This window comes from Gammaproteobacteria bacterium (assembly GCA_037388465.1).
Lineage (GTDB): Bacteria > Pseudomonadota > Gammaproteobacteria > SpSt-1174 > SpSt-1174 > JARRKE01.
The window spans coordinates 1-44,650 of record JARRKE010000011.1; the positions used below are offsets into that span (position 1 = coordinate 1).

The 44,650-nt window shown below is 62.3% G+C and carries 37 protein-coding genes, 7 tRNA genes and 1 pseudogene; 35 read left to right on the forward strand and 10 right to left on the reverse strand.

The features are described from left to right. A partial coding sequence (gene cysS, locus P8Y64_03605) for a cysteine--tRNA ligase (protein MEJ2059565.1) occupies positions 1-944 on the forward strand: 944 nt, incomplete at its 5' end. Between the two features lie 12 nt (positions 945-956). On the opposite strand, the gene folD is transcribed toward cysS, so the two are convergent. Beyond that, complete coding sequence (gene folD / locus P8Y64_03610) at positions 957-1,811, reverse strand: bifunctional methylenetetrahydrofolate dehydrogenase/methenyltetrahydrofolate cyclohydrolase FolD (GenBank protein MEJ2059566.1); 855 nt, start codon at positions 1,809-1,811, stop codon at positions 957-959. A gap of 169 nt (positions 1,812-1,980) precedes the next feature. Here folD and P8Y64_03615 point away from each other — a divergent pair. The 14 genes from P8Y64_03615 to P8Y64_03680 all read left to right on the forward strand — a co-directional run bounded on the left by P8Y64_03615 (position 1,981) and on the right by P8Y64_03680 (position 12,711). After that, positions 1,981-2,057 (forward strand) — tRNA-Pro (locus tag P8Y64_03615). 37 nt (positions 2,058-2,094) lie between these two features. Then, positions 2,095-2,171 (forward strand) — tRNA-Arg (locus P8Y64_03620). A 43-nt stretch (positions 2,172-2,214) separates the two neighbouring features. Beyond that, a tRNA-His gene (locus P8Y64_03625) sits at positions 2,215-2,290 on the forward strand. 12 nt (positions 2,291-2,302) lie between these two features. Then, positions 2,303-2,378: transfer RNA gene (locus tag P8Y64_03630), tRNA-Lys, on the forward strand. Positions 2,379-2,482: 104 nt separating this feature from the next. After that, positions 2,483-2,567 (forward strand) — tRNA-Leu (locus P8Y64_03635). Between the two features lie 81 nt (positions 2,568-2,648). Beyond that, positions 2,649-3,965 (forward strand): trigger factor, encoded by a 1,317-nt coding sequence (tig, locus tag P8Y64_03640; GenBank protein ID MEJ2059567.1) that lies wholly within the window; start codon positions 2,649-2,651, stop codon positions 3,963-3,965. Continuing rightward, entirely contained in the window at positions 3,965-4,606 is a 642-nt protein-coding gene (clpP, locus tag P8Y64_03645) for an ATP-dependent Clp endopeptidase proteolytic subunit ClpP (protein ID MEJ2059568.1), read from the forward strand. The genes tig and clpP overlap by 1 nt, the downstream gene beginning before the upstream one ends. A 108-nt stretch (positions 4,607-4,714) precedes the next feature. After that, positions 4,715-5,989: an ATP-dependent Clp protease ATP-binding subunit ClpX gene (clpX, locus tag P8Y64_03650; protein ID MEJ2059569.1), complete on the forward strand. Its 1,275-nt coding sequence runs from the start codon at positions 4,715-4,717 to the stop codon at positions 5,987-5,989. Between the two features lie 131 nt (positions 5,990-6,120). After that, entirely contained in the window at positions 6,121-8,553 is a 2,433-nt protein-coding gene (gene lon, locus P8Y64_03655; protein MEJ2059570.1) for an endopeptidase La, read from the forward strand. A gap of 259 nt (positions 8,554-8,812) precedes the next feature. Beyond that, the gene (locus tag P8Y64_03660; protein ID MEJ2059571.1) at positions 8,813-9,085 is read left to right on the forward strand and encodes an HU family DNA-binding protein; all 273 of its coding nucleotides are present in this window, start codon (positions 8,813-8,815) and stop codon (positions 9,083-9,085) included. A gap of 16 nt (positions 9,086-9,101) precedes the next feature. Next, positions 9,102-9,177 (forward strand) — tRNA-Val (locus tag P8Y64_03665). A gap of 15 nt (positions 9,178-9,192) precedes the next feature. After that, positions 9,193-9,269: transfer RNA gene (locus P8Y64_03670), tRNA-Asp, on the forward strand. 123 nt (positions 9,270-9,392) lie between these two features. Beyond that, a complete protein-coding gene (locus P8Y64_03675; GenBank protein MEJ2059572.1) occupies positions 9,393-11,297 on the forward strand; it encodes a SurA N-terminal domain-containing protein in 1,905 nt (634 codons plus the stop codon). Between the two features lie 145 nt (positions 11,298-11,442). Continuing rightward, positions 11,443-12,711 carry a dicarboxylate/amino acid:cation symporter gene (locus tag P8Y64_03680; protein ID MEJ2059573.1) on the forward strand — a complete coding sequence of 423 codons (1,269 nt, stop codon included), beginning with the start codon at positions 11,443-11,445 and terminating at the stop codon, positions 12,709-12,711. Between the two features lie 40 nt (positions 12,712-12,751). On the opposite strand, the gene P8Y64_03685 is transcribed toward P8Y64_03680, so the two are convergent. After that, on the reverse strand, positions 12,752-13,534 hold the full coding sequence (locus P8Y64_03685) for an enoyl-ACP reductase (protein MEJ2059574.1): 783 nt from the start codon (positions 13,532-13,534) through the stop codon (positions 12,752-12,754). A gap of 156 nt (positions 13,535-13,690) precedes the next feature. On the opposite strand from P8Y64_03685, the gene P8Y64_03690 reads away from it, so the two are divergent. The 4 genes from P8Y64_03690 to P8Y64_03705 are packed head-to-tail and all read left to right on the forward strand — an operon-like array spanning position 13,691 to position 19,737. Further along, positions 13,691-15,547, forward strand: a complete 1,857-nt coding sequence (locus P8Y64_03690) for a peptide-binding protein (GenBank protein ID MEJ2059575.1) — start codon at positions 13,691-13,693, stop codon at positions 15,545-15,547. 9 nt (positions 15,548-15,556) lie between these two features. Continuing rightward, positions 15,557-16,936, forward strand: coding sequence for an ABC transporter permease (locus P8Y64_03695; GenBank protein MEJ2059576.1), 1,380 nt, complete (start codon positions 15,557-15,559; stop codon positions 16,934-16,936). Further along, positions 16,929-18,092, forward strand: coding sequence for an ABC transporter permease (locus P8Y64_03700; protein MEJ2059577.1), 1,164 nt, complete (start codon positions 16,929-16,931; stop codon positions 18,090-18,092). Before P8Y64_03695 ends, P8Y64_03700 begins: the two co-directional genes overlap by 8 nt. 7 nt (positions 18,093-18,099) lie before the next feature. After that, positions 18,100-19,737, forward strand: coding sequence for a dipeptide ABC transporter ATP-binding protein (locus P8Y64_03705; GenBank protein ID MEJ2059578.1), 1,638 nt, complete (start codon positions 18,100-18,102; stop codon positions 19,735-19,737). Between the two features lie 76 nt (positions 19,738-19,813). On the opposite strand, the gene P8Y64_03710 is transcribed toward P8Y64_03705, so the two are convergent. Beyond that, positions 19,814-20,572, reverse strand: a complete 759-nt coding sequence (locus tag P8Y64_03710) for an FHA domain-containing protein (GenBank protein MEJ2059579.1) — start codon at positions 20,570-20,572, stop codon at positions 19,814-19,816. Between the two features lie 17 nt (positions 20,573-20,589). Next, complete coding sequence (locus tag P8Y64_03715) at positions 20,590-21,417, reverse strand: Stp1/IreP family PP2C-type Ser/Thr phosphatase (protein MEJ2059580.1); 828 nt, start codon at positions 21,415-21,417, stop codon at positions 20,590-20,592. A 681-nt stretch (positions 21,418-22,098) separates the two neighbouring features. On the opposite strand from P8Y64_03715, the gene P8Y64_03720 reads away from it, so the two are divergent. After that, positions 22,099-23,712, forward strand: a complete 1,614-nt coding sequence (locus P8Y64_03720; protein ID MEJ2059581.1) for an HD domain-containing phosphohydrolase — start codon at positions 22,099-22,101, stop codon at positions 23,710-23,712. Between the two features lie 9 nt (positions 23,713-23,721). Here P8Y64_03720 and P8Y64_03725 read toward each other — a convergent pair whose 3' ends face one another. Beyond that, the gene (locus P8Y64_03725) at positions 23,722-24,789 is read right to left on the reverse strand and encodes a cyclic nucleotide-binding domain-containing protein (protein ID MEJ2059582.1); all 1,068 of its coding nucleotides are present in this window, start codon (positions 24,787-24,789) and stop codon (positions 23,722-23,724) included. A 91-nt stretch (positions 24,790-24,880) separates the two neighbouring features. Continuing rightward, complete coding sequence (locus tag P8Y64_03730; GenBank protein ID MEJ2059583.1) at positions 24,881-26,272, reverse strand: transglycosylase SLT domain-containing protein; 1,392 nt, start codon at positions 26,270-26,272, stop codon at positions 24,881-24,883. Between the two features lie 127 nt (positions 26,273-26,399). On the opposite strand from P8Y64_03730, the gene P8Y64_03735 reads away from it, so the two are divergent. The 3 genes from P8Y64_03735 to dnaQ are packed head-to-tail and all read left to right on the forward strand — an operon-like array spanning position 26,400 to position 28,295. Beyond that, positions 26,400-27,122: a class I SAM-dependent methyltransferase gene (locus tag P8Y64_03735; GenBank protein ID MEJ2059584.1), complete on the forward strand. Its 723-nt coding sequence runs from the start codon at positions 26,400-26,402 to the stop codon at positions 27,120-27,122. Beyond that, on the forward strand, positions 27,106-27,552 hold the full coding sequence (gene rnhA / locus P8Y64_03740) for a ribonuclease HI (protein ID MEJ2059585.1): 447 nt from the start codon (positions 27,106-27,108) through the stop codon (positions 27,550-27,552). The genes P8Y64_03735 and rnhA overlap by 17 nt, the downstream gene beginning before the upstream one ends. Further along, positions 27,552-28,295 (forward strand): DNA polymerase III subunit epsilon, encoded by a 744-nt coding sequence (gene dnaQ / locus P8Y64_03745; GenBank protein MEJ2059586.1) that lies wholly within the window; start codon positions 27,552-27,554, stop codon positions 28,293-28,295. Before rnhA ends, dnaQ begins: the two co-directional genes overlap by 1 nt. Before the next feature lie 9 nt (positions 28,296-28,304). On the opposite strand, the gene smpB is transcribed toward dnaQ, so the two are convergent. Beyond that, positions 28,305-28,778: an SsrA-binding protein SmpB gene (gene smpB, locus P8Y64_03750; protein MEJ2059587.1), complete on the reverse strand. Its 474-nt coding sequence runs from the start codon at positions 28,776-28,778 to the stop codon at positions 28,305-28,307. Between the two features lie 101 nt (positions 28,779-28,879). On the opposite strand from smpB, the gene P8Y64_03755 reads away from it, so the two are divergent. From P8Y64_03755 to P8Y64_03765, 3 genes are read left to right on the forward strand one after another with little or no spacing between them, the layout of a single operon-like run. Beyond that, positions 28,880-30,241: a sodium-dependent transporter gene (locus P8Y64_03755; protein MEJ2059588.1), complete on the forward strand. Its 1,362-nt coding sequence runs from the start codon at positions 28,880-28,882 to the stop codon at positions 30,239-30,241. A 3-nt stretch (positions 30,242-30,244) separates the two neighbouring features. Further along, a complete protein-coding gene (locus tag P8Y64_03760) occupies positions 30,245-30,679 on the forward strand; it encodes a type II toxin-antitoxin system RatA family toxin (GenBank protein ID MEJ2059589.1) in 435 nt (144 codons plus the stop codon). After that, entirely contained in the window at positions 30,672-31,007 is a 336-nt protein-coding gene (locus P8Y64_03765; protein ID MEJ2059590.1) for an RnfH family protein, read from the forward strand. Before P8Y64_03760 ends, P8Y64_03765 begins: the two co-directional genes overlap by 8 nt. A 15-nt stretch (positions 31,008-31,022) precedes the next feature. Here the strand turns inward: P8Y64_03765 and bamE are convergent, their stop codons facing one another. Further along, a complete protein-coding gene (gene bamE / locus P8Y64_03770) occupies positions 31,023-31,373 on the reverse strand; it encodes an outer membrane protein assembly factor BamE (protein MEJ2059591.1) in 351 nt (116 codons plus the stop codon). An 85-nt stretch (positions 31,374-31,458) separates the two neighbouring features. On the opposite strand from bamE, the gene fur reads away from it, so the two are divergent. After that, complete coding sequence (gene fur, locus P8Y64_03775; protein ID MEJ2059592.1) at positions 31,459-31,875, forward strand: ferric iron uptake transcriptional regulator; 417 nt, start codon at positions 31,459-31,461, stop codon at positions 31,873-31,875. 8 nt (positions 31,876-31,883) lie between these two features. Here fur and recN read toward each other — a convergent pair whose 3' ends face one another. Both recN and P8Y64_03785 read right to left on the reverse strand, forming a co-directional pair. Next, on the reverse strand, positions 31,884-33,560 hold the full coding sequence (gene recN, locus P8Y64_03780) for a DNA repair protein RecN (protein MEJ2059593.1): 1,677 nt from the start codon (positions 33,558-33,560) through the stop codon (positions 31,884-31,886). A gap of 8 nt (positions 33,561-33,568) precedes the next feature. Continuing rightward, a complete protein-coding gene (locus P8Y64_03785; GenBank protein ID MEJ2059594.1) occupies positions 33,569-34,444 on the reverse strand; it encodes an NAD(+) kinase in 876 nt (291 codons plus the stop codon). Positions 34,445-34,609: 165 nt separating this feature from the next. Here P8Y64_03785 and hrcA point away from each other — a divergent pair, with 165 nt between their 5' ends. The 8 genes and pseudogenes from hrcA (at position 34,610) to carB (ending at position 44,650) form a co-directional block, all read left to right on the forward strand. After that, positions 34,610-35,659: a heat-inducible transcriptional repressor HrcA gene (hrcA, locus tag P8Y64_03790; protein ID MEJ2059595.1), complete on the forward strand. Its 1,050-nt coding sequence runs from the start codon at positions 34,610-34,612 to the stop codon at positions 35,657-35,659. A 110-nt stretch (positions 35,660-35,769) separates the two neighbouring features. Further along, positions 35,770-36,342 carry a nucleotide exchange factor GrpE gene (grpE, locus tag P8Y64_03795; GenBank protein MEJ2059596.1) on the forward strand — a complete coding sequence of 191 codons (573 nt, stop codon included), beginning with the start codon at positions 35,770-35,772 and terminating at the stop codon, positions 36,340-36,342. Between the two features lie 98 nt (positions 36,343-36,440). Continuing rightward, the gene (dnaK, locus tag P8Y64_03800) at positions 36,441-38,369 is read left to right on the forward strand and encodes a molecular chaperone DnaK (GenBank protein MEJ2059597.1); all 1,929 of its coding nucleotides are present in this window, start codon (positions 36,441-36,443) and stop codon (positions 38,367-38,369) included. A gap of 85 nt (positions 38,370-38,454) precedes the next feature. Then, positions 38,455-39,588, forward strand: coding sequence for a molecular chaperone DnaJ (gene dnaJ, locus P8Y64_03805; protein MEJ2059598.1), 1,134 nt, complete (start codon positions 38,455-38,457; stop codon positions 39,586-39,588). A 71-nt stretch (positions 39,589-39,659) separates the two neighbouring features. Beyond that, positions 39,660-40,175, forward strand: coding sequence for a DsrE family protein (locus P8Y64_03810; GenBank protein ID MEJ2059599.1), 516 nt, complete (start codon positions 39,660-39,662; stop codon positions 40,173-40,175). A 46-nt stretch (positions 40,176-40,221) separates the two neighbouring features. Beyond that, on the forward strand, positions 40,222-41,037 hold the full coding sequence (gene dapB, locus P8Y64_03815; GenBank protein MEJ2059600.1) for a 4-hydroxy-tetrahydrodipicolinate reductase: 816 nt from the start codon (positions 40,222-40,224) through the stop codon (positions 41,035-41,037). Positions 41,038-41,178: 141 nt separating this feature from the next. Further along, positions 41,179-42,324 (forward strand): glutamine-hydrolyzing carbamoyl-phosphate synthase small subunit, encoded by a 1,146-nt coding sequence (gene carA / locus P8Y64_03820; GenBank protein MEJ2059601.1) that lies wholly within the window; start codon positions 41,179-41,181, stop codon positions 42,322-42,324. 42 nt (positions 42,325-42,366) lie between these two features. Further along, positions 42,367-44,650 (forward strand): annotated as a pseudogene (carB, locus tag P8Y64_03825) (carbamoyl-phosphate synthase large subunit).

The window sequence follows — 44,650 nt, forward strand, 5'->3', positions numbered from 1 at the left end:
GCAGCTTTGCGGACTACGGCCGGCTGTCAGGCAAGAAACTGGATGAGCTGCGCGCCGGCGCCCGGGTCGAGATCGGCGAGGCCAAGCGAGATCCCCTGGATTTCGTGCTCTGGAAAGCGGCTAAGCCGGACGAGCCGCACTGGCCCTCGCCCTGGGGCGAGGGGCGCCCGGGCTGGCACATCGAGTGCTCGGCCATGTCCACGCGTTACCTGGGCAACCATTTCGACCTGCACGGCGGCGGCCAGGACCTGCAGTTCCCTCACCACGAAAACGAGATCGCCCAGAGCGAGGCGGCAACCTGCGAGCATTTCGTCAACTACTGGATGCATAACGGGTTCGTGCGCATCAACGAGGAGAAGATGTCCAAGTCGCTGGGCAACTTCTTCACCGTGCGCGAGGTGCTGGCCCGCTACCGGCCCGAGGAGGTGCGCTTTTTCATCCTCGGCAGTCATTACCGCAGCCCGCTGAACTACGGCGACGAGCAGCTGGATGCCGCGCGGTATGCCCTGACCCGGTTGTACACCAGCCTGCGCGGCCTGCCCGACGCCGAGCCCGCCGGGGGCGGCGAATACGAGACGCGCTTCACGGCGGCCATGAGTGATGACTTCAATACGCCGGAGGCCGTCGCCGTGCTGTTCGACCTGGCGCGGGAGATCAACCGACTGCGCGAGGATCAGGGCCTGGAGGCCGCCGCCCCGCTGGGCGCCGAGCTGCGCCGTCTGGGCGGCCTGCTCGGCCTGCTGGAGGACGATCCGGAGGCCTATCTGCAGGGAGCGGGGGAGGCCGACGTCGATGAAGCGGCCGTGCAGGCGCAGATCGAGGCTCGCAACCGGGCCCGTGCCGAAAAGGACTGGGCGGAGGCGGACCGGATTCGCGACCAGCTGGCGGCGCAGGGGATTCTGCTGGAGGACGGCGCCGGTGGGACGACCTGGCGCCGGGGATAGTCAGGCGGCGCCTCAGTCTTCGTGGCGGGCGCAGGCCAGCAGGGTGTTCTTCATGAGCATGGCCACGGTCATGGGGCCGACGCCGCCCGGCACCGGGGTGATGTAGGCGGCGCGTTCGGCCGCCGCGGCGAATTCCACGTCGCCGCAGAGCTTGCCTTCCGCGGTGCGGTGCATCCCGATGTCGATCACCGTGGCGCCCTCCCTGATCCAGTCGCCTTTGACCAGACCGGGCTTGCCGGCGGCGGCCACGACGATGTCGGCCTGGCGGGTGTGGTAGGCGCTGTCGGCCGTGAAGCGGTGACAGGTGGTGACGGTGGCGCCGGCCATCAGCAGCTCCAGCGCCATGGGCCGTCCCACATGGTTGGAAGCGCCCACCACCACGGCGTGGCGTCCCTTGTAGGTTTCGCCGATGCTGTCCAGCAGGCGCATGACGCCGAACGGCGTACAGGAGCGCAGGGTGGGCATGCGCACGGCCAGACGGCCGATGTTGTAGGGATGAAAGCCGTCCACGTCCTTGTCCGGCCGGATGCGCTCGATGACCGTCTCGGTGTCGATGTGGGCGGGCAGGGGCAGCTGAACCAGGATGCCGTCGATGGTGGGATCGTCGTTCAGCTCGTCGATCAGCGCCAGCAGGGTCTGCTGGGACGTTTCCGCCAGCAGATCATGGGCCTTGGACAGGATGCCGATCTCCTCGCAGGCGGTGCGCTTGTTGCGCACGTAGACCTCCGAGGCGGGGTCGTCGCCGACCAGGATTACGGCCAGGCCGGGCGCACGGTGGCCGCGTGCCAGGCGTTCGTCCACCTCGGATTTGATTTCGCTGCGGATGCCTGCGGCAATGGACTTGCCGTCGATCAGGGTGGCGGGCATGAGGGGTCCGTCAGGTGGCTGGCTGTCGAGGCAGCGAATTTTCGCATGTGCCACAAGGGTGGGACAAGCGGGGAGGGATTCGGGTATGATTTCACAATTGACGCGTCAGAAAGTGGGCGGTAGTATGCGCGCCGTCGCCTGCCGGACGTCGGCCCGGTGTGCATGATGCCGGGGTATAGCGCAGTCTGGTAGCGCGCCTGCTTTGGGAGCAGGATGTCGGGGGTTCGAATCCCTCTACCCCGACCACTCCATGCGGACGAGCCCATGGCGCACCCAGTGAACCGCGCCCGTAGCTCATGCGGATAGAGCATCGGCCTTCTAAGCCGAGGGTAGTAGGTTCGAATCCTACCGGGCGCGCCATATAATCCGGCGTTCGGCCGGTGGATGTTGCGACGCAATAGTGGTGGGCGTAGCTCAGTTGGTAGAGCCCTGGATTGTGATTCCAGTCGTCGTGGGTTCGAGTCCCATCGCCCACCCCACTTCCCGTCTAGGGGCCGTTAGCTCAATTGGTAGAGCAGTGGACTCTTAATCCATTGGTTGAAGGTTCGAGTCCTTCACGGCCCACCATTTTTCCAAGGCCTGGCTTGACGCCAGGCCTTTTTGTTTTCAACCGCTTAGCTTCCGTTCGTTCCCGAGCGGGCGGTATAGCAGGTATACTGTGGCAAATTGGCGCGAAAGTGGCGGAACTGGTAGACGCGCTGGATTTAGGTTCCAGTGGGGTATCCCGTGAGAGTTCGAGTCTCTCCTTTCGCACCACCGCACGAATGACCGGAGGCGGCAGTGCACCGTCTCCCCGAATGCGATAGATGAATTATGTCTGATAGAGGTGACAACTCCATGCAAGTTTCCGTCGAGTCCACGGGCAGCCTTGAACGCAAGATGACCGTGGAGGTGCCTTCCGATCGCATCGATCAGGAGGTTGAAAAGCGGCTCAAGTCGCTCGCCGGCCGTGTGCGCCTGGATGGTTTCCGCCCCGGCAAGGTGCCTTTCAAGGTCGTCAAGCAGCGCTATGAGGAAGGCATGTACCAGGAGGTCGTGGGCGATCTCATGCAACGCACCTTCCAGGAGGCCGTGGTCCAGGAAAAACTGCGTCCCGCCGGCAGCCCGGCGATCGAGACCCAGGTGAGCGGTCCCGGCAAGGGCCTGCAGTACACCGCGACCTTCGAGGTTTACCCGGAGATCGCACTGTCCCCCGTGGATGGTTTGGAGATCAAGCGCCCCAAGGTTGAGATCGGCGAGGCGGACATCGACAAGATGATCGAGAACCTGCGCAGCCAGCGCAGTACCTGGGAGCCGGTGGAGCGCGCCGCGGGGCAGGGCGACTCCATCACCATCGATTTCGAGGGCAGCCAGAACGGCGAGCCCTTCGAGGGCGGCAAGGGCGAGGACGTGCCGGTCGAACTGGGCGCCGGTCGCATGATCCCTGATTTCGAGCGCCAGCTGGATGGTCTCAAGGCGGATGATGAAAAGACCATCGACGTCACCTTCCCCGACGACTATCAGGCCGAGCAGCTCAAGGGACAGACCGTCCAGTTCGCGATCAAGGTCAAGAGCGTCTCCGAACGTCGCCTGCCCGAGATCGACGAGGAATTCGTCAAGTCCTTCGGGGTCGAGGACGGCAAGCTCGAGTCCCTGCGCGCCGACGTTCTCAAGAACATGCAGCGCGAGTTGGACGAGCGCATTCAGCAGCGCGTGAAGACCCAGGTCATGGATGCGCTGGCCGGGGCCAATGAAATCGAAGTGCCCAACGCCCTCATCAAAGAGGAGACGGACCGCCTGCGCCACGAGGCCATCCATTCCTACGGGCTGAGCCACGATGTCCAGCTGCCGGACGAGCTGTTCGCCGACCAGGCCAAGCGGCGGGTTACTCTGGGTCTGATTATCGGTGAGCTGGTGCGCCAGCAGGATCTGAAGGTGGATCCCCAGCGGGTCGAGGAAACGCTTGCGCGTCTCGCCGCCAGCTACGAAGATCCACAACAGGTGATCCAGTACTACCGCAGCCAGCCACAGGCCATGGCCAGTGTCGAAGCGATGGTGATCGAGGATCAGGTGGTCGATTGGGTTCTGGAGCAGGCCAAGACGGTCGATGAGCCGGTCGCCTTCGACGAAATGATGAATCCCAGCCAGGGTGCTGAAAGCGAGGCAAGCGAGTGATGAACGGATCAGATTCAAGAAACGGGGCGCAGGACACGCGCGCCCTGAATCTCGTGCCGATGGTCGTCGAGCAGACGGCGCGCGGCGAACGGGCCTACGATATCTATTCACGCCTGCTCAAGGAGCGCGTGATCTTCGCGGTGGGTCCGGTCGAGGACTACATGGCCAATGTGATTGTGGCTCAGCTGCTGTTCCTCGAATCGGAGAATCCCGACAAGGATATTCACCTGTACATCAATTCTCCCGGCGGTTCGGTGACCGCGGGCATGGCGATCTACGACACCATGCAGTTCATCAAGCCCCACGTGAGCACGCTGTGCATCGGCATGGCGGCGAGCATGGGCGCGGTGCTCCTGGCGGGCGGGGAAAAGGGCAAGCGTTACGCCCTGCCGCATTCGCGGGTGATGATCCACCAGCCCTCAAGCGGCTTCCAGGGGCAGGCGACCGATATCGACATCCATGCCCGCGAGATCCTCAAGACACGCGAGGAGCTGAACCGGATACTCGCCAACCACACCGGCCAGGACGTGGACCAGATCCAGCTGGATACCGAGCGCGACCGCTTCATGAACGGCTCGGAGGCGGTGGAATACGGCCTGATCGACAAGGTGCTCAACAAGCGCGGCAACGAGCCCGTCTGACGCCCGCCGCAGCCGAGGGAACGGCCCTGCGATGTCCCTAGTTTCCCTCGGCTTGCATCGCGGCGGTAATCAGGGCATGTTGTAGCAAAGGATGGTCGAGGTATAGCAATGAGCGACGACAAGCAAGACGGGCACGACAACGGTAAGTTGCTCTACTGCTCTTTCTGCGGCAAGAGCCAGCATGAGGTGCGCAAGCTGATTGCCGGTCCTTCCGTTTTCATCTGCGACGAATGTGTCGAACTCTGTAATGACATCATCCGCGAGGAGATGCAGGAGCAGTCTGCTGCCGTCGGCAACAAGCTGCCCACCCCCCATGAGATCAACAACATCCTCGACGAGTACGTCATTGGCCAGAATCGTGCCAAGAAGGTGCTTTCCGTCGCGGTCTACAACCACTACAAGCGTCTGGAGACGCGTGCGGGCAAGGAAGAGGTCGAGCTCGCCAAGAGCAACATCCTCCTGATCGGCCCCACCGGCTCGGGCAAGACCCTGCTGGCCGAGACCCTGGCCCGGCTGCTGAACGTTCCCTTCACCATTGCCGACGCCACCACCCTCACCGAGGCGGGCTACGTCGGCGAGGATGTCGAGAACATTATCCAGAAGTTGTTGCAGAAGTGTGACTACGACGTCGAACGTGCGCAGACCGGCATCGTCTATATCGACGAGATCGACAAGATCTCCCGGAAGTCCGACAACCCCTCCATCACCCGGGACGTGTCCGGCGAAGGGGTCCAGCAGGCCCTGCTGAAGCTCATCGAGGGCACCGTGGCCTCGGTGCCGCCCCAGGGCGGCCGTAAGCATCCGCAGCAGGAGTTCCTGCAGGTCGATACGCGCAACATCCTGTTTATCTGCGGCGGCGCCTTCTCCGGCCTGGAGAAGGTGATTCGCGACCGCACCGAGAAGACCGGCATCGGTTTCTCGGCCGACGTGAAGAGCGAGGATACCCGCAACCTCAGCGAGGTGCTGGTCGGGGTCGAACCCGAAGATCTTATCCACTACGGGTTGATTCCGGAGTTCGTCGGCCGCCTGCCGGTCCTCGCCACGCTGGAGGAACTGGACGAACAGGCGCTGGTGCAGATCCTGACCGAACCCAAGAATGCGCTGACCAAGCAGTACGGCAAGCTGTTCGAGATGGAAGGCGTGGAACTGGAATTCCGCGAAGATGCCCTGTACGCCATCGCCCGCAAGGCGATGGAGCGCAAGACCGGCGCGCGCGGACTGCGTACCATCATGGAGCAGGTATTGTTGGATACGATGTACGACCTGCCTTCCCAGGAGGAAGTGGGCAAGGTCGTGGTCGACGAGGCGGTGATTAATGGCGATGCCAAGCCGTACCTGATCTATGAGGGCAAGGATCGTTCCCAGGCCTCGGCCGAAAGCTAGTCCGGCCTCCAGCCCGGTTTCTGTCTATGCCTTCCCTTGAAGTCAGGGACCGGCATCCCCATTACAACACCAATGTCCCATTCGCCCGGGCCGAGACCGGGCGAATCCTTCCCTCAATCTGGTGATATTTCATGTCCGAAGAGCAGAACATCGACCGCGAACACGAACAAGACGTGCACAACGTACCGGTGCTGCCCCTGCGCGATGTGGTGGTTTATCCCCACATGGTGATCCCGCTGTTCGTGGGGCGGGAGAAGTCGATCAAGGCCCTGGATGCGGCCATGGCCAGCAACAAGCAGATTCTGCTGGTGGCGCAGCGCAGCGCCGAGGTCGACGAGCCCGAGGCCGGCGATCTCCATCAGATCGGTACCCTGTCCACCATTCTCCAGCTTCTGAAACTGCCTGACGGCACCATCAAGGTGCTGGTCGAGGGCACCGACCGTGCCCGTCTGGAGAAGCTCACCGAGCAGGACGAGCACTTCGTGGCCGAAATCGAGGTGCTCAAGGCCGCCGAGTCCGCCGATTCGCGCGAAATCGAGGTGCTGGGCCGTTCGGTCATGGGCCTGTTCGACCAGTATGTGAAGCTCAACAAGAAGGTGCCGCCCGAGATTCTCACCTCGCTGGCGGGGATCGACGATCCCGCCCGTCTCGCGGATACCATCGCCGCTCACATGTCTCTCAAGCTCGAGGAAAAGCAGCATATCCTCGAGATCGAGGACGTACGTGCCAGGCTGGAACACCTGATGTCGCTGATCGAGGGCGAGATCGATCTGTTGCAGATCGAAAAGCGCATTCGCGGCCGCGTCAAGCAGCAGATGGAAAAGAGCCAGCGCGAGTACTACCTCAACGAACAGATGAAAGCCATCCAGAAGGAACTGGGTGACATGGAAGAAGCGCCGAACGAGATCGAGGAACTCGAGAACAAGATCGAGAAGGCCGGCATGCCCAAGGACGTCAAGGCCAAGGCCACCAGCGAGCTCAACAAGCTGAAGATGATGTCCCCGATGTCAGCCGAGGCCACCGTGGTGCGCAACTACATCGACTGGCTGGTCAGCGTGCCGTGGAAGAAAAAGACCAAGGTGCGTCACGACCTGAGCGAGGCGCAGCGTGTTCTCGACGAGGACCACTACGGCCTGGAAAAGGTCAAGGAACGCATTCTGGAGTATCTGGCCGTTCAGCAGCGCGTCAAAAAACTCAAAGGGCCGATTCTGTGCCTGGTTGGGCCGCCGGGGGTGGGCAAGACCTCGCTCGGCCGTTCCATCGCCCGTGCCACAAACCGCAAGTTCACCCGCATGTCGCTGGGCGGCGTGCGCGACGAGGCGGAAATCCGCGGCCACCGGCGTACCTATATCGGTTCATTGCCGGGCAAGCTGGTTCAGAACCTGTCCAAGGTCGGTGTGCGTAACCCGCTGTTTTTGCTCGACGAGATCGACAAGATGGCGATGGATTTCCGTGGCGACCCGGCCTCGGCGCTGCTGGAGGTGCTGGACCCCGAGCAGAACAACGCCTTCAACGATCACTATCTGGAGGTCGATTTCGACCTGTCGGATGTGATGTTTGTGACCACGGCGAACAGCATGAACATCCCGGCGCCTTTGCTGGACCGCATGGAGGTGATCCGGCTGTCCGGTTACACCGAGGATGAAAAACTCAACATCGCGATCCGTTATCTGATTCCCAAGCAGATGAAGAACAACGGTCTTTCGCCCGAGGAGGTGAGCCTCTCCGAGGCGGCGGTGCGCGACGTGATCCGCTACTACACCCGCGAAGCGGGTGTGCGTAACCTGGAACGCGAGATCTCCAAGATCTGCCGCAAGGTCGTCAAGGAGCACCTGCTCGACGAGAAGAAGGGCAAGACCGCGATCATGCCGCGCAATCTCGACAAATACCTGGGCGTGCGCCGTTTCCGTTACGGGCGTGCCGAAGAAAAGGATCAGGTCGGCCAGGTTACCGGTCTGGCGTGGACCGAGGTGGGCGGCGAACTACTGACGCTCGAGTCGACGATCATGCCCGGCAAGGGCAACATCATCCGCACCGGTCAGCTGGGCGACGTGATGAAGGAGTCCATCGAGGCGGCACGTACCGTGGTTCGCTCGCGCGCGAATGTCCTCGGTATTCAGCCCGATTTCTTCGAAAAGCACGACATCCATATTCACGTCCCGGAAGGCGCCACGCCCAAGGACGGACCGAGTGCGGGTATCGGCATGTGCACCGCGCTGGTGTCGGCCATCACCGGTATACCGGTGCGGGCGGATGTGGCCATGACGGGCGAGATCACCCTGCGTGGCGAGGTGCTGCCTATCGGCGGTCTGAAGGAAAAGCTTCTGGCGGCTCATCGTGGCGGCATTACCACGGTGCTGATTCCGGAAGAGAACGAAAAGGACCTGGTCGAAATCCCCAAGAACATCAAGTCGAAACTCGACATCCATCCGGTACGGTGGATCGACGAGGTGCTGGAGATAGCCCTGCAGCATATGCCGACGCCGCTGGACGAAGAGAAAGTCCCCGAGGTCCGCAAGAAGTCTGCTAAAGAAAGCAAGAAAAGCACGCTGAGACCGCATTAATCAGTGCTTATATATGCCTGCAGCCGGGGTGAATTTCATCCCGGCTGTTTTGTTGACAGCCTTCTGAGGCGCTTGGTATAAAACGTGAACCCTGAGATTGCCTCACAGGTACAACAGGGATTACCCACTTTGTCCGTCTGCCGCCAAAAGCCTACATACTGATGGGGGAGGGCTATGTAGCCCGAACGAGCCAGTAGGCCGACTTGCTCTCGTTGCAGTCAGGACCCGATCAACCTGCAAAGCGTAAAGGAATCATCGAATGAATAAAGCCGAACTGATCGATGCTGTGGCTGGTAATGCCAATCTTTCCAAGGCTGATGCCGGCAGGGCTGTAGATGCCCTCGTCGAGGTTGTCAGCAACACCCTCAAGTCCGGCGATCAGGTGACGATCGTTGGTTTTGGCACCTTCCAGGTGCGCCGTCGTGATGCGCGCAGCGGCCGCAATCCGCGCACCGGTGAAACTATTCAGATTGCCGCTTCCAATGTTCCTTCATTTAAGGCTGGTAAAGCCCTGAAGGATGCCGTAAACTAGCGCGCCTTCTGAGGGAGGGTGCTTAGCTCAGTTGGTAGAGCGTCGCCCTTACAAGGCGAATGTCGGGGGTTCGACTCCCTCAGCACCCACCAGTCGGTAAGAGATTAGGAGTGGTAGTTCAGCTGGTTAGAATACCGGCCTGTCACGCCGGGGGTCGCGGGTTCGAGTCCCGTCCACTCCGCCATATGAAGTAAGCGAAAGGGGTGCCCGATGGCGCCCCTTTTTGCTATCTGAACTGCTGCAGTTATCGGATTCAGCGAATGATCGGGTTATCATTCGTACCCTTCGGAAACATCAGGCGCCAAGCATGCTGCAAACCATTCACGATCGAGCCAAGGGCTGGATTGCCTACGCCATCATCATCCTGATCACGATCCCCTTCGCGCTGTGGGGCATCGAACGCTATTTCGGTAACGGCGGCAAGCGCGTCGCGGTCGAGGTAAACGGTACCGAAATCAGCACCCAGGCATTCATGAACGCCTATCGTCAGCAGGAAGACCGTTTGCGCAACCTGCTCGGCGGCACGATCCCGGCCGGCATGCTCAACACCGACACCCTGAAGCAATCCACCCTCCAGGGCCTGATTCGCCAGACTCTGCTCGACCAGGTCGTCGCAGATGCCGGTTACCGGATCACCAACCAGCAATTGTTCCAGCGCATCAAGTCCTTCCAGGTATTTCAGGTCAACGGTCAGTTCAGCGTCCAGCGCTATGAACAGATACTCGCATCGCAACGCCTCAGCAAATCCAAGTTCGAGGGGCAGATCCGTCAGGAAATGCGTGTAGAACAGATGCAGAATGGCCTGATCCGCACGGGGTTCGTGCCGCCCTCGAATGCCGAGGATTTTCTGCGGCTGCAGCATCAGACGCGTGATTTCGACTATGTGCTGATCCAGCCGGCCGCGTTCAAAAAGAGCTCGGTGCCCGACGCCAAGACCATCGGCGACTATTACACCGCGCACAAGAGCGACTTCATGAGTCCCGAACGGGTCCGCCTCGACTATGTCGAACTGGATCCCAAGGCGCTTGAACAGGCCGTTAAGCCGACTGAAGCGGAACTCAAAAAGTACTATCACGCCCATGCCTCCCAGTTCCAGACAGCCGAACAGCGACGCGCCAGCCAGATTCTGCTGAACCTGCCCCAGAATGCCGATGCCGCTCGTGTCGCCTCCGTCGAAAAACTGGCACACGAGATCGAAACCAAGCTCAATGGCGGGGCGGATTTCGCCAAGCTTGCGGAGAAATACTCCAACGACAGTTACAGCAAGAAGCACGGCGGCGATCTGGGCTATATCGCCAAAGGCGATATGTCTCCCGCCTTCGAGCAGGTCCTGTTCTCGCTTGCCAAGGGGCAGGTCAGCCAGCCGGTACGCACCCGCCAGGGGGTGGTAATCATCAAGCTGACGGGTATCAAGCCGGGTCAGGTGCGCAGCTTCGATCAGGCGAAGCAGGCCGTGGAGCAGGCCTACCGCAAGCAGCATGGGATGAGCCGCTTCAACGATCTGGTCGAAAAACTGCAGAACGTCAGCTACGAGAATCCGAACAGCCTGCAAGCTGCCGCGGATGCCGTGGGTGGAGAGGTCAAGTACAGCGGCTGGATCACACGCAAGGAAGGCGCGGGCATCGGCGCCAATCCGAAGGTGCGCAAGGCGGCATTCAGCGACGATGTTTTCAAGCAGAACTACAACAGCGACCTGATCGACCTGCAGGGCGGGGCGGTCGCGGTGGTTCGCATCAAGGACAAGCAGGCGCCGCGTCAGCTCAAGCTCGACGAGGTGCGTGATCAAATCAGGCAGCAGCTCGAAACGCAGACCATGCAGACCAAGGCCCGGGACGCAGGCAAGCAGTCACTGCAGACGCTGCTTGCGGGCAAGAAATCCCTGCAGCGTGTCGCCGCGACCTATCAGGCCCGGGTGCAGGCCGTGCACGACGTGGTGCGCACCAAACAGGGTATTCCGCAATCCGTATTGAATACGGCCTTCAGCCTGCCGCATCCGGCCAAGGGCCAGACCGTCTACGGCGGTGTGGCGCTTCCCGACGGTGGTTATGCGCTGCTTGAACTGCGTGACGTCAAGGTCGGCAGCTTTAAACCCGACGAGATGCAGGGCGCCGAGCGTCTGAACGGCGTCACTTACGGCAATCTCGAGTTCGATGCCCTGTATCGTGCACTCGAGGGCCAGGCCAAGATCAAGGTCTACAAGAAGAATCTGTAGCGAGGGCTGGTTGATTCGGGCCTTCGCGGTGCAGGGTATGCCGGTCGAATGCCTGCTGCGCGGGGAATCAAAGTCGCGCCCGCGCTTGTACCTGCCTTCTCGCATGCCGATAATTTCCCGATGAAATTGTTCAGCCTTGTCTAAGATGTTCAGGCTTCAGCTTCACTGGCAGATTCTCATCGCCCTGGGCCTGGCCGTGCTGGTGGGGCTCGCCGCCGGGCCCGAGACGACGGTGCTGGGCGTCAAGCTGCATGCGGTGCTGGCCTTTTTCGGCACGCTTTTTCTGAACGCCCTCAAGATGCTGATTGTCCCGCTGGTGGTCTCCTCGATCATCATGGGCATGAGTGGAGTCGCGACGGAGCACGGGGTCGGTCGGCTCGGCCTCAAGACGCTTTCCTACTACGTGTTCACTTCCCTGCTTGCGATCCTGATCGGCGTGCTGTTCGTCAATTTGATCCAGCCGGGCGTGGTGGACGGTCAGCCGGCGAAAGCGATCCTGGGATTGCATGCGGGCACCCAGGCGATCACCCAGCAGGTCGCAGGGCATGGCATGCATGACGTGCTCGAGGTCTTTCTGCGCATGATCCCCGTCAACATCGTGGCTGCGGCCGCCGAGGGGCAGATGCTGGGCCTGATCGTCTTCAGTCTGCTGGTGGGTTATTTCATCACCCGCCTGAACGAACCGCAGCGCGGCACGCAGGCCAGTTTCTGGCAGGGCATGCTCGACATCATGATGATGATGACCGATCTGGTCATGCGCTTCGCGCCCGTGGGCGTGTTCGCGCTGGTCGGCAAGGTCATTCTGGAATCCGGCCTGGATGCCTTCAGGCCGCTTGCGGTGTTTTTCCTGACGGTGCTGCTCGCGCTGGCCGTGCACTTTCTGGTGGTGCTGCCGCTCCTGCTGCGGCTGGTGGGGCGGGTCAATCCGCTGCGGCATTATCGCGCTATGCTGCCGGCCCTGCTGACGGCATTTTCCACCAGTTCCTCTTCCGCCACCCTGCCGGTCACCATGGAGTGCGTGGAGAAGAACGCCGGCGTTTCCAACCGGACGACCAGTTTTGTTCTGCCCCTGGGAGCGACCGTCAACATGGACGGCACGGCCCTATACGAATGTGTGGCCGCGCTGTTCCTGGCCCAGGCCTATGGCCTGCACCTGGGATTTGTCGAGCAGTTCACCGTCATCGTGCTGGCGCTGATGACCTCGATCGGCGTGGCCGGCATTCCGGCCGCGAGTCTGGTGGCGATCACGATCATCCTGTCCAGCGTCGGCCTGCCGGCGGAGGCTGTGGGGCTGATCTTGGCGGTGGACCGGATCCTGGATATGTGCCGGACCAGCGTGAACGTGTTCAGCGATTCGTGCGGTGCGGTGATTATCGCGCGCACCGAGGGCGAGAAGTCGGTCCTGCAGGGCTGAAGACCGTACGGCCCTGCAGCCCTGCAGGACACGTACGGCCTCAGTAACCTGACATGCCGATGATGTTGAAGCCGGAATCGACGTAGGTCACCTCGCCGGTAATGCCCGACGCCAGGTCGGAGCACATGAAGGCGGCGGCATTCCCGACTTCCTGGATGGACACGTTGCGGCGCAGCGGTGCATTTTCCTGCACGTGATCCAGCATCTTGCGGAAATCCCCGATGCCGGCCGCGGCCAGCGTCTTGATCGGCCCGGCCGAAATGGCGTTCACACGCGTGCCCTCCGGCCCGAGGCTGTAAGCCAGATAGCGTACGTTGGCCTCCAGGCTGGCCTTGGCGATACCCATGACGTTGTAGTTCGGCATGGCGCGTTCGGCGCCGAGATAGCTCAGGGTGAGGATCGAGCCGTTGCGGCCGTTCATCATCTGCCGGGCGCCCTTGGCCAGGGCGGTCAGGCTGTAGGAGCTGATCTCGTGGGCGAGGGAGAAGCCGTCACGGGTCACGTTGTCGAGGAAATCGCCTTCCAGCATCTCCTTGGGGGCATAGGCCACCGAGTGCACCAGGATGTCGAGGTGGTCCCAGTAATTGTCCAGACCCTCGAACAGCGCATCGATCTCGGCGTCGCTGGAGACGTCACAGGGCAGGGTGATGGACGAGTCGAATCCCGCGGCAATCTTCTCGACGCGTTCCTTGAGACGCTCATTCTGGTAGGTAAAGGCCAGTTCGGCCCCTTCACGATGCATGGCCTCGGCGATGCCGTAGGCGATGGAACGGTTGCTCGCGACACCGACGATCAAGGCGCGTTTGCCGGAAAGAAAGCCCATTGAGTACTCCTGTCTTGTTCTGGTCGGGGACCGGTTGCCCGGTCTCGGAAAGGGCAATGATAGGCACCCTGTGCCGTCGAGACAATCCATGCCGCCGGTCGGCTGCACGGTACAGCATACGCAAGTACAATGCCCGAAAAGGTGCCGGGAGACTCTATGGGACCGCGTTTCACGCTCAAGGACCTGCTGCTGTTCAGTTTGCTCGCCGTGGTCATCGTGCTGGTCGTGCTGGCCATGTATCAGGTGGACCGGCAGTGGCAGAAGCTGGCGGATATCCAGTCCACCCTGCAGGAACAGGCCGCCGATCTGCGGCGGCTGCGTCAGTCGGTGCACGAGATGCCCCGTACGCCGGCCGACCGGCAGGGTGCGGCCGACGCAACCGGGGCGGTACCCCCGGCCTTCCAGCGTGCATACCAGGCCACCCGGCAGCCCGGCTACGCCCAGGGCGGCTGGATCGTCCAGGCCTTCGCCATGGGGCTGAAGACCCTGACGCCCTTCGTGTCCACGGATGCCTACGCCTCGGAGATCCAGAACTACATACTTGAGTCCCTGCTGACTCGTGATCCCGACACCCTGGCCTGGCAGGGACTGCTGGCACGCGACTGGACGGTCAGCAAGGACGGCCTGAAGATCAGCTTCGATCTGCGCCGCAACGCCACCTTTTCGGACGGCAAGCCCGTCACCTCGGCAGACGTGGTCTTCACCTATCACTTCATCATGAATCCCGCGATCGCGGCGCCGCGCGAACGCGCCTACTACGACAAGATCAAGCGGGTCTACGCGGAAGGGCCCGGCCGTGTGGTGTTCGAGTTCAAGGAACCGTATTTCAACAGCCTGGCGCTGGCCGGCGGTATGCCGATCCTCGCCAAGCACTATTACGAAAGCTATCTGAAGCAGCCAGAAAAATTCAATCAATCCAAGGCTTTGCTGTTCGGTTCCGGACCCTACCGTCTGAAGGAGGGCAAGGACTGGACGCCCGATGTGGGGCTGGTGGAGCTGGACCGCAATCCGCGATACTGGGGGCCCGTGCAGCCGGCGCCCCGGCGTTTGATCTGGAAGATCATCGAAAACGACAGTGCCCGGCTGACCACCTTCCGTAACGGCGACATCGACGTCTACGGCGCGCGGCCCCGCGAATACAAACAGCTGGTCGCCGACAAGGCCCTGGCAAAGCGCACCCGGCATTTCGAGTACCTCAGTCCGACCGCGGGTTACAGCTATATCGGCTGGAACGAATCGCGCAAGGACAAGCCGACCTGGTTTGCCGACCGTCGTGTCCGACTGGCCATGACCTATCTGACCGACCGGGCCGGGATCATCCGCCACCTGATGCAGGGCTATGCCGAGCCGGCCGTCAGCCCGTTCATCGACAGCAGTCCCCAGCACGACCCGGCCCTCAAGCCGCGCCTCTACGATCTGGCCAGGGCCAAGCAGCTGCTGCGCGAGGCGGGCTTCAGGGACCGCAACGGCGACGGCGTGCTGGAGGACGCCAAGGGGCGTCCGTTCAAGTTCAAGATGACCTTTTTCCAGGGCAGCGAGGACACCCGCCGCATCGCGCTTTACCTCAAGGACCTGTATGCACGCGCCGGCATCGTGATGCAGCCCGCACCCACCGAATGGGCGGTGATGCTGGACAAGATCAAGCACCGCGATTTCGATGCCATCATGCTCGGCTGGACCAGCGGGGTGGAGGTGGACATCTACCAGATGTTCGACAGCAGCCAGATCGAAAACGGCGGCGACAACTTCATCGGCTACCGCAATCCCAAGCTGGACCGGTTGATCACCGAGGCGCGCGGTACGGTGGACGAGGCCAAGCGCATGCCGTTATGGCAGGCCTGCGAACGGATCCTGTACCACGACCAGCCCTACACCTTCCTGATGCGCCGCAAGAGCCTGGTGTTCGTCGACCGCCGCATCCATAACCTGCAGGTCACCAAGCTGGGCCTGAATCTGGGACTGGTGCCGATGGAGATTTATATCCCCAGTGCGGAACAAAAATATACGGACTGAGCCTGCGCCGTGACGGCCTACATCCTGCGACGCCTGCTGTTGATGATTCCGACCCTGCTCGGTATCACGATCGTCGTCTTCACGGTCATGGCCGCCTCGCCCGGCGGGATCAGCGCCCAAAGCCTGATCGAAGGGCAGAACCTGGAGCCGGAGGCCAAGCGCGCGCTGGAGGATTATTACAACCGCCTCTACGGCCTCAATTCGCCCCCGCCCGTGCAGTACCTGCGCTGGCTGAACAACGTGATGCCGATCGGATTCGTGTTCGATCACGAACATCACATCGCCGGCTTTTCCTTCACCAAGGGATCGAATCTGGGCATGAGTTTCCGCTACGGACGCCCGGTGCTGGAGCTCATCAAGGAACGCCTGCCCATCACGCTGTTGCTGAACCTGCTCTCCATTCCGCTGATCTATCTGATCGCGATCACCTTCGGCGTACGCGCCGCCACCGACCGCGGCGGCGGTTTCGACCGCCTGACCAGCATCACCATGCTGGGCCTGTGGTCCGTTCCGACCATGCTGACCGGCGTCCTGTTGATCGGATTCTTCGCCAGCGAACAATACTGGCAATGGTTTCCGACCGCAGGACTGAGCCAGCGTACCGCCCTGGACATGCCGTTCATGCCGCATTGGTCGAATCTCTGGGATGCCCTGCTGCTGGGCGTGAGCGCGCTGCTCGGGACCGGGCTGATGGTCGCACTGGCGCGGTTTCTGAGGCGTACGGGCAACCTGGCGATCATGGCCGTGCTGGGCGTGGCGGGCGGTTTGTGGATGGTCGACGTCCTGCCCCAGGCCGGTTGGGTGCTGTGGGTGCTGCTGCCCGTGGCGCTCGGTACGATGCTTGGACTGCTCGGCTGGACCGGATTTACCAGCCTGCGGGTCGCGGCGATGGGCCTGACCGGGCTGTTTGCGGGTGTCCTGCTCGCCTCGTATTTCGTAGATGGCGGATTTGTGCGCGGATTTTTATTCGACCGTCTCTGGCATCTCGTGCTGCCGGTGCTGTGTCTGACCTATGGCGGCTTCGCCTTTCTCGCCAAGCTGACGCGCTCCGCAGTGCTAGAGAATCTGCATGCGGACTATGCCCGTACCGCGCGCGCCAAAGGCGTGCCGGAACGGCAGGTGCTGTGGCGCCACGTGTTTCGCAACAGCCTGCTGCCCCTGATCACCGTGTCCGCCAGCCTGCTGCCCAGTCTGCTGGCGGGCTCGGTGATCGTCGAATCGCTGTTCAGTATCGACGGCATGGGCAAGCTGGCCGTGGAGGCGGTGCAGGGGCGGGATCGGGAACTGGTGCTTTCCATCACCCTGATCAGCGGGCTGCTGACTCTGATCAGCTACCTCATCGCCGACATTCTGTATGCCATGGTGGACCCGCGGGTGAGTTATGAATGAGGCGGTGAAACAAAGTGGCTACGCAGCCGGCATGCTGCGCCTGATGCTCAAGCAGCTTGGTGCCAGGCTGGGGCTGGTCTGGATCGGGCTCCTGGCCTTTGCGGCGGTTTTCGCACCGCTGCTGGCGAACTCCCGGCCGCTGCTGCTGAGCGAGCACGGGCATTTGCAGAGTCCGGCCCTGGCGGCGTTCACGCCGGCCGACGCGACCCTGCTGTTGATGTTCCTCAGCTCGGGCATCCTGTTCTGGCCGCGTCTGCCGTTCCTGCGGCGTCTGGCGATCTGGCTGGCGGGCGGGGCGATTATCACCACGCTGAGCCTGATTCTGCTACACCCACCGCAGATTACCGTGTACGAACAGTACCGGGAGGCCGAGGCCGCCGGCCGTTATGACTGGGTTGTTCACGCACCCATTCCCTATTCGGCCCGCGACTACCAGCGTGACCGGGGTGACGTCGCCCTCCAGGCACCATTGGCCGACCCCGGGCATGTGCACTGGCTGGGCACGGACGCCAACGGCGCCGACGTGCTGAGCCGCATGATTCACGCCTCACGCATCGCACTGGCCATCGGTTTCATCGCTACCGGCATCGCCATGCTTATCGGCACGATCCTCGGGGGCCTGATGGGCTATTTCTCGGGCATCGTGGACATCGTCGGCATGCGTCTGGTGGAAATCTTCGAGGCCGTGCCGACGCTGTTTCTGCTGCTGACCTTCGTCGCCTTTTTCGGACGCAGCCTGTACCTGATGATGGTGATCATCGGGCTCACCGCCTGGCCGGGCTATGCGCGTTACGTGCGCGCGGAATACCTCAAGCTGCGCGCGCAGGACTTCGTTCAGGCCGCGGTCGCCGGCGGTCTGCCGCTGCGCTCCATCCTGTTCCGGCACATGCTGCCGAACGCCATGGCGCCCCTGCTGGTGGCGGCCAGCTTCGGCGTCGCTTCGGCCATCCTCGCCGAGGCGACGCTCAGCTTTCTCGGTCTCGGCCTGGTCGACAGCCCCTCCTGGGGGCAAATGCTCAACCAGGCCGTGCAGTCGTCCACCTTCTACTGGTGGATGGCGATCTTCCCCGGCGGTGCGATCTTTTTCACGGTGTTCGCCTACAACCTCATCGGCGAGGCGTTGCGCGACGTGATCGACCCCTACCTGCAGCGGTGAGCGGACGATGACCACGCCTTTGCTCGAAGTGCACGACCTGCGGACCTGGCTGCACGTATCGGGACGCCTGATCAAGGCGGTGGACGGCGTGGATTTCGAGGTCAGGCGCGGCGAGACCTTCTGCCTGGTCGGCGAATCCGGCAGCGGCAAGTCGGTGACGGCCCTGTCGATTCTGCAATTGCTGCCTCCCGACCGTGTCAGCCATCCGACCGGACGGATCCTGCTGCACGACGCGGGTGGACAAGATGACATCCTGGCCATGGACGAATCGAGCCGCTGCGAGCTGCGGGGCGGACGGATTGCCATGATCTTTCAGGAGCCGATGACCTGTCTCAATCCGGTGATGACCGTCGGCGATCAGATCGGGGAGGCCTTGTCGTTGCATCGCGATGATCTGCACCCCGATCACCTCCGGGTGCAGGTCATCGAGTCCCTGCGGGCCGCGCAGATCGATCATCCGGAACAGCGCTTCAGCGCGTATCCCCACCAGCTGTCGGGCGGGCAGCGCCAGCGCGCCATGATCGCCATGGCCCTGGCCTGCGAACCGGATCTGCTGATAGCGGACGAACCGACCACGGCGCTGGATGTCACCGTGCAGGCAGGAATCCTGGAGTTGATGAAGTCGCTGCAGGCCGAAAAGGGCATGAGCATCCTGTTCATCACCCACGATCTGGGCGTGGTCGCGCAGGTGGCCGATCGGGTAGCCGTGATGCGTGCCGGCAAGATCGTGGAGCAGGGCGAGGCGGACGACGTGCTGTACAGCCCGCGCCACGACTATACCCGGCAACTCATCGATGCCCTGCCGGAAAACCTGCCCCGCACTCCGCGGGGGCATGATGGGGCGACCCCGCTGATCGAGCTGCAGGATTTGTACGTCCACTTCCCGGTACGCAAAGGCATACTGCGTCGCGTGGTAGACCACGTGAAGGCGGTCGATGGCGTCAGCCTGCAGATCAATCAAGGGGAGGTGCTCGCGCTGGTGGGTGAATCCGGGTGTGGCAAGACCACCATGGGGCGCGCGCTGCTGGGCCTGCAACCCGTGACCCGCGGCAACATCCGTTTTCATGGCCGCGATCTGCAGGGGTTGCGGGCATCTTCTTGGCGCGGCTTGCGACGCCATTTGCAGATTGTGTTCCAGGATCCCATGTCCTCGCTGAATCCACGCCTGACGATTGCCCAGGCCCTGATCGAACCGATGCGCGTGCACGGCATCGGCGAGAACGAGGAGGATCGTCTGGAGCGGGCGCGCAGCGTGCTGCGCCAGGTGCGTCTGGAGGAGGATTCGTTGTGGCAGCTGCCCCAGGCCTTTTCGGGCGGACAGCGGCAACGCATCGGAATCGCACGCGCCCTCGTGCTGGAGCCGGATTTCCTGCTCTGCGACGAGATCACCAGCGCCCTGGATGTTTCCGTGCAGGCCGAACTGCTTCAGTTGCTGCTGGAACTCAAGCGCGAACGCGGGCTGACGCTGATGTTCATCACCCACAATATTGCCGTGGTGGAATACATCAGTGACCGGACGGCCGTCATGCGAGACGGTCGCATCATCGAAGTGGGCGAGACCGCCCGCGTATGCGGGTCGCCGCGCGATCCCTACACTCGCAGCCTGCTCGCGGCCGTACCGCGCCTGTACCCGGCCAGATCCTGAGAACGCTACGTCTGCGTAACGAAGGATGTCTGGCGGGCAGGGCAGAGAGGCGGGGGTGGACCGCTCCGGTCCGTACTCAGGTGACGATGAACTCCATCTTCACGCCGGCGATCTCGATGACGTCGTGATTGCTGAGCGGATGGGCGACGATGCCGATGTCGTCTCCGTTGACCAGCGGCCTGTGATTGTCGGGCCCGCCGTCGATATGTAGCAAAAAGAAGCCCTGCGGACGACGGGTGATGGCCGCGACTTGGGCACCGGGTTTGCCGAGCGTGGTCAGGGCCTTGGCGAGATGCAGTTCCTTTCCGGTGTTGGCGCCGCTCAGTATCTGTAGTTTGGCCGAATGCGACTGTGTGTCCGGGTGCTGGGCGTGTTTGGTGGCCTCGGCATATTCCGCCGAGAGCTTGCCCATGGTTTGTTCGGACAGTTCCTTGGCGCCGTCGCGGCTGGGCATCCCCACCGTATCGGTACGAATGATCAGGGTCTTTTCGAAATCGTCGTCTTCCTTGCCTTCCTCCTCACCCTGCGGCGCGCTCGCCGGTGCTTCAAATTCGTTGACGTACTTCAGGGTATGTTTGCCGATCGTGATGACATCCCCGTCCTTCAGGGCGTGTTTCTTGATCAGCTTGGCGTTGACGTAGGTCCCGTTGGTGCTGTTGAGATCCTCGAGGAAGGAATCGTTGAGAATGGTGATGATCTGGGCGTGATGGCCGCTGACGGCCAGATTATCGATATGAATATCGTTGTCGGGCTTGCGGCCGATCTTCACGCACTCCTTTTCGATAGGGTGCTCGGAAAGGGTACGGTCGTGTAGGGAAAGTATGAGCTTAGACATATGCAGTTGCCCGGAACTCAGAAGAGCCAGTCAGTTAGCTTTTGGTAAAGCGATTTTTCCGCCGGGAATGCCTTGAGAATCCTGACCAGCATTACCGAGATGTTGTCCTTGCCGCCGTTGTCGTTCGCGAGCTTGATGAGGCGGTCGGCGGTTTCATCAAGGTTAGCACCATAGTCCTGAATAGTTAAGCGGATGTCCTCATCCTCGACCATGTCGTTGAGGCCGTCGGAACACATCATATAAACGTCTCCAGGCAGCACCAGGTCCTCGTTGATGTCCACCGCCACGGTGGGCTCGATGCCCAGCGCACGGGTCACGAGGTTCTTGTTCAGGGATTCCTTGGCTTCTTCGCTGGAATAAAAGCCGCGGTCGACCAGTTCCTGCAGCAGGGAATGGTCCGCCGTGATCTGTTCCATGCGACCACTGCGTATCCGGTACATGCGGGAGTCGCCGACGTGGGCGACGGTAAGACGATTGTCGTAGAAACCGGCCAGCACGATCGTGGTGCCCATGCCCTGGTATTGGGGCTGGCTGCGCGCCGTTTCGTAGATCGCCTTGTTGCCGAGCAGGATAGAGTCTCGCAGGATCAGGCTTTCCTTGGTGTAGCCGGTCTCCTCATCCATTTCGCCGGCGTTTTTCAGGCGGGGCAGTTCATTGCCCAGGTGTTCGATGATCGTGTTGATCGCGATGGCGCTGGCGACTTCGCCACCCTTGTATCCACCCATGCCGTCAGCGAGCGCTACGCAGCCGATTTCGATGTCATCGCCGATACTGTCTTCGTTGTGCGAGCGGACACGACCGGTGTCGGTCCGTCCGGAGATGGCGATTTTCCCTTTGAGGTTCATATGGCGCGGCGCTCTCGGTCGTTATTTATATGATTGCCTGAAAACGGAAGCCTCTGCTTCTGGGGATCATTCGGCGCGGAGTCATTAGCCTACCCGCAATGTCGAGACCGGCGCCAGAATGGATCGTCTGCAGATCCGCAAGCGGTGCGGCTGAAGGGATCCGCGCGTGCTTCCGGCCTGGATACCATCCAGGCTCGCATCCGCCATTATGGCCGCATTGTTTCCGGTCGGGAATATTTTTTTATTTGAAAACAACGCGATAAGAAAAGCCACGCCCTTCCCGACGGTTGCGGGAGGGACGGATCGGAGCGTGGTCTGCACGGCGGGCGATCCCTTGATCAGCGGGTGTGGCGTAGCGATGTGCTCAGCGTGTCGGGTAGTGCTGAGAAAGCCCTGATGGTTCATGTGCCCCCGTTGCGTCCTGACGGCATTCAGCCTGTTGTTCTCAAGAATGTTTTTATGAGCAAGATCATAGGGATATTTGCGATAAAAGGCTAGGTGCCGAAAAGGTGACACTTGTACGGCGGTATTTGCCTGGTAGGTTGCTAAACTTGAATCTGTCTCAAGACGACTTGGTCGTGACGGTACTGGCTCTTGCATCGGTAACGTGGCTCACGAGGTCTGTTGAGACGGGTTTCGAAAACAACTGCGTCCTAAAAATGCCGCCATGAGGAGCATGCCATGCCGGGGGATTCCGGAGACAGGTCGGCGCAGATCAATTATTTGACCGAGATCGGCATCGCGCTTTCCACCGAACGCGATATACAAAGACTGCTCGAGAACATTCTCGCCAGTGCCAAGATCCTCACCGCCGCCGACGGCGGAACGATTTATTCCGTAGCCGACAATCGGCTCGTCTTCGAGATCATGTCCACCGACAGCCTGGGCGTCGCCCTCGGTGGCAGCACGGGCGTGTCGATCCCGTTCGATCCCATCCCGCTTTATGAGGTGGACGGTTCGCCCAATACCAGTACGGTGGTGGCCTTCAGTGTGTTCCGGGATATGACGATCAATATTCCCGATACCTACCGGGCGGATGGTTTTGATTTTTCCGGCACGCGTAAATTTGACGAACAGACCGGGTACAGAACCCGCTCGATTCTCACCGTTCCGCTCAAAAATCATGAAAACGAGATCATCGGCGTGCTGCAGTTGATCAATGCCCTGGATCGGGTGTCGGGCGAGACGGTGCCTTTTTCGGTGCGCTCGGTGCGGCTGGCCGAATCCCTGGCTTCCCAGGCGGCGGTGGCCCTGACCAACCGCAAGCTGATCGACGATCTCAACAACCTGTTCGATGCCTTCATCAAGCTGATCGCGACGGAGATCGATGAAAAGTCGCCTTATACGGGCGGGCATTGCCGCAGAGTGCCCGAGCTGACCATGCTGCTGGCGGAGGCCGCTTCGCGTTCCGAGTGTGGCGAATTGAAGGACTTCCGCATGAATGACAAGGACCGGCACGAGGTGGAGGTGGCGGCATGGTTGCACGACTGCGGCAAGATCACCACGCCCGAACACGTGATGGATAAATCCACCAAGCTGGAAACCATCTTCGACCGTATGCGGCTGGTGGATGCACGTTTCGATATCCTGCGCCGTGATGCAGAGATCCGTCTACTGCGCGAGCTGCTGGCCAGGCACGGGACCGATACCCGGGAGGTCGATTCGGCGCTGGCGAAAACGCGCCTTGAATTTATCGGGCAGCAGTCATTTCTGAGGCGCTGCAACATCGGCGGCGAAACCATGTCGGCGGACGATCAGGCCCATGTCCGGGAAATCGGTGCGCAGCGTTTCGTGGACGGCGACGGCGTGATGAGGTCTTTGTTGGGTGAAGACGAGGTCTATAACCTCACCATCCCGAAAGGAACGTTGAACGACGAGGAGCGGGCGGTCATCAACCGGCACATCGTGGCGACGATCCGGATGCTCGAATCGCTGCCCTTCCCCAAGCATTTGCAGCATGTCCCCGAGTATGCCGGCGGGCATCACGAACATATGGACGGTTCCGGCTACCCCCGCGGATTGACGCGTGAGGAAATGTCCGTGCCGGCGCGTGTGGTGGCGATTGCGGATGTCTTCGAGGCCTTGACCGCCAAGGACCGTCCCTACAAGCCCGGTAAGCGATTGTCGGAATGCCTCGAGATCATGGGGCGCATGATGCTCGACAGCAAGATCGATCCGGATCTGTTCCGGGTGTTCGTCAGCGAGAAGGTCTATCTGCGCTACGCCGAGCAGTTCCTGGATGCGGATCAGATCGACGAGGTGGATGAAACCCGGATTCCAGGCTACACGCCGTAGCGGCGGGTATCAGGTATCGGCGCCTTCCAGTGCATTTTTCGGCACGTCCTGCATGGCGTTGTCCAGCAGGAATGCCGTGAATCCCCGCTCGCTCAGCAGATAGGTGGCGGCGGCGCTGCGGCGTCCTGTATCGCAATACACGACATAGGGGCGTTGCGGATCCAGCTTCGCCATCTGGATTCTCAGCAGGACCAGGGGAATGTTGATGCTGCCCTTGATGTGGTGTTGCTTGTATTCGTCTGGCAGGCGTACATCCAGCCACTGGGCGTGATCGTTGGCGACTTTTTCCACGCCTTCCTCGTAGTTGATGTGGCGCATCAACGGCGCTTCGAGCAGGGCAGTGAAATCCTCGTGCGAGAGTCTCATCAGTTTGCCGTCGGTCAGCATGGTGACCGTGGCATTGCGGTGACCGTTGGAAATCAGCGCCTCTTCTCCAAAGCTGTCGCTCGTACCGAGTTCCGCGAGCTTGATGCCTTCCGGCTTGGAGGGCAGGGTGCGGGTCACCGCACACCGTCCTTCGGTGATGATGTAGAAATAGTCCCCCGGGTCACCCTGGCGGACGACCACATCTCCGGCGTGACAGGATATCTCCTCCATCCGGCTGAAAATGGCCTGCAGATTGGCGGGCGGAATTCTCTGAAAGGCCTTGGTCTGCAACAGGCGCGTCATCCAGTCGTCGTCCTGCTGGTCGGACTCGTCGAGCTCGTCCACCTGGTAACTGCCGGTCTGGTCCCAGGTCAGCATCAGGTCCAGGTCGTTGCTGTTCAGGGCGAGGATCCGCGAGGGCGTCGTGGTGCGGACCGTCGCGGTGCGTGGTTGCCTGTGTACCAGTGGGTGCAGCGCGTCCTGGCTGCCGGCCGCGATGACCTTGAATACGCCACTGTCGTCCGTGAGTTCGACCTCGCCCTCGAGCAGGTAATAGTGCATCTTGTCGGTATCGCCCTTTTTGAACAGGCGGCTGCCTTCGGGGGATTCGATAACGCGGGCCTTTTGCAGCAGGGTCCTGCGCCGGTCGGGTGACAGCGCGTTGATGGGGATCAGCTGCTTGACAAGATCGGTGTCGAGGGAGGCGCTCATTACTCGTTACGCAGGCGGAAACCGGGTGCCGGTGGATTGGATTAAGCGCCTAAACTAACGGGAGTCAGGCCTGAACTCAATGATGGCGTGTTCAGGAATGGTTGCCGGCCAGCTGCGGGCGTTCGATTTTAAGTTGCATGCCCGGGTACAGAGGGGTATTGCGCTCGATGTCGTTCCAGTCTCTGATTGCCTGGATGCTGGTGTTGTAAAACTGGGCGATGCTCCACAGACTATCGCCGGATTCGACCACGTGGATCAGGGTGCGCGGCAGGTCCGCGCCGGAATCCGCCGTGCCCGCCGTTTTGACGGCCGGCAGCGGAACGAGCAGTTTTTCGCCGGCGCGGATCAGGTTGTTTTTAAGGTGGTTCACCCGCTTGATGTCGCTCACGCGGGTGCCAAATCGCTGGGCGATCACGCTCAGGCTTTCCCCCGTTTTGACCCGGTGTCTGCGCCAGCTGACGCGCTGCGTGGCGGGCAGCTCGGCGAGCGCCTGGGTGAATTGGGCCACATGTTTGACGGGCAGCAGAAGATGCTCGGTGTGCGGCGGGCTGGCCCAGCGCCTGAAGCCGGGGTTGAGGGCATACAGGGTTTCAGGCGGGATGCCCGCGAGTCTTGCGGCCAGGCTGAGGTCGATCTGGCCGTCGAGTTTGGCCGCTTTCACGACCGGGTGGTTCGGGATCGGCCACAGTTCGAGTCCGTAGCGGTGCGGGTTTTCCACGATGGCTTTGATGGCCAGCAGCTTGGGCACGTAGCGGCGCGTCTCCTTGGGGAGGTCCAGGTGCCAGAAGTCCGTCGGCAGCCCCTGTTTGCGGTTGTGTCTGATGGCGGCCCGCACGTTGCCGACGCCGCTGTTGTAGGCCGCCAGCGCCAACAGCCAGTCGCCGTCGAACATACCGTGCAGCCGTTGAAGATAGTCCAGTGCCGCCCGGGTCGAATCGACCACGTCACGCCGTCCGTCATACCACCAGTTCTGGCGCAGCCCGTAGTGACGGGCCGTGGCAGGCATGAACTGCCACATGCCGGCGGCACCGGAAGGGGAGTGGGCGTACGGCAGAAAGGCGCTTTCGACGATAGGCAGCAGGATCAATTCAGCGGGCATGTCGCGGGCCTGTGTCTGCTGCAGCAGGTAGTAGAGAAAAGGTTCGGCGCGGGCTGTAACGCGCTGCAGGAAGTCGTTATGGCAGCGGTACCACTGTAATTCGCGTTGGACGCGAGGCTGGTCGACGGCGTTGTGCAATTTGAAATCCTCGCCGACCTGTTGCCAGAAACGGTCTTCCGGCTCGGTAAGACCCTCGATATCATCGGATTCGAGGCCGGTGAACGGCGTGTCCTCTTCGCGGCTGATCTCCGTCGTTGTGCCCGTTGCGGCGTCATCCGCCGCCTCGTTGCTCAGCCGCTGCGAGACCTCCCGCGCGCTGCATGAGGCGAGCAGGATGGCGAACAGGGAGACGACAAGCCAGCGGTAGTCCACTCGATTCAGCATGATATGATTTTAGCATCCCGCAAATGGCTGCGACCGGCCGGCGGGGACAAACCCAAGGCCTTGGTGTACCGCGTGTATGTTTCCATCCCGCTTGTGTAAATCGACGTCGGCTGAGCGGGCCCGAGGGTTGCGTAGGTGGTATGGAACGCGCGCCGGACAGTGCCTGCTGCACGGGCTGGATGAAACCCTGGAAGCCCTGGTCGGCAGCCTGTTCGGCTATCACGCCCTGCAGATGGGGGTGATCGACCCGTCGTTGGATTTCAGTCGGCATTCGCGGATCCCCCACTGGGTGCGTCAGGATATCGTCAGTCCGGCGCGGGTGATGGCCGATGCGCATCAACTGCCCTGGGATGCGGAGAGCCTCGATCTGGTCACGCTGCTGCATGTGCTGGAGTTTTCCGAGCGCCCCCACGAGGTCCTGCGCGAGGTCGAGCGCACCCTGATACCGGAAGGTCATGTTGTGATCGTCGGTTTCAATCCCTGGAGCCTGATGGGGCTGTGGCAGGGAGCGCAGTTCTGGCGCGAGGGGGTGCCGTGGTGCGGACATTTTTACAGTGCCCTGCGGATCAACGACTGGCTCGCCCTGTTGGGATTCGATACGCTGCGCACCCTGCATTACGGTTTCCGCGCGCCCATCAACCGGCTGACCCGGCATTGTCTGGAATCGCGCTGGGAACGATGGGGGCGCCGCTGGTGGCCCTATTTCGGCAGCGTGCATGTCATACTGGCCCGCAAGCGGGTCGCCACGCTCACGCCGATTCGTCCCCGCTGGTCGAAGCGCAGTGCCCTGGCGCCTGGGCGACTTACCGAACCCACTACACGCAACATGAATCGTGAAAGAACAGGTTGAAATCTTCATCGACGGCGCCTGCCGTGGCAATCCGGGACCCGGCGGGTGGGGCGCCCTGCTGCGCTACCGGGGGGTCGAAAAGACCCTCCAGGGTGCAGAGCGGGAAACCACCAACAACCGCATGGAACTGATGGCGGCGATCGCCGCACTGGAGGCCCTGAAGCGGCCTTCGCACGTCGCCATTACCACCGATTCCAACTATCTCAAGAACGGCATCACGCAATGGATCGCGCGCTGGCAGAAAAACGGCTGGCGCACGGCGGACCGTTCTCCCGTCAAGAACGTGGATCTGTGGCAGCGCCTGCAGGCGGCCACGCAAAACCACGAGATCGAATGGCATTGGGTGAAGGGGCACAGCGGCCATCCCGAAAACGAACGCGCCGATGCGCTGGCACGCGGGGCGATTGATCAAATGCTGGAGGCGGGTTGATGGCGAATCGACAGATCGTGCTGGATACCGAAACGACGGGTCTGGAACCGGAACAGGGACACCGGATCATCGAGATCGGCTGTGTCGAACTCATCAACCGCCGCCCCACGGGCAATGACTACCACCAGTACATCAAGCCCGACCGGCTGATCGACGAAGGGGCGATCGAGGTGCACGGCATCACCAACGAGGCACTGGCCGACAAGCCGCCCTTCGAGGAGATCGCCGATGACCTGCTGGCCTATCTGCGCGGCGCCGAACTGGTGATCCACAACGCGCCGTTCGACGTCGGTTTTTTGAATCACGAACTGGCGCGCATCGACACATCCCTGGGGCGGGTGGGGGATTTTTGTTCCGTCGTCGACACGCTGGTGCTGGCGCGCAGCATGCACCCCGGGCAGCGCAACAGCCTGGATGCGCTGTGCAAGCGCTACGACATCGACAATTCGCATCGTCAGCTGCACGGCGCCCTGCTGGATGCGCGGATTCTGGCCGACGTCTATCTGCGCATGACGGGCGGGCAGACCGCCTTGTCGCTCGATGGAGAAACCCGGGAGGCCGACAGCCCCAGCCGCGGCGGCAGTACGCGCATCCGGCGGTTGCCGGCCGACCGCAAGCGTCTGCCGGTCATCAGCGCCTCGGATGCGGAAAGTGCGGCACATGAGGCGCGCCTGACGGAGATTGCGAAGGCCTCAGGGGGCCGGGTGCTGTGGACCGCCCTCACGGGACAGGACGCGTCCTAGCCTGTCGTTTTAGCGGGCCTTGAGCAGGCGGGCCTTTTCACGGGCCCAGTCGCGTTTCTTTTCGGTCTCACGCTTGTCGTACACCTTCTTGCCCTTGGCGACCCCGATCTCCAGTTTGGCTCGCCCCCGTTTCCAGTACATGGCCAGGGGAACGAGCGTATAGCCCTTGCGTTCCACGGCGCCGATGAGGCGGCCGATCTCGTTCGCATGCAGCAGCAGTTTGCGGGTGCGGATCGGATCCGGATGGATGTGCGTCGAGGCGGTAGGCAGGGGGGCGATGTGCGCACCGAACAGCCAGGCCTCGCCGTTTTTGATCAGCACGTAACTTTCCCGCAGCTGCAGCTTGCCCGCACGCAGGCTTTTCACCTCCCAGCCTTCCAGGGCGATGCCGGCCTCCAGGGTTTCCTCGATCGAAAAGTCGTGGCGCGCCTGGCGGTTCAGGGCAATGGTGGAACTGTTTGTTTTGGATTTCTTGCTGGCCATCCGGCCATTATAACCAAGCCGGCCTCTTTGCCCGGTGATTTACTTGAGGCCTCCCGTGAAATTGCCCACAATGCGTCCAACCAATTCATTGATGGGGCAGCATGACGACCTCTCGCATGTCGCTGCATGGGCAGTGGTCTTCCAGACTGGCATTCATTCTGGCGGCTACGGGTTCGGCGGTCGGTCTCGGAAATATCTGGAAGTTCCCCTACATCGCCGGTGAAAACGGTGGCGGGGCGTTCGTGCTGGTCTATCTGGTATGCATCGCGGTCATCGGCATTCCGGTCATGATGGCCGAGATCATGCTGGGGCGGCGTGGCCGGCAGAGCCCGATCAACACCATGCGCACCCTGGCAATGGATGAAAGAGCCAGTGGCCTGTGGCGTTACATGGGCTGGCTCGGCGTGGTGGCGGGATTTCTGATCCTCTCGTATTACAGCGTCATCGCCGGCTGGGCACTGTCCTACATCTTCAAGACGGCACAGGGCACCTTTACGGGTGCCTCCACCCAGTTCGTCACCGCCCAGTTTTCGTCACTGCTCTCATCGCCCGTCAGGCTGGTCGCCTGGCATTCCATCTTCATGTTCATGACCATGGTCGTGGTCGCGCGCGGCGTGCAGTCCGGTCTGGAGCAGGCGGTGCGGTATCTCATGCCGGCGTTGGGGGTGATCCTGCTCACCCTGGTGGGTTATGCCGTGATCGAGGGCGATTTCATGCAGGGTGTGCATTTTCTGTTCGATCCCGATTTCAGCAAGTTGAACGGAAACGCCATCCTGATCGCGATGGGGCACGCCTTTTTTACCCTCAGCCTGGGCATGGGAGCGATGATGGCCTACGGTTCCTATCTCTCCGCGCACACCTCCATCGCCAAGACGACCTTCATCGTGGCCGCCGCCGACACCGCGGTGGCCCTGCTTGCGGGTCTGGCCATCTTCCCGCTGGTATTCGCCGAAGGCCTGCAGCCGGACGCCGGTCCCGGATTGATCTTCAAGACCCTGCCGATCGCTTTCGGCTCCATGCCCGGCGGGGAGGAGATCGGCACCCTGTTTTTCGTCCTGCTGGTCTTCGCCGCGTGGACCTCGGCGATCTCCATCATCGAGCCGGTGGTGTCCTATCTGGTCGAGCAACGCGGCGTGCATCGTGGCCGGGCCGCGCTCTGGTCCGGTCTGGCGGCCTGGGTGGTGGGGCTCGGGACGGTGTTTTCCTTCAATATCGGCAGCGGGGTGACAGTCCTGGGCAAGACCTTCTTCGATTTGGCGGATTACCTGACCTCCAATATCATGTTGCCTTTAGGCGGGTTCCTGATAGCCGTATTCGCTGCCTGGATCATGCGTGAACAATCGTCCATCGACGAATTCGACATGGGCGACCGGTTCGCGTACCGGCTGTGGTTTTACATTGTCAGATATTTCTCCCCGCTGGGTATTTTGATCATATTCCTGCACGCCATCGGTTTGCTCTGAATCATGACGACGATCAGTCGCAGTGCGCTTGTAACGTACAGTCCGGCGCAGATGTTCGCCCTGGTGGACGACGTCGAGTCCTATTCCGTTTTTCTGCCCTGGTGTCACAGCTCGCGGGTTATCAAGCGGGACGACGACGAGGTGATGGCCGCTATCGAGTTGGCCAAAGGGGCCGTACGCAAGACCTTCACCACCTGTAACCGGCTGCAAAAGGACAAGATGATCGAAATGCGCCTGGTCGAGGGGCCATTCAAGCACCTGGAAGGTTTCTGGCGTTTCGATGGCCTGCAGGACGTGGGCTGCAAGGTTTCCCTGGATCTGGACTTCGAATTCAGCAGCCGCTTGCTGAGCATGACCGTGGGCCCGGTGTTCAACAGCATCGCCAATTCCCTGGTCGACGCCTTCGTCAAGCGTGCCCAAGAGGTCTACGGTGGATAGTGCGCTGCTGCCGGTCGAGGTCGCGTATGCCTTGCCCGACGAACAGGTGATTCTCGAGATCAACGTTGAAACGGGCACGACCGTGCGCCAGGCGATCGAGCTGTCCGGCATTCTGGATCGCTATCCGCAGATCAACCTGGACCAGGACAAGGTCGGCATCTTCGGCAAGCTCACTAAGCTGGATACCGCGCTGCGTGCCAAGGACCGCGTGGAGATTTACCGGCCCCTGATCGCCGACCCCAAGGAGATCCGCAAGCAACGCGCCGCGGCCGGCAAGCGGATGAAAAAGGGCGGGGGCGACACGGCCCCCGCTGAACCCCAAGAATAAGGTCTTGTGCGACCGTCAGCTGCTGCCCGCCTGCAACGGCGTCTTGAAGTCGCCTGCCGTGGTGAAACTGCTGACCTTTCCGTTCTGGAATACGACGGTCAGCTGGCGTTTGACCGTCTTACCGTCGGTGCCCTGGTAGTGGTAGTAGACGTAGTGCCATTGATCGGCGTGAAACGGTGCTTCCAGTACCGGATCGCCCAGTATGTAGCGCACCTGCTGTTTGCTCATGCCGGTCTGCAGGCGCTGGACCTCCTTTTCGGTCAGGGCGTTCCCCTGCTGGATGTTCATCCGGTACACGTGCAGGCTGCTGCAGCCGTTCAGAAACAGGGTTGCAAACAGGGTAATAGAAGTGAGAAGCTTTCGCATGTAGGCAGCCTTTCGCTCAAAAACGCCGCATTATAAACCCCTTAGCCTCTCTTTCAGCCGATTTCCTATGAGTGGAGTACGTGTAGTGGAAAGCCAAGAGCTCAAAAAAGCGGGACTCAAGGTCACGCTGCCACGCATGAAGATCCTCGAGATTCTCGAACAGGCTGATGAGCACCATCTCACCGCTGAGGATATTTACCGCAAGCTGCTGGAAGGCGGGGAAGAAATCGGGCTGGCGACCGTTTATCGCGTGCTGACGCAGTTCGAGACGGCCGGACTGGTCCGGCGCCACCATTTCGAAGGCGGCCAGGCGGTGTTCGAGATCGAGCGGGGAGAGCACCACGATCACATGGTGTCGGTTCGCACCGGCCGGGTGGTGGAGTTCTTCGACGAGGTTATCGAAAAACGCCAGCAGGAGATCGCGCGCGAGCACGGTTTCCGCATCACCGATCACTGCCTGATTCTGTACGGCGAATTCGAGGACGAGAAAAAGCCCAGCTGACCTCCCGGTCAGGCGGTGTTTTGCGCCCGCTCGAGCATCTCCTGCGCATGTGCGCGGGTGTTTTCTGTCAGTTCCACACCGCCCAGCATCCGCGCCAGTTCCTGAACCCGCGCCTGTTCGTCCAACGGCGTGATTTCCGTATGCGTGGCGTCCTTGGCGCGCCGTTTTTCCACCTTGCAATGATGGTGCGCCTGGGCGGCCACCTGGGGCAGGTGGGTGACGCACAGGACCTGACGGGTCGCGCCGAGACGCCGCAGTTCACGGCCGACGACTTCGGCCACCGCACCGCCGACCCCGGAATCGACCTCGTCGAAAATCATGGTGGGGATGCGCACGCTGCCCGCGGCCAGCATCTGGATCGCCAGGCTGATGCGCGACAGCTCGCCGCCGGAGGCGACCTTGGCCAGCGGACGCAGCGGTTGCCCGGGGTTGGCGCTGACCCGGAACTCGACCCGCTCCTGGCCGTTGGGGCTGAACGGTTCGGGCTGGACATCGAGCTGCACCTCGAAGCGCCCGCCTTCCATGCCCAGGGTCTGCATGGCCGCGCTCACGCCCTCGCTCAGCCGTTGCCCGGCGTCCTGGCGGCGTGCGCCAAGTGTTTCCGCCGCGGTGGAGCATTGCTGTCCGGCCTCGTTCAGCGCCTTGGCCAGGGATTCCACGTCGCAGTCCTCGTCTTCCAGTGCGGCCAGTTCGCTAGAGAGGTTTTCGAACAGCTCCGGCAGCGCCTGCGGGTCGGTCCGGTGCTTGCGGGCCAGGTCGTGGATCAGTCCCAGGCGCTCCTCGACTTGGTTGAGGCGGGCGGGATCGAGATCGAGATGATCGGCATAGCGGCGCAGCGCTTCGGCGGCCTCGCGCAGCTGAACCTGGGCGCTGTTGAGCAGTTCGACCGGTTCGGCGAGGCGAGGGTCGAGTTCCCGGGCGCTTTCGACCTGTTGCATGAAGTGGCTGAGCTGGGAGTCGACCGCGCCTTCCTCCGCTCCGTACAGCCCCTCGTAGGCCATCTCACAGGATTCGAGCAGGCGGCCCGCGTGGGCCAGCCGGCGGTGTTCGTCTTCCAGGCCGTCGTACTCGTCGGCGCCGAGTTCCAGCGCCTCCAGTTCCTTGACCTGATAACGCAGGACGTCCAGCCGCGCCTGCCGCGCGTCGCCTTCGGCGGTCAGCGAATCGAGCCGGTCCTTGAGCTTGCGCCACTGCCGGTAGGCCTGCTGCATGGCTTCCAGTTCGGCCTGGTTGCCGGCGTAGCCGTCCAGCAGGGCGCGCTGCATGTCGCGCCGCAGCAGGGACTGGTGTTCGTGCTGGCCGTGGATGTCCACCAGCAGCTCGCCCAGCGTGCGCAGGGTGGCGAGAGTGCAGGGCGTGGCGTTGACGTAGGCGCGGGAGCGGCCGTCACTGCCGATCACCCGCCGCAGGTGGCACTCGCTGCCGGCATCCAGGTCGTTGTCGACCAGCCACTGATTGGCCTCGTCGTGATTTTCCAGGTCCAGGCTCAGGCTGATTTCGGCGCGCTCGGCACCCGTACGCACTACGCCGCTGTCCGCGCGATCCCCCAGCACCAGTCCGATGGCGTCCACCAGGATGGACTTGCCCGCGCCGGTTTCCCCCGTCAGTACGGTGAGGCCGGCATCGAGTTCCAGTTCCAGTTCCTCGATGATGGCGAAGTCGCGGATATGGATGTGCGTGAGCATGGGTCCGGTCAGGGCTGCTCGCCCCAGCGCAGCTTGGCGCGCAGAATCTGGAAATAGTCGTAGTCGCGTGGGTGAATCAGCCGCAGTTTCTGCGGCAGCTGCTCGATGATGATCCGGTCGTCGCCCTTCAGGTCGATATTGGCCTGGCCGTCGAAGGCGACCTGGCCGTGGGTCTGGTTCTGGGCGCAGACCACGATCTCGATGCGCGAATCGGCGTTGACCACCAGCGGGCGGCTGCTCAGGGTGTGGGGGCAGACGGGCACGATGACCACGGCGTTGAGCGAGGGATGCAGGATCGGTCCGCCGCCGGACAGGGCATAGGCCGTGGAGCCGGTCGGCGTGGAGACCACCAGGCCGTCGGCGCGCTGGGTGTTGACGAAGGCGCCGTCGATATAGGTGGTGAACTCGATCATGCGCACCACGTCCCGGATGTGCAGCACCACGTCGTTCAGAGCGGGACTTTCTCCCAGGACCTTGCCGTCACGCTCGATCCGGCCGTGCAGCAGGGCGCGGTTCTCTTCTATGTAGTCGCCGGCCAGGATGGCACTGAGCCGCGCATCCATCTCCTCCGGTGAGACGTCCACCAGGAAGCCGAGCCGGCCCAGGTTGACCCCGAGTACGGGCACGGCGGCCTCGGCCAGGGTGCGGGCGGCGTACAGCAGGGTGCCGTCGCCGCCGACGACGATGGCCAGATCCGCGGCGGCGGCGAGTTTTTCCCGGCTGGCCTGACGGCAGTCGGCACCGGTCAGCACGCCACCCGTGCTCGCGTCCAGCAGGATCTCGTCCACCTGTCCGCTGAGGTGGCGGTAGATCGCGTGCAATGCCTCCCGGATACGGGGGTCATCCTGTTTCGCAATCAGGCCGATGGTCTTGAAGGCTGCCATGTCGTTGCAGTCGTGTGTGTTGGCCGCTGACGTTAGCATGACGCTACCCGCCCGCCAACCACGAACCGTGCCAGCTTGACAGCCTTAAAGCCGGTTGTGTAATTATGCACTTAGCACTCGTTCTGGCGGAGTGCTAAGACGATGGCGATGCAGCCTGGGAAGCCGATGCCGACCGAACCACTGAATGCCGAGCTCAATGATCGCGCCAAGCACCTGCTGAAGGTGCTGGTGGAGAGCTATATTCGCGAGGGTCAGCCGGTGGGGTCGCGCACTCTGGCCAAGGCCGCCGGTCTCGAGCTGAGTCCGGCCACCATCCGCAACGTGATGGCGGACTTGGAGGATATGGGCCTGATCGTCTCGCCGCATACCTCGGCGGGGCGGGTGCCGACGGCTCAGGGATACCGATTCTTCGTGGACACGCTGCTGAACGTCGAGCCGTTTGCGCCCGGGCAGATCGAGGAGTTCAAGCAAAGCCTGAATCCCGATCTGGGTTATGAGCACCTGCTGGAGAGCGCCTCCAGGCTGCTCTCCGGCGTGAGCCGCCTGGCCGGCGTCGTCACCGTGCCGCGTCAGGAACAGAGCCAGCTGAGGCAGGTCGAGTTTCTGCAGTTGTCCGGCAATCGCGTACTGGCCATCCTGGTCATGGGCGAGCGCGAGGTCCAGAACCGGATCCTGCACCTGGATCGCACGTTCAGCGAGTCCGAATTGCGCCAGGCCGCCAATTTCCTGACCGCCCAGTTTGCGGGCAAAAGCCTCAACGATATCCGCCAGTCGCTGCTGGCCGACATGGAGGACCTGCGCCGCGACGTGGACGCCATCATGCGCACCGCCATTCTGCTCGGTGGCCAGGCGCTGGCGCCAGACGGCCCGGATACCAGCCGGCTGGTGATGCAGGGCGAGGTCAACCTGTTCGAATATCAGGAACTGTCGGATCTCGACAAGCTCAAGCAGCTGTTTGCGGCCTTCAACGAGAAACGCGAAATCCTTCATCTGCTCGATCGCTGCATCCGGGCGGAAGGGGTACAGATCTTTATCGGCCAGGAATCCGGTTTCGAATTCCTGGACGAATGCAGTCTGGTCACCGCGCCGTATTCGGTCAGCGGCGAGATCATCGGTGTCCTGGGTGTGATCGGTCCCACCCGCATGCAATACGACCGGGTCATTCCCCTGGTGGATATCACCGCCCGTCTGCTCGGCGCGGCCATGCATTCCTGATCCGTTTGCGGATCATTCGGGACCCAACCGCTTGAAACCCCGTCCGCCGCCCCCATTAGGGCGGGTGAGGGATATTACATATTGTCGAAGATTCAGATTCGGGAGTAGTCATGTCTGCAAAAAAGCACGAGGAGCAGCCCGTCAGCGAGACGGCACAGCCGGACGCGGCTGAGGGCCCGGTCCAGGCCGAAACCGGGGCGGGCGCCGCAGGCGGGGACGAGGTTGAAGCCCTGCGCGCCGAACTCGAGGCGGCCCGCGCCAAGGCCGATGAAAACTGGGACCGGTTGCTGCGCGTCCAGGCCGAACTGGAGAACCTGCGCAAGCGCTCGGCGCGCGAGTTGGAATCCGCGCGCAAATATGCCCTGGAAAAGCTGGCCGCTGAACTGCTTCAGGTACGCGACAGCCTGGAACTGGGCCTGAGCGCCGCCCGCGAACAGGCCACGGCCGAGAAGCTGCTGGAAGGGACCGAGCTGACCCTGAAGGTGCTCACCCAGGTCATGGAAAAGTTCTCCATCACCGAGCTGGACCCGGTGGGCGAACCCTTCAATCCCGAGCTGCATCAGGCCGTCGCCATGCAGGAGAGCGAGCAGCAGTCGCCCGATACGGTGCTCAGCGTGATGCAGAAGGGCTACATGCTGAACGACCGGCTGCTGCGTCCGGCCATGGTCGTGGTCGCCAAATGAAGCCCCGGGAGGCTTGAAAAACCGCGGGATGCCCACATTTCCACAACTATCGACATCTTATTGAGTCACAAAATTACAAGTATTCGGAGACAGCAATCATGAGCAAGATCATCGGCATCGATCTGGGCACCACCAACTCCTGCGTCGCAGTGATGGAAGGTGACAAGCCCAAGGTCATCGAAAACAGCGAAGGCGATCGCACCACGCCGTCCATCGTGGCGTTCGCCAAAGACGGCGAAGTCCTGGTCGGCCAGTCCGCCAAGCGTCAGGCCGTGACCAATCCTCACAACACGCTGTTCGCGGTCAAGCGCCTGATCGGCCGCCGCTTCGACGAGGAAGCGGTGCAGAAGGACATCAAGCTGGTGCCCTACAAGATCGTCAAGGCGGACAACGGCGATGCCTGGGTCGAGGCCAACGACAAGAAGATGGCTCCGCCGGAGATCTCCGCCCGCGTGCTCATGAAGATGAAAAAGACCGCCGAGGATTACCTCGGGGAAGAGGTCAAGGAAGCGGTCATCACCGTGCCGGCCTACTTCAACGATTCGCAGCGCCAGGCGACCAAGGACGCCGGCCGCATCGCCGGTCTGGAAGTGAAGCGCATCATCAACGAGCCGACCGCGGCGGCCCTGGCCTACGGCCTGGACAAGCAGCGCGGCGACCGCAAGGTGGCGGTGTACGACCTGGGCGGCGGCACCTTCGACATCTCCGTCATTGAGATTGCCGACGTGGACGGCGAGAAGCAGTTCGAGGTGCTGGCCACCAACGGCGACACCTTCCTGGGCGGTGAGGATTTCGACAAGCGCGTCATCGATTACCTGGCCGACGAATTCAACAAGGACCAGGGAATCGACCTGCGCGGCGACGCGCTGGCCATGCAGCGCCTGAAGGAGGCCGCCGACAAGGCCAAGATCGAGCTGTCCTCCAGTCAGCAGACCGAGATCAACCTGCCGTACATCACCGCGGACCAGAACGGGCCGAAGCACCTCAACCTCAAGCTGACCCGCGCCAAGCTGGAGTCGCTGGTCGAGGACCTGGTCAAGCGCACCATCGAACCCTGCAAGCTGGCGCTCAATGATGCCGGCCTGTCGGCCTCCGAGGTCGACGACGTGATCCTGGTCGGCGGTCAGACCCGCATGCCCAAGGTGCAGGAAGCGGTGAAGGGCTTCTTCGGCAAGGAACCGCGCAAGGACGTGAACCCCGACGAGGCGGTGGCCATCGGCGCCGCGGTCCAGGGCGGCGTGCTGGGTGGCGAGGTCAAGGATGTGCTGCTGCTCGACGTGACTCCGCTGTCGCTGGGTATCGAGACCCTGGGCGGCATCATGACCAAGCTGATCGAGCGCAACACGACCATTCCGACCAAGGCCAACCAGGTCTTCTCGACGGCGGACGACAATCAGACCGCGGTCACCGTGCACGTGCTCCAGGGTGAGCGTGAGCGCGCGATGGACAACAAATCGCTGGGTCGCTTCGACCTGACCGACATCCCGCCGGCCCCGCGCGGTGTGCCGCAGATCGAAGTCAATTTCGACATCGACGCCAACGGCATCCTGCACGTGTCCGCCAAGGACAAGGCGACGGGGCGCGAGCAGTCGATCCAGATCAAGGCCTCTTCCGGCCTGTCGGACGATGAAATCGATCGTATGGTCGAAGAGGCCGAGGCGCACAAGGATGAGGACAAGCGCTTCCACGAGCTGGTGAGCGCGCGCAACCAGGCGGACAACCTGATCCACGCCACCGAGAAGTCGCTCACGGAATACGGCGACAAGGTCAGCGCGGACGAAAAGCAGGCCATCGAAAAGGCGATCGACGAACTCAAGGAAGCGCTTAAGGGCGACAGCAAGGACGAAATCGACGCCAAGTCGCAGGCGCTGGCCGAGGCCTCCGGCAAACTGGCCGAACGGATGTATGCCGAGCAGAGCGCCCAGGCCGGCGAGGCGGGCGAGGGCGCCCAGACCGAGACCGGCGCCGCGGGCCAGGAAGACGTGGTCGACGCCGAGTTCGAGGAAGTCGACGACAACAAAAAGTAAGGCCAGTAACGTTCCGGCCGGGCAGAGGCGCACGCGGTATCCCGCGTGCGCCTTGCTGCATGGTTACTGATTGAAAAAAGAGCCGATGTCACAACGCGATTACTACGAAATTCTGGGTGTTGAACGCAGCGCCTCCGAGAACGATCTGAAAAAGGCCTTTCGCCGTCTGGCCATGAAATATCATCCGGATCGCAATCCTGACGATGCGGAGGCGGAAGCACGCTTCAAGGAAGCCAAAGAGGCTTACGAGATCCTCAGCGATCCCCAGAAGCGCGCGGCCTACGACCAGTTCGGCCATGCTGGCGTGGACCCCAGCATGCACGCTGGGGCCGGGGCGGGCGCCGGGTTCGGCGACATCTTCGAGGATATTTTCGGCGACATCTTCGGCGGCGGCCGGCGTCGTGCAGATCAGGTTTACCGGGGTGCTGATCTCCAGTACAACCTGGAGCTTTCCCTGGAACAGGCCGTGTTCGGCGCCGAGGTTGATATCCGCGTGCCGACCCTGGTGACCTGTGAGACCTGCGGCGGCAGCGGTGCCCGGGAGGGTTCGCAGCCCGAGGTCTGTCCCACCTGCGCGGGGCACGGTCAGGTGCGGCTGCAGCAGGGTTTCTTTTCCGTTCAGCAGACCTGTCCGCGTTGCCACGGCTCGGGCAAGATCATCCCCGATCCGTGTCCGACCTGTCATGGCGAGGGTCGGGTGCAGGACGCCAAGGTGCTTACCGTCAAGGTGCCGTCGGGTGTCGATAGCGGTGACCGGATCCGCTTGGCGGGCGAGGGCGAGGCCGGCGTCAACGGCGGTCCCGCCGGCAATCTGTACGTGCAGGTCCACATCAAGCCGCACGACATCTTCACCCGTCAGGGCGAGCACCTGCTGTGCGACGTGCCGATCAGCATCATCACGGCCGCACTCGGCGGCGAGCTGGAGGTGCCGACCCTGGATGGCAAGGTGAAGCTGAAGGTGCCCGCCGGCACCCAGACCGGCAAACAGTTCCGGTTGCGCGGCAAGGGCGTGAAACCGGTCCGCGGTATCGAACCCGGTGATCTGTTCTGCCGCGTGGTGGTCGAGACGCCGATCAATCTCACCCAGGAGCAGAAGGATCTGCTGCTGCAACTCGAGAAGAGCCTGGGCAAGGGCGGCGATCGCCACAGCCCACACACCGCCAGTTGGATGGATGGCGTGAAGGGCTTCGTCGAGGGGCTCAAGTTCTGGGCTGACTGACGGCCTACGCGTTCCCGCCGTCCCCTTGGTAAGATCATGCCGGATCAGCCAAATAACGGGGAGGAAGGGGGATGAATGATGACAAGGACAAAGGCAAGGTCAGCGCAACGCGCCGCGGGTTGCTGACCAGACTGGCGGGACTGGCCGGCGCCTGGGGACTCGGTGCCGCGGCGCGTCCGGTCCAGGCGGCCGAAGACGCCAGTTCGTTGCGCTTTCCCGACGATCCGGCCGAGCACAAGGTGGTCTACCAGCTCAACAAGGCCGATCAGGATTACCAGGATCACATCCTGTTTTCCGTGGGCGCCATGCTGCGCGCCTTTCCCGACAACATCCACATCGTCGTGGTCGCCATCGGTCCCGGCATCCATCTGCTGGCCAAGAGTCCCGGCCGTCCCGTCAGCCCGCACAACCGCGAGCGGGTTTCGAGCATGGTGCATTACGGGGTGGAGTTTCACGCCTGCGGCAACACCCTCAAGTCCCTGGGCTGGAGCGCGGACGACCTGGAACCGTTCGCCAAGGTGGTCGAGGTGGGGGCCGCCGATCTGATGCTGCTGCAGGAACAGGGGTACGCCTACATCAGCTGGTGACCCTGCGGTATAGTGTGCGCCCCCAACAGCACCGGAGTGATCGAGCGTGAGTGAACCGACGCGAGTGGCGATTGCGGGCGCCGGCGGACGCATGGGCCGGGCCCTGATCGAGGCCTGTTGCGAGACCGAAGGACTGAGCCTGGGCTTGGCGCTGGAACGCCCCGGCAGCACCCTGCTGGATGCGGATGCAGGCGAGGTCGCCGGTGTGGGCCGTCTGGACACGCCCGTGGTCAGCACGCTGGAGGGGCACGAGCAGGACTTCGACGTGCTGATCGATTTCACCCGTCCCGAACCCAGTCTGTCCCATCTCGCCTTTTGCCGCGCCCACGGCAAGGCCATCATCATCGGCACCACCGGGTTCAGCGAAGCTCAAAAGGCCGAAATCCGCGCCGCCGGCGAGGTGATTCCGGTCGTTTTTGCACCTAACATGAGCATCGGCGTCAACCTGTGCCTCAGGCTGCTGGATCTCGCCGCGCGCGTGCTGGGCGACGACGTGGATATCGAGATCATCGAGGCGCATCACCGCCACAAGGTCGACGCGCCGTCCGGCACCGCGCTGGCCATGGGGGAAACCGTCGCCCAGGCCCTGGGGCGGGATCTCAAGACCTGTGCCGTTTACGGCCGTGAAGGCCACACCGGCGAGCGCGCCCGGGAAACCATCGGCTTCGAGACCATCCGCGCCGGCGATATCGTCGGTGAGCACACGGTCATGTTCGCCGCCACCGGCGAGCGCGTCGAGATCACCCACAAGGCCTCCAGCCGCATGACCTTCGCGCGCGGTGCGATGCGGGCCGCCCAATGGTTGGGCGGACGTCCTGCCGGCACCTACGACATGCAGGACGTGCTCGGATTGCGCGACTGAATGCGCCGACTGCCCTCGTCAGCCGGGGGTGGTTTCAGTTACACTACATAACACTTTGATTTGTATTCGAACGGCGGGATGGATTGACGTAATCCATCCCGTTCGTGTGTCTGTACCTGTGCCTGTATCCGGAGCAAAACTTTGAGTAAGCCTGCATTGCTCGCGCTGGAAGACGGCAGCCTGTTTCACGGCCAAGCCATTGGCGCCCTGGGCTCGTCGGTCGGGGAAGTGGTTTTCAATACCGCCATGACCGGCTACCAGGAGATCCTCACCGATCCCTCCTACGCGCGTCAGATCGTCACTCTCACGTACCCCCATATCGGCAACGTCGGCACCAACCCCGAGGACGAGGAGTCCTCACAGGTTTTCGCCAGCGGGTTGATCATTCGTGATCTCCCGCCGCGTCTGAGCAACTGGCGCAGCATCGAAAGCCTGCCCGACTACCTCGCGCGCAACAAGGTGGTGGCCATCGCCGGCATCGACACCCGCCGACTGACCCGTTTGCTGCGCGAAAAGGGTGCCCTGAACGGCTGCATCCAGGCCGGTGACATCGACGAGGCTGCGGCACTGGCGGAGGCGCGCGCCTTCCCGGGCATCAAGGGCATGGACCTCGCCAAGGAGGTCACCACGCATAAGCCGTACGACTGGGTGCAGGGTACCTGGAGCCTGGAGGGCGGCCTGCCCGAGGCGCCGCACCCGATCGATGAAAAGCTGCCTTATCACGTCGTGGCCTACGACTTCGGCATCAAGCGCAATATTCTGCGCATGCTGGTCGATCGCGGCTGTCGCGTCAGCGTGGTCCCGGCGCGGACGCCGGCCAGCGAGGTGCTGGCCAAGGAACCCGACGGCGTTTTCCTGTCCAACGGACCGGGCGATCCCGAGCCCTGCAACTACGCCATCGAAGCGATCACCGAGATCGTCCAGACCGGCGTGCCCACCTTTGGTATCTGTCTGGGCCATCAGCTGCTGGGACTCTCGCAGGGAGCGCGTACCGTCAAGATGAAATTCGGTCATCACGGGGCGAACCATCCCGTGGTGGATATCGATTCGGGGCGCGTCATGATCAGCAGTCAGAACCACGGCTTCGCGGTCGACGAGGCCAGCCTGCCCGAGACCCTGACGGCGAGCCACCGCTCGCTGTTCGACGGCTCGCTGCAGGGCATCCATCACCGCGAGCTGCCGGCCTTCAGCTTCCAGGGCCATCCCGAGGCCAGCCCCGGGCCGCACGACGAGGCGCCGCTGTTCGACCACTTCATTGAACTCATGCAACAGGCCGCGAAGCGCTGAGCTTCGCGCCGTTGCCTTACTGCAAGACGGGATTACCGCTTCATGCCGAAACGCACTGACATCAAGAGCATCCTCCTGATCGGCGCCGGGCCAATCATCATCGGCCAGGCCTGCGAATTCGACTATTCCGGCGCCCAGGCCTGCAAGGCTCTGCGCGAAGAGGGCTACCGCGTCATCCTGGTGAACTCGAATCCGGCCACCATCATGACCGACCCGGAGACGGCCGATTCGATTTACATCGAACCGATCGAACCCAAGACCGTGGCGCGGATCATCGAAAAGGAGCGCCCCGACGCCCTGCTGCCGACCATGGGCGGTCAGACCGCGTTGAATTGCGCGCTGGACCTGTATCGCGACGGCACGTTGGAAAAGTACGGCGTAGAGCTGATCGGCGCCAAGGAAAAGGCCATCGAGATGGCCGAGGACCGCGAGCAGTTCCGCCATGCCATGGACGACATCGGTCTCGGTTCCGCACGCTCCTTCGTGGTGAACTCCATACAGGAGGCGCGCGAGGTGCTGCCGGAACTCGGTTTTCCGACCGTGATCCGTCCGTCGTTCACTCTGGGCGGCAGCGGCGGCGGCATTGCCTACAACCGTGAGGAATTCGAGGAGATCGTGTCGCACGGGCTCGACCTCTCGCCGACCAACGAGGTGCTGCTCGAGGAGTCCCTGCTCGGCTGGAAGGAATTCGAGATGGAGGTGGTGCGCGACCACAAGGACAACTGCATCATCATCTGCTCCATCGAAAACCTGGATCCGATGGGCGTGCACACCGGCGATTCCATCACCGTCGCGCCGGCCCAGACCCTGACGGACAAGGAATATCAGATCATGCGCGACGCCTCGATCGCGGTGCTGCGCAAGATCGGCGTCGATACCGGCGGCTCCAACGTCCAGTTCGCCATCAATCCGGAAGACGGGCGCATGGTCATCATCGAGATGAATCCGCGCGTTTCCCGTTCCTCCGCGCTGGCGTCCAAGGCCACCGGTTTCCCGATCGCCAAGGTCGCCGCCAAGCTGGCCGTGGGCTATACGCTGGACGAGCTGCGCAACGAAATCACCGGCGGCGCGACGCCGGCTTCGTTCGAGCCCACCATCGATTATGTCGTCACCAAGGTGCCGCGCTTCACCTTCGAGAAATTCCCGCAGGCGAAGGCCGTTCTCGGCACCCAGATGAAATCCGTGGGCGAGGTGATGGCCATCGGTCGCACCTTCCAGGAATCGCTGCAGAAGGCGCTGCGCGGTCTGGAGACCGGCGTCGATGGCCTCAACGAAATGGTGCCGCGTGACAGCGAGGACGCGCTCGACGTCGTACGCAGCCATCTGGTGGACGTGGGACCGCAGCGCCTGTGGTATGTGGCCGACGCCTTCCGTCATGGCCTCACCCTGGACGATCTCTACGGCATGACCAGTATCGACCCCTGGTTCCTCGCCCAGATCCAGGAGTTGGTGGAAACCGAAAACGACCTGCGTGACCGTCTGCTCGGTGATCTCGACAAAGAGACGTTCTACCGCCTCAAGCAACGCGGATTTTCCGACCGCCGTCTGGCGCAACTGCTGGACGAGACGGAAAGCCGGGTGCGCGCCCGCCGCTGGGAGCTGGAAATCAACCCCGTGTACAAGCGGGTGGATACCTGCGCCGCCGAGTTCGCCACCTCGACCGCCTATATGTATTCCTCCTATGAGGAAGAATGCGAGGCGCAGCCCACCGAGCGTCAGAAGATCATGGTGCTCGGCGGCGGTCCCAACCGTATCGGGCAGGGGATCGAGTTCGATTATTGCTGTGTGCACGCCGCGCTCGCGATGCGCGAAGACGGGTACGAGACCATCATGGTCAACTGCAACCCCGAGACCGTATCCACCGACTACGACACCTCGGACCGGCTGTACTTCGAGCCGCTCACCCTGGAGGACGTGCTCGAAAACCGACCGGCGTGATCGTGCAGTACGGCGGCCAGACACCGCTCAAACTGGCACGCGATCTGGAAAAGGCCGGCGTGCCGATCATCGGCACCACGCCGGATTCCATCGATCTGGCAGAAGACCGCGAGCGCTTCCAGACCCTGATCAACAAGCTCGGCCTGAAGCAGCCGCCCAACCGTACCGCGCGTACCGAAGACCAGGCCATCCAGGCCGCCGAGGAGATCGGCTACCCGGTGGTGGTACGTCCCTCCTACGTGCTCGGCGGGCGCGCGATGGAGATCGTCTATAACGTCGACGACCTGCGCCGTTATATGCACGAGGCGGTTCAGGTTTCCAACGACGCCCCGGTGCTGCTCGACCGGTTCCTGGACGACGCCGTCGAGGTCGATGTCGATGCGATATG

Coding starts and splice junctions, on each gene's coding strand:
- clpP (MEJ2059568.1), top strand. CDS start 3,965: ATGAACGGATCAGATTCAAGAAACGGGGCGCAGGACACGCGCGCCCTG.
- recN (MEJ2059593.1), bottom strand. CDS start 33,560: ATGCTCACGCACATCCATATCCGCGACTTCGCCATCATCGAGGAACTG.
- P8Y64_03675 (MEJ2059572.1), top strand. CDS start 9,393: ATGCTGCAAACCATTCACGATCGAGCCAAGGGCTGGATTGCCTACGCC.
- dnaQ (MEJ2059586.1), top strand. CDS start 27,552: ATGGCGAATCGACAGATCGTGCTGGATACCGAAACGACGGGTCTGGAA.
- P8Y64_03730 (MEJ2059583.1), bottom strand. CDS start 26,272: ATGCTGAATCGAGTGGACTACCGCTGGCTTGTCGTCTCCCTGTTCGCC.
- tig (MEJ2059567.1), top strand. CDS start 2,649: ATGCAAGTTTCCGTCGAGTCCACGGGCAGCCTTGAACGCAAGATGACC.
- P8Y64_03755 (MEJ2059588.1), top strand. CDS start 28,880: ATGACGACCTCTCGCATGTCGCTGCATGGGCAGTGGTCTTCCAGACTG.
- P8Y64_03760 (MEJ2059589.1), top strand. CDS start 30,245: ATGACGACGATCAGTCGCAGTGCGCTTGTAACGTACAGTCCGGCGCAG.
- P8Y64_03810 (MEJ2059599.1), top strand. CDS start 39,660: ATGAATGATGACAAGGACAAAGGCAAGGTCAGCGCAACGCGCCGCGGG.
- smpB (MEJ2059587.1), bottom strand. CDS start 28,778: ATGGCCAGCAAGAAATCCAAAACAAACAGTTCCACCATTGCCCTGAAC.
- dnaK (MEJ2059597.1), top strand. CDS start 36,441: ATGAGCAAGATCATCGGCATCGATCTGGGCACCACCAACTCCTGCGTC.
- P8Y64_03660 (MEJ2059571.1), top strand. CDS start 8,813: ATGAATAAAGCCGAACTGATCGATGCTGTGGCTGGTAATGCCAATCTT.
- grpE (MEJ2059596.1), top strand. CDS start 35,770: ATGTCTGCAAAAAAGCACGAGGAGCAGCCCGTCAGCGAGACGGCACAG.
- dnaJ (MEJ2059598.1), top strand. CDS start 38,455: ATGTCACAACGCGATTACTACGAAATTCTGGGTGTTGAACGCAGCGCC.
- P8Y64_03700 (MEJ2059577.1), top strand. CDS start 16,929: ATGAATGAGGCGGTGAAACAAAGTGGCTACGCAGCCGGCATGCTGCGC.
- folD (MEJ2059566.1), bottom strand. CDS start 1,811: ATGCCCGCCACCCTGATCGACGGCAAGTCCATTGCCGCAGGCATCCGC.
- hrcA (MEJ2059595.1), top strand. CDS start 34,610: ATGCCGACCGAACCACTGAATGCCGAGCTCAATGATCGCGCCAAGCAC.
- P8Y64_03785 (MEJ2059594.1), bottom strand. CDS start 34,444: ATGGCAGCCTTCAAGACCATCGGCCTGATTGCGAAACAGGATGACCCC.
- P8Y64_03680 (MEJ2059573.1), top strand. CDS start 11,443: ATGTTCAGGCTTCAGCTTCACTGGCAGATTCTCATCGCCCTGGGCCTG.
- bamE (MEJ2059591.1), bottom strand. CDS start 31,373: ATGCGAAAGCTTCTCACTTCTATTACCCTGTTTGCAACCCTGTTTCTG.
- P8Y64_03705 (MEJ2059578.1), top strand. CDS start 18,100: ATGACCACGCCTTTGCTCGAAGTGCACGACCTGCGGACCTGGCTGCAC.
- P8Y64_03725 (MEJ2059582.1), bottom strand. CDS start 24,789: ATGAGCGCCTCCCTCGACACCGATCTTGTCAAGCAGCTGATCCCCATC.
- P8Y64_03715 (MEJ2059580.1), bottom strand. CDS start 21,417: ATGAACCTCAAAGGGAAAATCGCCATCTCCGGACGGACCGACACCGGT.
- P8Y64_03690 (MEJ2059575.1), top strand. CDS start 13,691: ATGGGACCGCGTTTCACGCTCAAGGACCTGCTGCTGTTCAGTTTGCTC.
- P8Y64_03685 (MEJ2059574.1), bottom strand. CDS start 13,534: ATGGGCTTTCTTTCCGGCAAACGCGCCTTGATCGTCGGTGTCGCGAGC.
- P8Y64_03720 (MEJ2059581.1), top strand. CDS start 22,099: ATGCCGGGGGATTCCGGAGACAGGTCGGCGCAGATCAATTATTTGACC.
- P8Y64_03710 (MEJ2059579.1), bottom strand. CDS start 20,572: ATGTCTAAGCTCATACTTTCCCTACACGACCGTACCCTTTCCGAGCAC.
- lon (MEJ2059570.1), top strand. CDS start 6,121: ATGTCCGAAGAGCAGAACATCGACCGCGAACACGAACAAGACGTGCAC.
- clpX (MEJ2059569.1), top strand. CDS start 4,715: ATGAGCGACGACAAGCAAGACGGGCACGACAACGGTAAGTTGCTCTAC.